Annotated in this window: 59 protein-coding genes (1 of these 59 running past the window's edge); 47 read left to right on the top strand and 12 right to left on the bottom strand. The window is 43.4% G+C overall.

What is annotated here, in order from left to right:
* Window positions 1–160: 160 nt before the first annotated feature.
* The gene (locus tag ACFQ4A_RS00740) at window positions 161–1,765 is read right to left on the bottom strand and encodes a BCCT family transporter (RefSeq protein WP_382396918.1); all 1,605 of its coding nucleotides are present in this window, start codon (window positions 1,763–1,765) and stop codon (window positions 161–163) included.
* 906 nt (window positions 1,766–2,671) lie between these two features.
* On the opposite strand from ACFQ4A_RS00740, the gene ACFQ4A_RS00745 reads away from it, so the two are divergent.
* From ACFQ4A_RS00745 to ACFQ4A_RS00760, 4 genes are all read left to right on the top strand, one after another.
* A complete protein-coding gene (locus ACFQ4A_RS00745) occupies window positions 2,672–3,547 on the top strand; it encodes a polysaccharide deacetylase family protein (RefSeq protein WP_382396919.1) in 876 nt (291 codons plus the stop codon).
* A gap of 180 nt (window positions 3,548–3,727) precedes the next feature.
* Window positions 3,728–3,832 (top strand): GapA-binding peptide SR1P, encoded by a 105-nt coding sequence (locus ACFQ4A_RS00750; RefSeq protein WP_382396920.1) that lies wholly within the window; start codon window positions 3,728–3,730, stop codon window positions 3,830–3,832.
* Window positions 3,833–3,956: 124 nt separating this feature from the next.
* Window positions 3,957–4,913, top strand: coding sequence for an NAD(P)H-dependent flavin oxidoreductase (locus ACFQ4A_RS00755; RefSeq protein ID WP_382396921.1), 957 nt, complete (start codon window positions 3,957–3,959; stop codon window positions 4,911–4,913).
* A gap of 18 nt (window positions 4,914–4,931) precedes the next feature.
* Window positions 4,932–5,201: a UPF0223 family protein gene (locus ACFQ4A_RS00760; RefSeq protein ID WP_382396922.1), complete on the top strand. Its 270-nt coding sequence runs from the start codon at window positions 4,932–4,934 to the stop codon at window positions 5,199–5,201.
* Window positions 5,202–5,363: 162 nt separating this feature from the next.
* Here ACFQ4A_RS00760 and ACFQ4A_RS00765 read toward each other — a convergent pair whose 3' ends face one another.
* Window positions 5,364–5,981 carry a YktB family protein gene (locus tag ACFQ4A_RS00765; protein WP_382396923.1) on the bottom strand — a complete coding sequence of 206 codons (618 nt, stop codon included), beginning with the start codon at window positions 5,979–5,981 and terminating at the stop codon, window positions 5,364–5,366.
* 259 nt (window positions 5,982–6,240) lie between these two features.
* Between ACFQ4A_RS00765 and ACFQ4A_RS00770 the strand changes: the two genes are divergently transcribed.
* Both ACFQ4A_RS00770 and ACFQ4A_RS00775 read left to right on the top strand, forming a co-directional pair.
* A complete protein-coding gene (locus ACFQ4A_RS00770) occupies window positions 6,241–6,432 on the top strand; it encodes a hypothetical protein (RefSeq protein ID WP_382396924.1) in 192 nt (63 codons plus the stop codon).
* A 214-nt stretch (window positions 6,433–6,646) separates the two neighbouring features.
* Window positions 6,647–7,456, top strand: a complete 810-nt coding sequence (locus ACFQ4A_RS00775; protein ID WP_382396925.1) for an inositol monophosphatase family protein — start codon at window positions 6,647–6,649, stop codon at window positions 7,454–7,456.
* Window positions 7,457–7,469: 13 nt separating this feature from the next.
* On the opposite strand, the gene ACFQ4A_RS00780 is transcribed toward ACFQ4A_RS00775, so the two are convergent.
* Complete coding sequence (locus tag ACFQ4A_RS00780) at window positions 7,470–7,640, bottom strand: DUF5325 family protein (protein WP_382396926.1); 171 nt, start codon at window positions 7,638–7,640, stop codon at window positions 7,470–7,472.
* 153 nt (window positions 7,641–7,793) lie between these two features.
* Between ACFQ4A_RS00780 and ACFQ4A_RS00785 the strand changes: the two genes are divergently transcribed.
* Window positions 7,794–8,099, top strand: coding sequence for a YlaH-like family protein (locus ACFQ4A_RS00785; RefSeq protein ID WP_382396927.1), 306 nt, complete (start codon window positions 7,794–7,796; stop codon window positions 8,097–8,099).
* Window positions 8,100–8,258: 159 nt separating this feature from the next.
* Here the strand turns inward: ACFQ4A_RS00785 and ACFQ4A_RS00790 are convergent, their stop codons facing one another.
* Complete coding sequence (locus ACFQ4A_RS00790; RefSeq protein WP_382396928.1) at window positions 8,259–8,465, bottom strand: YlaI family protein; 207 nt, start codon at window positions 8,463–8,465, stop codon at window positions 8,259–8,261.
* Window positions 8,466–8,588: 123 nt separating this feature from the next.
* On the opposite strand from ACFQ4A_RS00790, the gene ACFQ4A_RS00795 reads away from it, so the two are divergent.
* Window positions 8,589–8,888 (top strand): hypothetical protein, encoded by a 300-nt coding sequence (locus ACFQ4A_RS00795; protein WP_382396929.1) that lies wholly within the window; start codon window positions 8,589–8,591, stop codon window positions 8,886–8,888.
* A 33-nt stretch (window positions 8,889–8,921) separates the two neighbouring features.
* On the opposite strand, the gene ACFQ4A_RS00800 is transcribed toward ACFQ4A_RS00795, so the two are convergent.
* The gene (locus ACFQ4A_RS00800) at window positions 8,922–9,524 is read right to left on the bottom strand and encodes a YhcN/YlaJ family sporulation lipoprotein (RefSeq protein WP_382396930.1); all 603 of its coding nucleotides are present in this window, start codon (window positions 9,522–9,524) and stop codon (window positions 8,922–8,924) included.
* A gap of 104 nt (window positions 9,525–9,628) precedes the next feature.
* Window positions 9,629–10,126, bottom strand: coding sequence for a hypothetical protein (locus ACFQ4A_RS00805; RefSeq protein ID WP_382396931.1), 498 nt, complete (start codon window positions 10,124–10,126; stop codon window positions 9,629–9,631).
* A 161-nt stretch (window positions 10,127–10,287) separates the two neighbouring features.
* Here ACFQ4A_RS00805 and ACFQ4A_RS00810 point away from each other — a divergent pair, with 161 nt between their 5' ends.
* From ACFQ4A_RS00810 to pyc, 3 genes are all read left to right on the top strand, one after another.
* A complete protein-coding gene (locus tag ACFQ4A_RS00810) occupies window positions 10,288–10,569 on the top strand; it encodes a YlaN family protein (protein ID WP_382397503.1) in 282 nt (93 codons plus the stop codon).
* Window positions 10,570–10,762: 193 nt separating this feature from the next.
* The gene (ftsW, locus tag ACFQ4A_RS00815; RefSeq protein ID WP_382396932.1) at window positions 10,763–11,968 is read left to right on the top strand and encodes a putative lipid II flippase FtsW; all 1,206 of its coding nucleotides are present in this window, start codon (window positions 10,763–10,765) and stop codon (window positions 11,966–11,968) included.
* Complete coding sequence (gene pyc / locus ACFQ4A_RS00820) at window positions 11,935–15,378, top strand: pyruvate carboxylase (protein ID WP_382396933.1); 3,444 nt, start codon at window positions 11,935–11,937, stop codon at window positions 15,376–15,378. The genes ftsW and pyc overlap by 34 nt, the downstream gene beginning before the upstream one ends.
* A gap of 17 nt (window positions 15,379–15,395) precedes the next feature.
* On the opposite strand, the gene ACFQ4A_RS00825 is transcribed toward pyc, so the two are convergent.
* On the bottom strand, window positions 15,396–16,319 hold the full coding sequence (locus ACFQ4A_RS00825) for a COX15/CtaA family protein (RefSeq protein ID WP_382396934.1): 924 nt from the start codon (window positions 16,317–16,319) through the stop codon (window positions 15,396–15,398).
* A 485-nt stretch (window positions 16,320–16,804) separates the two neighbouring features.
* On the opposite strand from ACFQ4A_RS00825, the gene cyoE reads away from it, so the two are divergent.
* From cyoE to ACFQ4A_RS00860, 7 genes are all read left to right on the top strand, one after another.
* Window positions 16,805–17,746, top strand: coding sequence for a heme o synthase (cyoE, locus tag ACFQ4A_RS00830; protein WP_382396935.1), 942 nt, complete (start codon window positions 16,805–16,807; stop codon window positions 17,744–17,746).
* 64 nt (window positions 17,747–17,810) lie between these two features.
* A complete protein-coding gene (gene coxB / locus ACFQ4A_RS00835) occupies window positions 17,811–18,863 on the top strand; it encodes a cytochrome c oxidase subunit II (RefSeq protein ID WP_382396936.1) in 1,053 nt (350 codons plus the stop codon).
* 18 nt (window positions 18,864–18,881) lie between these two features.
* Window positions 18,882–20,735: a cytochrome c oxidase subunit I gene (gene ctaD / locus ACFQ4A_RS00840; RefSeq protein WP_382396937.1), complete on the top strand. Its 1,854-nt coding sequence runs from the start codon at window positions 18,882–18,884 to the stop codon at window positions 20,733–20,735.
* A 1-nt stretch (window position 20,736) separates the two neighbouring features.
* Window positions 20,737–21,360, top strand: coding sequence for a cytochrome (ubi)quinol oxidase subunit III (locus ACFQ4A_RS00845; RefSeq protein ID WP_382396938.1), 624 nt, complete (start codon window positions 20,737–20,739; stop codon window positions 21,358–21,360).
* Window positions 21,361–21,363: 3 nt separating this feature from the next.
* Complete coding sequence (ctaF, locus tag ACFQ4A_RS00850; protein ID WP_382396939.1) at window positions 21,364–21,687, top strand: cytochrome c oxidase subunit IVB; 324 nt, start codon at window positions 21,364–21,366, stop codon at window positions 21,685–21,687.
* Window positions 21,688–21,902: 215 nt separating this feature from the next.
* Window positions 21,903–22,820: a cytochrome c oxidase assembly factor CtaG gene (gene ctaG / locus ACFQ4A_RS00855; protein WP_382396940.1), complete on the top strand. Its 918-nt coding sequence runs from the start codon at window positions 21,903–21,905 to the stop codon at window positions 22,818–22,820.
* A 133-nt stretch (window positions 22,821–22,953) separates the two neighbouring features.
* On the top strand, window positions 22,954–23,409 hold the full coding sequence (locus tag ACFQ4A_RS00860; protein ID WP_382396941.1) for a DUF420 domain-containing protein: 456 nt from the start codon (window positions 22,954–22,956) through the stop codon (window positions 23,407–23,409).
* Between the two features lie 300 nt (window positions 23,410–23,709).
* On the opposite strand, the gene ytvI is transcribed toward ACFQ4A_RS00860, so the two are convergent.
* Together ytvI and ACFQ4A_RS00870 are read right to left on the bottom strand one after the other, a co-directional pair.
* On the bottom strand, window positions 23,710–24,768 hold the full coding sequence (gene ytvI, locus ACFQ4A_RS00865) for a sporulation integral membrane protein YtvI (protein ID WP_382396942.1): 1,059 nt from the start codon (window positions 24,766–24,768) through the stop codon (window positions 23,710–23,712).
* Window positions 24,769–24,952: 184 nt separating this feature from the next.
* Entirely contained in the window at window positions 24,953–25,318 is a 366-nt protein-coding gene (locus tag ACFQ4A_RS00870) for a YugN family protein (protein ID WP_382396943.1), read from the bottom strand.
* 152 nt (window positions 25,319–25,470) lie between these two features.
* Here ACFQ4A_RS00870 and ACFQ4A_RS00875 point away from each other — a divergent pair, with 152 nt between their 5' ends.
* The 8 genes from ACFQ4A_RS00875 to coaD all read left to right on the top strand — a co-directional run bounded on the left by ACFQ4A_RS00875 (window position 25,471) and on the right by coaD (window position 30,396).
* Complete coding sequence (locus tag ACFQ4A_RS00875; protein WP_382396944.1) at window positions 25,471–25,899, top strand: CBS domain-containing protein; 429 nt, start codon at window positions 25,471–25,473, stop codon at window positions 25,897–25,899.
* A 176-nt stretch (window positions 25,900–26,075) separates the two neighbouring features.
* Window positions 26,076–27,140, top strand: coding sequence for a CAP domain-containing protein (locus ACFQ4A_RS00880; protein ID WP_382396945.1), 1,065 nt, complete (start codon window positions 26,076–26,078; stop codon window positions 27,138–27,140).
* A gap of 120 nt (window positions 27,141–27,260) precedes the next feature.
* On the top strand, window positions 27,261–27,656 hold the full coding sequence (ylbD, locus tag ACFQ4A_RS00885; RefSeq protein ID WP_382396946.1) for a YlbD family protein: 396 nt from the start codon (window positions 27,261–27,263) through the stop codon (window positions 27,654–27,656).
* Window positions 27,657–27,666: 10 nt separating this feature from the next.
* Window positions 27,667–27,900: a YlbE-like family protein gene (locus ACFQ4A_RS00890; protein WP_382396947.1), complete on the top strand. Its 234-nt coding sequence runs from the start codon at window positions 27,667–27,669 to the stop codon at window positions 27,898–27,900.
* Between the two features lie 56 nt (window positions 27,901–27,956).
* Window positions 27,957–28,391, top strand: coding sequence for a YlbF family regulator (locus tag ACFQ4A_RS00895; RefSeq protein WP_382396948.1), 435 nt, complete (start codon window positions 27,957–27,959; stop codon window positions 28,389–28,391).
* A 57-nt stretch (window positions 28,392–28,448) separates the two neighbouring features.
* Window positions 28,449–28,724 carry a YlbG family protein gene (locus ACFQ4A_RS00900; RefSeq protein WP_382396949.1) on the top strand — a complete coding sequence of 92 codons (276 nt, stop codon included), beginning with the start codon at window positions 28,449–28,451 and terminating at the stop codon, window positions 28,722–28,724.
* 626 nt (window positions 28,725–29,350) lie between these two features.
* Window positions 29,351–29,923: a 16S rRNA (guanine(966)-N(2))-methyltransferase RsmD gene (rsmD, locus tag ACFQ4A_RS00905; protein ID WP_382396950.1), complete on the top strand. Its 573-nt coding sequence runs from the start codon at window positions 29,351–29,353 to the stop codon at window positions 29,921–29,923.
* Entirely contained in the window at window positions 29,920–30,396 is a 477-nt protein-coding gene (gene coaD / locus ACFQ4A_RS00910) for a pantetheine-phosphate adenylyltransferase (RefSeq protein WP_382396951.1), read from the top strand. The genes rsmD and coaD overlap by 4 nt, the downstream gene beginning before the upstream one ends.
* A gap of 99 nt (window positions 30,397–30,495) precedes the next feature.
* On the opposite strand, the gene ylbJ is transcribed toward coaD, so the two are convergent.
* The gene (gene ylbJ / locus ACFQ4A_RS00915; protein ID WP_382396952.1) at window positions 30,496–31,704 is read right to left on the bottom strand and encodes a sporulation integral membrane protein YlbJ; all 1,209 of its coding nucleotides are present in this window, start codon (window positions 31,702–31,704) and stop codon (window positions 30,496–30,498) included.
* Between the two features lie 237 nt (window positions 31,705–31,941).
* Here ylbJ and ACFQ4A_RS00920 point away from each other — a divergent pair, with 237 nt between their 5' ends.
* Window positions 31,942–32,964, top strand: coding sequence for a SepM family pheromone-processing serine protease (locus tag ACFQ4A_RS00920; protein ID WP_382396953.1), 1,023 nt, complete (start codon window positions 31,942–31,944; stop codon window positions 32,962–32,964).
* Between the two features lie 62 nt (window positions 32,965–33,026).
* Here ACFQ4A_RS00920 and ACFQ4A_RS00925 read toward each other — a convergent pair whose 3' ends face one another.
* A complete protein-coding gene (locus tag ACFQ4A_RS00925) occupies window positions 33,027–34,238 on the bottom strand; it encodes a nucleotidyltransferase (protein WP_382396954.1) in 1,212 nt (403 codons plus the stop codon).
* 173 nt (window positions 34,239–34,411) lie between these two features.
* On the opposite strand from ACFQ4A_RS00925, the gene ACFQ4A_RS00930 reads away from it, so the two are divergent.
* The 4 genes from ACFQ4A_RS00930 to ACFQ4A_RS00945 all read left to right on the top strand — a co-directional run bounded on the left by ACFQ4A_RS00930 (window position 34,412) and on the right by ACFQ4A_RS00945 (window position 36,647).
* Entirely contained in the window at window positions 34,412–34,936 is a 525-nt protein-coding gene (locus ACFQ4A_RS00930; protein ID WP_382396955.1) for a YceD family protein, read from the top strand.
* A 37-nt stretch (window positions 34,937–34,973) separates the two neighbouring features.
* A complete protein-coding gene (gene rpmF / locus ACFQ4A_RS00935) occupies window positions 34,974–35,150 on the top strand; it encodes a 50S ribosomal protein L32 (protein ID WP_135108195.1) in 177 nt (58 codons plus the stop codon).
* 105 nt (window positions 35,151–35,255) lie between these two features.
* Window positions 35,256–36,035 (top strand): enoyl-CoA hydratase/isomerase family protein, encoded by a 780-nt coding sequence (locus tag ACFQ4A_RS00940; RefSeq protein ID WP_382396956.1) that lies wholly within the window; start codon window positions 35,256–35,258, stop codon window positions 36,033–36,035.
* Between the two features lie 126 nt (window positions 36,036–36,161).
* On the top strand, window positions 36,162–36,647 hold the full coding sequence (locus ACFQ4A_RS00945; protein WP_382396957.1) for an RsfA family transcriptional regulator: 486 nt from the start codon (window positions 36,162–36,164) through the stop codon (window positions 36,645–36,647).
* A gap of 128 nt (window positions 36,648–36,775) precedes the next feature.
* Here ACFQ4A_RS00945 and ACFQ4A_RS00950 read toward each other — a convergent pair whose 3' ends face one another.
* Window positions 36,776–37,252, bottom strand: a complete 477-nt coding sequence (locus tag ACFQ4A_RS00950) for an N-acetyltransferase (RefSeq protein WP_382397505.1) — start codon at window positions 37,250–37,252, stop codon at window positions 36,776–36,778.
* Between the two features lie 251 nt (window positions 37,253–37,503).
* On the opposite strand from ACFQ4A_RS00950, the gene bshC reads away from it, so the two are divergent.
* The 16 genes from bshC to sigE form a co-directional block, all read left to right on the top strand.
* On the top strand, window positions 37,504–39,129 hold the full coding sequence (gene bshC, locus ACFQ4A_RS00955; RefSeq protein WP_382396958.1) for a bacillithiol biosynthesis cysteine-adding enzyme BshC: 1,626 nt from the start codon (window positions 37,504–37,506) through the stop codon (window positions 39,127–39,129).
* Window positions 39,130–39,382: 253 nt separating this feature from the next.
* Entirely contained in the window at window positions 39,383–39,814 is a 432-nt protein-coding gene (gene mraZ, locus ACFQ4A_RS00960; RefSeq protein ID WP_382396959.1) for a division/cell wall cluster transcriptional repressor MraZ, read from the top strand.
* Between the two features lie 43 nt (window positions 39,815–39,857).
* Window positions 39,858–40,838 carry a 16S rRNA (cytosine(1402)-N(4))-methyltransferase RsmH gene (rsmH, locus tag ACFQ4A_RS00965; RefSeq protein ID WP_382396960.1) on the top strand — a complete coding sequence of 327 codons (981 nt, stop codon included), beginning with the start codon at window positions 39,858–39,860 and terminating at the stop codon, window positions 40,836–40,838.
* Entirely contained in the window at window positions 40,835–41,212 is a 378-nt protein-coding gene (gene ftsL / locus ACFQ4A_RS00970; RefSeq protein WP_382396961.1) for a cell division protein FtsL, read from the top strand. The genes rsmH and ftsL overlap by 4 nt, the downstream gene beginning before the upstream one ends.
* Window positions 41,213–41,227: 15 nt before the next feature.
* Window positions 41,228–43,420 carry a penicillin-binding protein gene (locus ACFQ4A_RS00975; protein WP_382396962.1) on the top strand — a complete coding sequence of 731 codons (2,193 nt, stop codon included), beginning with the start codon at window positions 41,228–41,230 and terminating at the stop codon, window positions 43,418–43,420.
* A 138-nt stretch (window positions 43,421–43,558) separates the two neighbouring features.
* Window positions 43,559–45,493, top strand: a complete 1,935-nt coding sequence (locus ACFQ4A_RS00980) for a stage V sporulation protein D (protein WP_382396963.1) — start codon at window positions 43,559–43,561, stop codon at window positions 45,491–45,493.
* Window positions 45,494–45,623: 130 nt separating this feature from the next.
* Window positions 45,624–47,105: a UDP-N-acetylmuramoyl-L-alanyl-D-glutamate--2,6-diaminopimelate ligase gene (locus ACFQ4A_RS00985; protein WP_382396964.1), complete on the top strand. Its 1,482-nt coding sequence runs from the start codon at window positions 45,624–45,626 to the stop codon at window positions 47,103–47,105.
* On the top strand, window positions 47,105–48,472 hold the full coding sequence (locus ACFQ4A_RS00990; RefSeq protein WP_382396965.1) for a UDP-N-acetylmuramoyl-tripeptide--D-alanyl-D-alanine ligase: 1,368 nt from the start codon (window positions 47,105–47,107) through the stop codon (window positions 48,470–48,472). Before ACFQ4A_RS00985 ends, ACFQ4A_RS00990 begins: the two co-directional genes overlap by 1 nt.
* A gap of 54 nt (window positions 48,473–48,526) precedes the next feature.
* Entirely contained in the window at window positions 48,527–49,495 is a 969-nt protein-coding gene (gene mraY / locus ACFQ4A_RS00995; protein ID WP_382397507.1) for a phospho-N-acetylmuramoyl-pentapeptide-transferase, read from the top strand.
* Window positions 49,492–50,841, top strand: coding sequence for a UDP-N-acetylmuramoyl-L-alanine--D-glutamate ligase (gene murD / locus ACFQ4A_RS01000; RefSeq protein WP_382396966.1), 1,350 nt, complete (start codon window positions 49,492–49,494; stop codon window positions 50,839–50,841). The genes mraY and murD overlap by 4 nt, the downstream gene beginning before the upstream one ends.
* A gap of 85 nt (window positions 50,842–50,926) precedes the next feature.
* The gene (gene spoVE / locus ACFQ4A_RS01005) at window positions 50,927–52,039 is read left to right on the top strand and encodes a stage V sporulation protein E (RefSeq protein WP_382396967.1); all 1,113 of its coding nucleotides are present in this window, start codon (window positions 50,927–50,929) and stop codon (window positions 52,037–52,039) included.
* Between the two features lie 240 nt (window positions 52,040–52,279).
* Window positions 52,280–53,083 carry a cell division protein FtsQ/DivIB gene (locus ACFQ4A_RS01010; RefSeq protein WP_382396968.1) on the top strand — a complete coding sequence of 268 codons (804 nt, stop codon included), beginning with the start codon at window positions 52,280–52,282 and terminating at the stop codon, window positions 53,081–53,083.
* A 190-nt stretch (window positions 53,084–53,273) separates the two neighbouring features.
* On the top strand, window positions 53,274–54,554 hold the full coding sequence (gene ftsA / locus ACFQ4A_RS01015; RefSeq protein WP_382396969.1) for a cell division protein FtsA: 1,281 nt from the start codon (window positions 53,274–53,276) through the stop codon (window positions 54,552–54,554).
* A gap of 112 nt (window positions 54,555–54,666) precedes the next feature.
* Complete coding sequence (ftsZ, locus tag ACFQ4A_RS01020) at window positions 54,667–55,806, top strand: cell division protein FtsZ (RefSeq protein WP_382396970.1); 1,140 nt, start codon at window positions 54,667–54,669, stop codon at window positions 55,804–55,806.
* 281 nt (window positions 55,807–56,087) lie between these two features.
* The gene (gene spoIIGA / locus ACFQ4A_RS01025; RefSeq protein ID WP_382396971.1) at window positions 56,088–57,059 is read left to right on the top strand and encodes a sigma-E processing peptidase SpoIIGA; all 972 of its coding nucleotides are present in this window, start codon (window positions 56,088–56,090) and stop codon (window positions 57,057–57,059) included.
* Between the two features lie 75 nt (window positions 57,060–57,134).
* A protein-coding gene (gene sigE / locus ACFQ4A_RS01030) for an RNA polymerase sporulation sigma factor SigE (protein ID WP_382396972.1) crosses the window boundary here: on the top strand, window positions 57,135–57,671 show its 5' portion. 183 nt of this gene lie beyond the right edge of the window; 537 of the gene's 720 nt are visible here — the first part of the coding sequence; the start codon lies at window positions 57,135–57,137; the stop codon falls past the right edge of the window.

Genomic DNA, 57,671 nt, shown 5'->3' on the forward strand with positions numbered 1-57,671 from the left:
ATTCCCGAAAATTCGGCTTCTCTTTTTTCGTATAACAGGAGAATGATAATTTTCGAATATTCGGTTTATAATATGATGAATTTCAAGAAACAAGTGAAATGAAAATAATTTTAATCCTCAGCGCTGAGAATTGGAGATCCTTTCTGGACAGCTTTGTACATTAAGATTCTTTTTCATCTTCAGCATCAGGAAGTGTTTTCTGAAAGCCTTTGCGCATTCTTCTGAGTTCTTTACGCTGCTTTTCCCTGAACTGCGGATCGTGTTCGCGCTGTTTCATTTCCATTTGCAAAATGCCATGTTCGCTTTTCAGTGCTTTGATAAGCGAAATACACATGAATATCATTAAAATCGCGAACGGGAATGCTGCAATCAGCATGGCCATTTGCAGTGCCGACAGCCCGCCGGACCACAATAGCACCGCAGCAGTTGCGGCAAGGATAATCCCCCAGATAACTTTAACGCCTGCGCTTGGATTTAACTTGCCACCTGTTGTCAGCATGCCAAGCACAAATGTACCGGAATCGGCAGAGGTAACGAAGAAGGAGGTAATCAAGAGCACTGCGATACCGATGACAACAGCTGCCATGGGTGTTGACTCAAGAAAGGCAAATAAAGCTACTTCATTTCCCATTTCATTCATTAACTGATAGATAACCCCACCTTCAGCCGAGTCCATTTCAAATCCGGCAATACCAAAAACAGAGAACCAGAAGGCGCTAAAAATAACCGGTACGACAGTTACCCCGAGGACAAATTCACGAATCGTCCTTCCTCTGGAAACTCGGGCAATAAAGGTTCCAACAAATGGCGACCAGCCAATCCACCAAGCCCAGTAAAAGAGTGTCCATGAATTAAGAAACTCTCTGTCACCTTCAAATGCATTCATGCCGAATGTCATACTTGGAAGATTTTGTGCATAATTACCCAATGTTGTTGTAAAAGACTCGATCATCTTTACAGAAGATCCGAGAATGAACACAAAGAGCATCAATGCGATGGCAAGTACTATATTTGTCCAGCTCAGGTAACGGATACCTCGATTAATGCCTGTCGTAGCAGAAAGCATAAATAATAGTGTGATGACTAAAATGACAATCAGATTGGTTGTCAGTGTATTGGGAATTCCTTCAAAGGTAAAACTTAACCCAGCTGAAATCTGTGTTGCGCCAAGCCCAAGAGACGTTGCAATACCAAATACGGTGGCAAAGACGGCCAGTGTATCAATAGAGATTCCTAAGGCACCTTTAGATCGGTCGCCAATCAGTGGCGAAAAAGCAGAACTGATCAAAGCAGGGGCTCGGTGACGAAACTTGAAATATGCCAGCGTCAATGCGAGTACTGCATACGTGGCCCATGGATGGAATCCCCAATGGAATAAAGTGTATTGCATTGACTGTTCTGCAGCAGCTACCGTTTCTGGATCAGCAGAAGGGGGTGAATAAAAATGTGTTAAAGGTTCCGTCACGCCATAGAATACGAGACCGACTCCCATACCGGCGGTAAACAAAAACGCAAACCAGGTAAAATAACTATATTCCGGCTTATCATCAGGCTTTCCAAGCTTAATTTTTCCATATGGACCAAAGATCAAATACAATGCAAGCACAACAAATCCTGTTGTTACCAATAAATAAAACCAGCCGAATGTATCTGAAATAAAACTGTCAACTAGGCCTAATACATATTCAACATTTGTTGGGAAAAAAGCTCCCCAAATAATAAATACAAGTACTAATGCAAGCGATACCCAAAAAACAGGTGTCATTGTTTTGGATTTAATAATAAGACCTCCCTATATTCTTTGTCTAAAATTTTGTCGTAACATGAACAGACAACATGTCAATTTTTTCGACATTGACAAACCCCGAACTTGTCTGCTGCATTGATAAAGGGCTTCTCCCGAGTTAACCATGGTCTCTGATAAAACATTCGGTCCGGGCTACCATTCATTGATTTGCTTGACGCCCGGTGCAATTTTAATTCCCGGTACTTTTCACATGGGTAACAATTTTCGATGTAAGGTACGTTTAGATTGTCCCAGCTGGCAAATTGTAACCACTACCGCTAAATATTAGACGCAGCCCTTACCGTACTTTGAAAAATAAAGTAAATAGAAAAGATCAAAAAACCGTAGCACTTATGCGATAAAACCCCAGCCAAAATTGTCGACAATGAAATCTTATACGGCCGTTGTTATCTCATTCATGTTAGAGCCCGGATATATACCCCAAATGATGAAAATAAGTGCAACCGCAACGGAAATATAAAATATACGTATAACTATTTCATATTGTCTGCTCCTTCCTATGTAACTAATCCAGCTGAAGAATTAGCACAGTTTAGTATTTAAACATACGTCTCTATGTAATTCAACCATAAACCTTCCTTTTATCCTGCCCCTAAAACTTAAACGCATACTTTCACGGTATACGTAAATGGGCAGTATGTAAACTAAAAAGAGTGGTCAAGCATACGATATTTTCGGTATACTGTAATGTACATCATCAGTGTTTCGATACCAGAATGATTACTTCTATTATAAAGGATTTTTTTATATCTGAAAACATATATTTTTGAGAATTTAAAAGGTTTACAATTTTGTTTAAACGCTGGTGGTGTCTATTCATGTTAATATGCGGTTTGCCACGCTATTAAAACAGGAGGGGCAACTTTGAAAAACATCGTATGGCTTATTATGGTAATGATTGCACTACTTATGTCAGCATGCGGGGACGTTACAACAGATGTGGAAGAAGAAGCCGGACAGGATAAAGAGCAGGAGCAGACAACAGGCAAGGAAGAAAAAGAACAGCCGCATGAAGAAAATGAGGAATCGGCTTATCAGGAAACACAAGACGAACAAAATCAGGCAGATTCGGCTGAACCTGTCTATCGAATTGACGACGAAACATCTTCGGTCATACCGATTGATGAAAAGGCGACTGAAAAAGTGGTATTACTGACCGTTGATGATGTACCTGATAAGTATGCGCTTGAAATGGCTAGAACATTGGAGAAGTTGGATGCAAAGGCGATTTTTTTCGTTAATGGTCATTTCCTTGATACATCTGAAAGGCAGGACGCTTTACAACAAATCCATGAAATGGGCTTCGAAATCGGTAACCATACCAACAGCCATTCGTACTTGCCTGATTTACCGGAAGACGAGCAAAAAGAAGAAATAGTCAGTCTGAATGATACGGTCGAAGATATTATCGGTGAACGTCCGCAATTTTTCAGGGCTCCAAATGGCGCTAATACAGATTTTACAAGACAGCTTGCAGAGGATGAGGACATGGTTTTGATGAATTGGACGTACGGGTATGACTACTTTGAACCGTATATGGATGCTGAAAAACTTACGGAAGCGATGGTTACAGGGAAGGCGCCTGAAGTGGACGTTCCGCACAGCCTGCTGAAACCAGGTGCTAACCTGCTGATGCACGACCGTGAATGGACAGCAGCTGCATTAGAAGATATTTTTTCCGGCCTTCGGGATAAAGGCTATAAAATTGTTGACCCGGACGCTATTCAGACAAGGGAATAATCGATAAGCTCCAGAATAATGATCTATCAGCAAAGCCAGCAATGAAAATTAGCTGGTTTTTCCGATTCACAGAAACATAAACGTATCACTATGTTATACTAATTAATGGTTGATTTTGTTATTGTGTCATATTATAATGTGAACATAATATCACAATCCAGCAAAAAGGGGAGAGGACACATGGGGACAATTGTCTGCCAGGATTGTCAGAAAGTGATCGATTATTTTAACGATGAAAAAGTAACCACGTATTACGGCACATGCCCTTCCTGCTGCCAAAAATAAACATAAAAATTAAAGCGTTTTCCTGAGCAACTGCTTGTTTGTCATGGCGGTTGTTTTTTTGTAATCGGATTAGCCATATTGCCTAAGAAAATGATATGATAAAAGGAAAAGGGGAGGATAAATCGTGAAGTGGGAGACGGAAATAACGAATTTGTTACATATTAAATATCCGATCGTCCAGGGTGGGCTGGCTTACCTAGCCTATGCCGATTTGGCTGCTGCCGTTTCGAATGCCGGCGGTTTGGGACAAATAACGGCTATGAGTCTTGACGGACCGGAAGCATTGCGTGCGGAAATCCGAAAAGTGAAGACGCTGACGGATAACCCGTTTGGTGTCAACTTTGCCATTGGGCAGCATGGTAGACGGTTTGATCATATGGTACAGGTCGCCATAGATGAAGAAATACCAGTGATTTCGGTAACTGGCGGCAATCCAAAAGGTGTGCTTGATATGGTGCAGGATTATCCGATCAAAACGCTGGTGCTCACAGCGGCACGGCGGCAAGCGGAAAAAGCGGAAGAACTCGGTGCCGATGCTGTTATGGTTGTCGGGCACGAAGGCGGTGGACACCTTGGTCGGGGTGATACCGGTACGTTCGTGTTAACCCCTCAAGTTGCAGATTCGGTTTCCATACCGGTGATTGCGTCAGGCGGCATTGTTGATGGGCAGGGTATGATGGCGGCTCTGGCTCTTGGAGCGGAAGGGATCGAGATGGGTACCCGATTTATTGCCACAAAGGAATGTGTTGATGCGCATCCCGCTTACAAACAGGCGTTGGTGGAAGCAGATGAAAATGCCACTGTCGTGATCAAACGATCGCTGGGCACCCCGGCCAGGGCATTAAAAAACATCTGGACTGATGAAATACTGGAAATCGAACGGCAGCATGGTGATTATGAATCGCTAAAGGCACATATTAGTGGGGAAGCCAACAAAACCTATATCCATGAAGGAAACGCTGAAAAAGGGTTTGGCTGGGCCGGGCAGGGCTCTGGAAGTATTCGGGATATCCCGACGGTCGACGAGCTGATGCATAACATCATTGACGAAGCAGCTGCCGTTAGAAGAAAATGGTCATGACTGAGGTGATAGACTACGATGAATTATCATTATCCATTGGATGATGCCTGGTCAAAACAGGAAGTGATCAATGTGGTTAACTTCTTTTCATGTGTGGAACGGGCCTATGAGACAAAAGTAAACCGTGATGATGTACTGGCTGCCTACCGGAAATTTAAGCAGGTTGTCCCGGGAAAAAGCGAGGAAAAAACCTATTTCCGGGAGTTTGAGCGGGCATCAGGCTATGCCAGTTTCCCGGTCGTCAGAAAAGCACGGAACAGTGAGTCCACCAGTATTACTATGAAATAGTCAAAAGACCTTTCACTGCGAAAGGTCTTTTGCTTATAAGATCAGAAAAGTATAACATTTCAGGTGACGTCTTCAATCGTGAAATCGGCTGGTTCGCCGATTTCTTCAAGTCTGACTTCCGGCCTTTGACCTCTGGAATGATGAGGCGGAGCCGACTTTTTCTTATCCCATTGAGATTTTGTACAAGGGCATTAATGTTTCAAATGTCTTGGTTGCTTCATTTAATAATGCCTGTCCATCATGCAGGAGCGGATCGTCCGGGTTAAAGTGTCGTCCAATGAGGAATTCGGCTTTTTTTACATTTTGAAATCGTGTCAGTGCTTGTTCCAAATCGATCGTACCAAGGCTTGTTGCCTCTTTTTTTGTATGATCAAGGGAAATGACATAGTCATCCGGAATGGACTGCCGGATATCCCCCATATGGTCCAGGAACGATGTGGCGATTGCCTGTTTTTCCGGCAGTTCATAAATATAAGCGAGCCACATGAATAAGTGATCATCAAACAGGCCAATTTGAAAGTGCGGATGCTTCTTATAACCGCGTTTATTATGACAGAAGGCCATCCACGTATCATTTGGCGGATTTTTGGTCCTTCTGGCATGCTGCGCGATATGCACGTAAATGTCTTGTCCGGTCATATCAGCCATGTCACCGGAAAGCTCTTCACCGATTTGTTTGAATTTCGGCTGGATATTTGCCCGGATGGCCGCCATACGTTCTTCCAGACCATCAATGTCAAATGCCTTAAAATCTTTTTCGGTAAATCCTACAAACGCCATTTTAATCATCCTTTCAGCCTACACATCAGCAGATTATCATTATTATCAAGTAAAAATTATGCCAGGTCAAGTTATAATATCGTTTGAAGTGTTTAAATATTTAAAATAAAGGGAAAGTTATGTGAATAATAGTACCGTTGTGAATGCTGGCACTGCAGGAAAGGTTTTCTTCAGAAAGGACTGCATCCCACTTTGTATGAACGATTTGCTGTCATAAGGCATATAAATAACAAAAGCCATTTGAAAGGTTGTGGATGACATGAAATATGTCATAGAGGACCTGCGTAAACAGAAAAACCACGAAAGACTGCCTGTCATTCGGATGGAAATCGATTATGAATTGATGACGTTGTATGATGCGATGCAAGCAAATGATCATGTCCAAATCATTAAATCTAAGGAAAAATTGAAGCAGTTACGCTTGCGACTGTTGGATCTTGAAGGTGAATAACGAAAGCTGTTAAATCGGGACCGGTAACATAACTGGTAAACGTCCCTGTTCACAACGTGGGCGTAGCAGCTGGAACCCCAAATTTACATATGGCTATTTTTGGGGTTATTGACCGTTGTTGCGCAGCAAATTTCCTGTTTCGCAGCCCTTGAATATGATTCTTGCCCTCCAATTTGGTATGATGGTTTTAACTTGAAAAACTGGAGGCTTACAGATGAATAGGGAACAACGCGATGGAATATTTCAACAGGCAAAAGAATGGGTGCTTGAAGCAGGTAAAGCGATCAGGGACAAAATAAATGACCCACTGACAGTGGAGACGAAATCAGATCCGAATGATCTTGTAACAGCGATGGACAGGGACACGGAATATTTTTTCATAACCCGTATAAAAGAAAGATATCCGGAACATTTCATTATTAGTGAAGAGGGTTATGGTGATGAACTGCAGGCACTTGAGGGGACTGTCTGGATTATCGATCCGATTGACGGAACCATGAATTTCGTCCATCAGAAACGGAATTTTGCCATATCGGTAGGTATTTATCAGGATGGTGTTGGTGAAATCGGGTTTATATATGATGTCATGGCTGATCAATTATACAGTGCGAGGAAAGGGGAGGGCGCGTATAAAAATGACACAGCCTTGCTTCCGCTTGACAAGCAGAAACATTTTCAGGAAGCGATTCTGGGATTAAATCATTTTTGGCTTTGTGACAATCGTCTGGTCGATGAGAAGGTCATGCAGCATCTCGTCAAAACTGTCAGGGGAACAAGAACATACGGATCGGCAGCATTGGAGTTTGCCGCTGTTGCGGAGGGAATAATGGATGGCTACATGACAATGGATTTAGCACCTTGGGACATTGCAGCAGGAATTGTCATTGTCAATGAAGTGGGAGGCAGGACAACGAATGCCTTTGGCAAACCAATCAATCTGCTGCAAAAAAATTCAGTTCTAACCTGCAACCCGGCTATCATGGACAGCATTGTTAGCCATTACACAGTAAAAGGAAGGAAGTGACTTTTCCAAAAAGTCACTTCCTTTTGCGCTTCATGGATAAGCCGTAGCCCATAAAAGCAAAGCCGAGTATAACAAATAATAAGACAAGCCATATGTTTCGAAAAGCAATCGCAACGCCGACCAGGGCAAACATTGATATCACCAGTGCCGCCAGTAGCAGCATTGGAATGTTAATCGTTTTCATACAGTCACCTCGATTTCCGCTGACCAGTATACATGATTCGTCTTCAACATTCAAAGTTGCCGATTTTAAACTGGCATGGCTGAGAACTTTTTAGTATGATGGATAAGGTGAGTTTTTTATTTCTTTTAGTGAACCGTGTAATGGGGGATACGAATGGACACAAGTTTTAGTTTGGTATATGAATTGATTATTAATTACCGGGACAGTGTCAACGTGTTTTGGGCATTTTACATAATTAATCTGATTCTTTCCGCTGTTGCTTATAAACTTGGGTTCGCAAAGCAGCTGCCTGTGTTAAAATCAGTTTTTGTTTATATACTGCTGGCGATCGGTACGCTTATTTTAAATTTTTTCAGCCTGGTGGGCTATCCGATCACAGATAGTTTACTGGTGATTTGTGCTGTGCTCGGTATCTATCGTTTCAGATTGCATCGGCAGCGAAAACCAAACAAGCGTTAAAAAAACTCCTTAAATGGAGTTTTTTTATAAAATAAGCAAGTATGAAATTTTGGACGACGTTTTCACTATCGAAATCGGCTAAGTCACTGATTTGTCTTCAAGTCTGACCTCGGGCCTCTGGCATCTGAAAAGACGCGTCAGCGTTTTTTCTAACATATGTTAGATCAAATCTTTCTTCTTCTTTTTGTACGCATCATACAGCTTGAAGCTTCCGGTGGCATGCCTTTCCCTTGTTTTATCATCAATACGCCGGTAACATTCCGTACATAGATACATATAAATTCTGCGGTTTCGTAACCGTTTGGCCTGCAATGAATCATCTTCTAATTCGTGTACTGTGTCACATATTACACATTGTACTTTCATTTTTTCACCTCAAAAAATTAGGCTTTTCTCTTTTACTATAACACGGCAGGTACTTGTATAAAAGCAGATGTTTAACATGATAATATATTGGGAATCAATCTATTAAACAGAAAGGGTGATCACATGAGAAAGCGGTATATTGCTTCAGCTGCGGGTGCCATAGGAGTCGGGTTCACCGGGTTTATGCTCAGAAACAAAGAAAACCGTGCTAAGTTAAAATCCGGAATTAAAAATGGGGCTGGAAAAATCAAGAAAAACAATCATACAGATCATGATGTTTCAACTTTCGAAGAGGCGGGTATACCGGATCAGGCAGAACCTAAGGATGCTGCGCAACTGGAAAATGCCAAAATGGTCTCGGAAGGCTCCCAATTTGGCGTGGAATATTATAATCATGTGAAAGCGGAACAGAGAGATATGTAAAAGTGCTTGCCTGACACCCGGCAAGCACCATGACTACTCTTCATTATGATGGTTTGATTGTTCTTCTTCAACATCATCCAGTTGCTGTTCTTCATCTTCCGGAACGGATTGTTTATTTTGATCGCCTTCATCCGGCCGGTCCTCATTGATAGGGAAATCAGGCATATACCTTCCCACAATGGCCGATAACTCATCGATGAATCCTTGAACAGGATACCCCTGAGCTACCTTATCACTCATCGATCGGATCCGCTCGACAACATCACCGTCTGCGACAACGACGGCCGTTTTTCCGTAGGGATCTTTTTGTAACGCTTCAAGTGCTGAATATTTGATGGAACCGACACGTGAACGATCCAAATCCTTATCAACGTCAATCCCGACGACGGCATAAGGTCCTGCGACCACTGATGTAGCATTCTGTACATCGGGGACATCACTGGCGACGTTGGACAGATGGGTCGCAATTTCCTTATTAGACAAGTCTTCTTGTTCAACGGGATTAGAGTCTTCCACCTGAATAAAGCGGTCATCACCGTCAGTCTCTTGAGGCAATGACTGCTCTTCTTCGTTTTGCTGGCATCCAATTAGAAGCGTCAAGCTCAAGAACAACGGGATTCCTAAGCGTAATAGCATATCTACTCCTCCTTTATGACAGACACGGGATGACTTTTTTTAGTTTGGTTCATCAAGGATAAATTATACAAAAGAAAAACGCGGCAATGACCGCGTTTTTCTGATTATTCGACGATAATTTTTTGTATCCCTTTAATCGGGTTTTCCTGGTTGGATCCATCACTGTAGAATAAATGGACCGGCCCATCTTCCTTCAATGGCTTTCCATCTTTGGCAAACAACAGGTAACTTGCTTTAAGCGTTTCCAATGGAATACGTTCCTCACCGTTTGCCGTTTCGAGCGTAACATGATCGGCATTTTCCTTAATCTCGGCGTAACCCAAAAACGTGGCTATCGGCATAACATACGAATTTTCCAGGAATTTTTGGCCTTCATTTCGTGAAATGGTTTTATTGCTTTTGTTGATAGGCGGCTTGAGATTCTGCTGATAAACCTCTTGACTGAAACGATCAGCGGCCTTCTCCAGACTATCTTTTTCCGCTTCTTTTTCCGAATCAAGGTCAAATGCTTCATCGAGCAATATTTTCCGGTCATCAAAGATCCATACTGTCGGATCAAGTGTAATCGTGTATGTAACGTTACCCGTTATAGGAACAATCATGTATAATCACCTCTTTAAATGATGTATCCCATTAAGAATAGCAGACATGAAATCATTTTTCATCATAAAATAACGGATACACTTGAATTTCATTTGCATTTTCATAACACAAACGGTAATATAAAATATAAGGTAGTCTTTTTAATGGAGGGATAGTATTGATTCCAGGGGTGACAGAGACAGATCGTGAAAAAGCTTATGCCCTTCTGAAAGCTGATGCTGCTAAGATACACAAGCTTATCGAAGTCCAGATAAAAAATCTGACAATGCCGCAATGTCCTCTATATGAAGAAGTTCTGGATACACAAATGTTTGGTCTTTCACGAGAAATTGATTTTGCTGTGCGCTTAAATTTAATTGATGAGAATGAAGGGAAAGCCCTTCTTGAAAATTTAGAAAGGCAGCTCAATAAATTACATGAGGCAGCACAAAATACCGTGTGAAAATAGCGTTTGGCGACGCTGTGAAAACTTTGCCTGATCAGTCAGCGGCAAGGTTTTTTTATTTAGTCGGTCACAGCATTTAATACGGCAGATGACGAATATCTGGTGTTACACTCGTATCAGGATATGTTATACTTATTAAAAAATTCCGTTTCATCTGCTGTCATGATTACATATTCTGGGGAGAAGTCGGATGATAAAGAAAGTAAAAGATTATGATTTTACGTTAATGATAACACCATTGATTCTAACAGCCTTCGGGATTGTCATGATCTACAGTGCGAGTATGGTATTAGCGGTAGTGGAAGGGCATGAAAGCACGCATTATCTGATCAGGCAGATACAATGGTTTTGCCTGGCACTGGCAGGGTTTGTTATGGGAAGTGCCGTTCCGTACAAGCATTACCAGAAACTGACAAAAATGATAATGATCATCGTTATTATCATGCTGGCAGGCGTCCTTATTTTCGGTGAAACTGTCAGTAATGCCAAGCGCTGGTTCGATTTGGGACCGTTCAGTTTGCAGCCCGCAGAATTTGCCAAGTTGGGTCTGATTATTTATCTTGCCTCGGTCTATTCAAAAAAACAGGCCTATATTAACGAGTTTAATCGGGGTGTGTTACCACCATTAATCCTGACTGCCGTTCTTTTAGCCTTGATTGTCCAGCAACCCGATATTGGCACAGCTGTGATTATATTTTTAATTGCCTGCTCTGTCATCTTCAGCTCAGGGGTCCGTTTCAAGCATCTGTTTATTCTCGTACTTGTTGGACTGGCTTTGTTGGCCTTTGCTATCCCCAATATGGTCACTGATGAACGGATCAGCCGATTTGCCGGTGCCTATCAGCCATTTGAGGATCCTGGGGACGATGGCTATCATTTGGTTCAATCTTATCTGGCGATTGGCAGCGGCGGACTGATAGGTGAAGGACTTGGGCAGAGTGTCCAAAAACTCGGCTTTCTGCTGGAGCCGCATACCGACTTTATCATGGCGCTCATTGCAGAAGAACTGGGTTTTTTGGGCGTTATGATTGTCATTGGATTGCTGGCGCTTATCGTTTTACGAGGGTTGTTCATTGCGAGGAAGTGTTCCGACAGCTTTGGCGCACTACTGGCCATTGGCATCTCTTCAATGGTGGGATTTCAGGCATTCATCAATTTGGGAGCCATTAGTGGTATTCTGCCAATAACAGGGGCTCCGCTTCCTTTTGTCAGTTATGGCGGGTCATCGCTTCTTGTTATGATGGTAGCAATGGGAATTTTGAATAATATCGCAAAATTTGTAAAACTCAGTGAGCAGGAACCAGAACCTGCCAATGAGGAAGCTGATATGAAGGTATACCATAACAGAGGAGGAAGAAGAACATGGGAGAGAGAAAGCAGATCAATAAGGTTCTAGTTGCAAATCGTGGGGAAATTGCCATACGTGTATTCCGGGCATGTACTGAATTGAATATTCGTACAGTTGCTGTTTATTCACAGGAGGATATTGGTTCCTATCATCGCTATAAAGCTGATGAAGCGTATTTGATCGGTGAGGGGAAGAAACCGATTGATGCGTATCTGGACATAGAAGGCATTATCGAGCTTGCTAAAAACGTGGATGTTGACGCTATCCATCCAGGCTACGGCTTTTTGTCGGAAAACATTGAGTTCGCTCGGCGCTGTGAAGAAGAAGGCATTATTTTCATTGGACCGACCAGTGACCATTTGAATATGTTTGGTGATAAAGTTAAAGCCCGGACACAGGCAATCGCTGCAGACTTGCCTGTCATCCCTGGAAGTGATGGTCCTGTTTCATCACTGGATGAGGTGAAAGCATTCGGGCAGCATCATGGCTATCCAATTATCATTAAAGCATCATTGGGCGGTGGCGGCCGTGGAATGCGGATTGTCCGCAATGAAGAATCGCTTTCTGAAGCTTATGATCGTGCAAAATCGGAAGCACAGGCGGCGTTTGGAAGTGACGATGTCTATGTGGAAAAATTAATCGAAAATCCAAAACATATTGAAGTTCAAGTGATTGGTGATGAGCATGGTAACACGGTGCATTTATTTGAACGTGATTGTTCAGTCCAGCGACGTCATCAAAAAGTTGTTGAGGTAGCACCGAGTGTTTCCCTAACAGAGAAGTTGCGGTCTGATATTTGTCAGGATGCCGTCAACCTTATGAAAAATGTCGGTTATATCAATGCGGGAACAGTCGAATTTCTCGTAACGGATAATGAATACTATTTCATTGAAGTGAACCCGAGGGTACAGGTCGAGCACACGATTACAGAGATGATCACGGGTATCGATATCGTTCAGACACAGATTAAAATAGCGTCAGGCCAAAATATCCATGATGACAGCATTGGTATTCCGCAGCAGGAAGATATTGCCACGTTGGGTTATGCAATCCAATCCAGGGTGACAACAGAAGATCCATTGAATAATTTTATGCCAGATACAGGAAAAATCATGGCCTATCGTACCGGAGGCGGTTTCGGCGTCAGGCTGGATGCAGGCAATGGTTTTCAGGGTGCTGTCATTTCCCCGCACTATGATTCATTGTTGGTGAAAGTATCAACATGGGCTCTGTCGTTTGAGCAGGCTGCACAAAAAATGGTCAGAAATTTAAAGGAATTCAGGATTCGCGGGATCAAAACGAATATCCCGTTTTTGGAAAATGTCATTTCACATGACCAGTTCCTGAACGGTGAATACAGTACAACGTTCATTGATCAAACACCAGAATTATTCGTTTTTCCAAGAAGAAAAGACCGTGGAACAAAAATGTTGTCTTATATCGGCCAGACAACCGTGAATGGTTTCGAAGGGCTGCCTAAAAAAGAAAAGCCATCATTAACACCACCGACGATACCCGAGATTGATCACGATGCCAAGATACCGGCGGGAACGAAGCAGATTCTGGATGAACATGGACCAGATTATTTGGCAACATGGTTAAGGGAACAACAGAAAGTTATGCTCACTGACACAACATTCCGTGATGCCCACCAGTCGCTTCTGGCAACAAGAATCAGAACCAAAGATCTGGCTCAGATTGCCGAGCCGACTGCGAGAATGCTGCCTGAGTTGTTCTCTGTGGAGATGTGGGGAGGCGCTACGTTTGACGTCGCCTATCGTTTCCTGAAAGAAGATCCATGGCAGCGGTTGTTGACATTACGTGAAAAAATGCCGAATGTGTTATTGCAAATGTTATTACGTGCAAGCAATGCCGTGGGCTATAAAAACTATCCTGACAACCTCATTCACGAGTTTGTCGAAAAAAGTGCCAACGCCGGCATAGACGTGTTCCGTATTTTCGACAGTCTAAATTGGGTTGAAGGCATGACCCCGGCCATCCAGTCTGTCAGGGAAAATAACAAGATAGCTGAAGCGGCGATGTGTTACACAGGTGATATTTTGGACACTGGACGTGGCAAATATGATCTTGACTATTATAAAAAGCTGGCTAAGGCTCTCGAACAAGCCGGCGCCCATATACTTGGCATTAAGGATATGGCAGGGTTGTTAAAACCTGAAGCCGCCTATCAGCTCATCCACACGCTGAAAGAAACTACTGATCTGCCAATTCATTTGCATACGCATGATACAAGCGGAAACGGTATCAATATGTATTCACGATCCATTGAAGCCGGTGTGGATGCGGTCGATGTTGCTAATTCGCCAATGGCCGGCATGACATCACAGCCGAGTGCCCAATCACTATACTATGCGCTGGAAGGAACAAACAGGCAGCCGGAAATCAATATTAATGCTTATGAAACATTATCCCACTACTGGGAAGGTATCCGAGATCATTATCAGGATTTTGAAAGTGGCTTAAAGGCCCCGCACACAGAGATTTATCTTCACGAAATGCCTGGCGGGCAATACAGTAATCTCAGACAGCAGGCAAAAGCAGTCGGGCTTGAAGACCGCTGGAATGAAGTGAAGTCCATGTATCGACGGGTCAATGACATGTTCGGTGATATTGTAAAAGTGACACCTTCTTCCAAAGTGGTGGGGGATATGGCCTTATTCATGGTCCAAAACAATTTGACCGAAGATGATATTTATGAACAGGGTGAATCAATTGATTTTCCGGAATCGGTCATCGAATTTTTCCAGGGGTATATCGGTCAGCCTTATCAAGGTTTCCCAAAAGAATTACAACGCATCATTCTGAAAGGAAAAGAACCTGTAAACGATCGGCCGGGAGAATTGCTTGAACCCGTCGACTTTAAGCAGGAACGTGATACCTTGTTCAAAACGCTTGATCGACAGGTGACCAGCTTTGACTTGATTTCTTATTCGTTATATCCGAAAGTCTTTATGGATCATCACAAGTTCCATGATCAATATGGCGATGTTTCAGTCCTTGATACACTGACATTTTTCTATGGCATGAAGCTGGATGAAGAAATAGAGGTGGAAATTGAGCAAGGGAAAACATTGTTTGTGAAGCTTATGTCGATTTCTGAACCCCGTTCAGATGGCACGCGTGTTGTCTATTTTGAATTAAATGGTCAGCCAAGACAAGTTGTGGTCAAAGATGAAAATGTTCAATCCGCGGTTGATGCAAAACCGAAAGTTGACCAAACCAATGAGAAGCAAATAGGTGCCACCATGCCTGGAACCGTCGTTAAAGTGATTTGTGACAAAGGGGATAACGTTCAAAAAGGGGATCACTTGCTGATCAACGAAGCCATGAAAATGGAGACAACTGTTCAGGCGCCGTTTTCTGGCGTTATCAAAGATGTTTATGTCCGTGATGGGGATGCCATCGCCGTCAACGATTTATTAATTGAATTTGAATAAAGAAAAAGGGTAGCGGATTATCCGCTACCCTTTTCATACTTGGCACTTCTGGATGACAGTAATATAAAGTAACTGAGCATGGCAAAATAAATTGAGATAATGAGCGCATGCATCAGGGCAATACCAAGATTCAGCATGGTGACGATAACCATTGCTCCGAAAAATACCTGCAATATAATCAGGGTAGCTGTTGTAACCCATCCCCAGGACATGATGCGATTCGTCCGGTATTGTTTGACCATGCGAACAGCGAATATAAGTGTCCAGATAAACAGAATGGCTGCAGCGACTCTGTGGCCCATTTGCACCCATTGATCAAAACTGAAATTGCCGAATGCCAATGGGTTCTGATTGCTGCAAAACGGCCAGTTGCCGCAAACCATACTCGCCTCGGCATGCCGCACCAATGCGCCTGTATAGACAACGATGACCGTGTATACGGTCAGCCAATAGATTTCAATCCTGTGTTTCTTCCGGATGATCAATTTATCGGCATCAAACTTCGTATCAATCTCAAAGATGAGTAACATCAGCAAAAATACCGCGGTGAATGAGATGAGTGAAATCCCAAAATGGGTGGCCATGATAAAATCGGATTGATTCCAGATAACCGCCGCAGCCCCGATTAGCGCTTGTAAAAGCAGGAAAAATGACGACATGAACGCAAGAAATTTCACTTCCCGGATATGACCAATAAATAACCAGGACAAGATTGATAAAGCCAAAACAACAAACCCCATAATACCGGAAACGAGACGATGGCTCAGTTCAATGACGAGTTCGGGTGTAATCTCTTCAGGGAAAAGCTGACCCTCGCAAAGCGGCCAGCTATCGCCGCAACCCATACCTGAACCGGTCTTGGTGACAAGTGCTCCCCCGATTAAAACAAACACCATCCCCAATGAAGCAACGACAGAGAGCCATTTTAATGTTCTAACCATAAGACTGCCTCACTTTATGTCAAAATATGCAATTCTGTCTCTATCATAATATGTCAATTCAAAAGCAGCAACTGAAATTTATGTGACGTTTTACATCTTAGCATGATTTATTCTTGTTTTCACTGTAGAAATATAAAAAACACTTGCATTGTTGTCTGTTGTTTGCTAGAAATAATGTAAGGGATATTTTGCTTGGATTCATACCTTTGGAACCGTCGTCACGGGCAAACTACATAGCGTTACGATTAATTGTAAAAGGCTGCTAAGGCCTTTCATTTTATTTTAGGCAGCTTTTTCACAAATTTGTCACATTTGGACGGCTGCGAAAAGGTATTATGCTATGTTGTTAAATAGATTGTATCACGATTCCGTGATACAATCAGGTTAGATAGCAGGATACTTTTGGGAATACTGAGGTATGATAAGAAATGTGCCCGTCATTTATTAAGTGCCTTTTGTTGGGATGAAAAGGAGGGATAATGTTAATGGATAAAGTGGAGACAACTTCTTCACCGTTTATTGGTAAATCCGCTGCATCAGAGAAAAAAGCTGCGACATTTTTTGCAGACTTCAAATCCCTGACAAAAGTAGGTATTGTGAATTCCAATTTAATAACAACGTTTGCCGGTTTCTGGCTGGCGATTTATTTCACAAACACCACTTTTATGGCTAACTGGGTCATTTTTTTCTTGACGATGGCAGGAAGTGCCTTGGTTATTGCTGGCGGGTGTATGCTGAACAATTGGTATGATGCTGATATAGACCCCGTTATGTCGCGGACAAAAACACGTCCGACGGTGACGGGAAACATACCGCTCACCCGTGTACTTGGTATGGGGACTTTGTCGACAGTCTTGGGTTTGAGTCTGCTCCTGTTTACAACTGTGACTGCAGCACTGATAGCTTTTTCAGGCTGGTTCATTTACGTGTTTTTGTACACAATGTGGTCCAAGCGCAGGTACACGCTTAATACGGCAATCGGCAGTTTCTCTGGGGCGGTGCCGCCGCTGATTGGATGGGCTGCTGTCGATCCCGGTCTGCACATTATAGCTTTTGTATTGTTCCTTATCATGTTTATCTGGCAGACACCACATTTTCTGGCACTGGCCATGAAAAAAACGAAGGAATATAAAGCTGCAGCAGTACCGATGTTGCCCGTGGTTCACGGTTTTGCCATAACGAAACGCCAAATCGTCGTGTATATTACCTGTCTGTTGCCGCTGCCGTTTCTAATGGGGACATTGGGGCCCGTATTCATAACCATTGCGACACTCTTGAATGTCGGATGGCTGGCGTTGGGCATTAGTGGATTTTTTACAAAGAACGATTTGAAATGGGCAAATAAAATATTTATTTATTCATTGAACTACTTAACAATTTTGTTTTTATTAATGGTTGTTGTAACACTTGAATTCCCCTTCAGTTAAGCGCGTTTATATGTGTGTAAACAATATATAAAGCAGTTAAAAGAAGAAAGAGAGGTATGAATACATGAAAGGTTGGATGGGAAAGCTCCGGGCATTTTGTCTGTTAGGGTTGACAGCACTGGTACTTTCAGCATGCGGTAAAGAAAACCTGACTGCCCTTGATCCAAAAGGCTATGGGGCGGATCAATCATTTAACTTAATTATCCTGAGTACCGTTGTTATGTTGTTTGTGCTAGCTGTCGTCATGATTGTGTATACAATTGTCCTGATACGTTACCGTAAAAAGAAAGGCCGGGAAGACTATATTCCTAAACAGGTGGAGGGTAACAAAACACTGGAAACGATTTGGACCATTATACCGATTATTCTACTGCTGATCATTGCTGTACCGACGATAACGGCTACATTTGATTTAGCCGACGAGTCAGCGGCGAGTGACAGCTTGAATGTTGAAGTGACCGGTAACCAATACTGGTGGCACTTTAATTATGAAGGTCAAGAGGTTCAAACAAGTCAGGATCTTTATATTCCGGTTGGTGAAAAAGTATACTTGAATATGATGTCTTCTGACGTCATCCATTCATTCTGGGTACCCACCATTGCAGGTAAAATGGACGTAAACCCGGAAAACGAAAACGTTATGTACATTGAAGCACAGGATGAAGGCGTTTATTGGGGTAAGTGTGCGGAATTTTGCGGGCCATCCCATTCACTGATGGACTTTAAAGTAGTGGCTGTGAGTCAGGAAGAATTCGACCAATGGGTAGACGATATGCAAAATGTTGACGCGGAAGAAGAGCCTGCGGATGCAGTTGCTCAGGAAGGTCAATCATTGTTCGAGGAAAACAACTGTATGTCCTGTCATGCGATTGGTTCGTCACCAGCACAAATTGGTCCAAACCTGACGAATTTTGGCGACCGGAGCCAGCTTGCTGGTGTTGAAGATTTAACAAAAGAAAATCTAGTTGATTGGATTATGGACCCGGAGGCCATTAAGCCAGGTAATAAAATGACCGGTCAATATCCTGATGTTTCCGAAGATGAGGCAAGTAAAATTGCAGAGTACTTAATGCAATTACAGCCATCGGACGTTACGCCAGAAAGTGCGGATAATTAATAAAGGAGGTAAAAAGCTGTGAGTATAGCTTCTGCTCAAAAAAGAGGTTTCGGTGCTGTGTTGTGGGATTACTTAACGACTGTTGACCACAAAAAAATTGCACACTTGTATTTATTCGGTGGAGGATTTTTCTTCCTATTAGGCGGGCTCGAGGCTGTGGCTATCCGTATACAACTGATTAAACCTGAAAATGATTTTGTCAGTGCAGGTTTTTATAATGAGTTGCTTACGATGCATGGAACAACAATGATTTTTCTTGCAGCCATGCCGCTGTTATTAGGTTTGATGAATGCGATAATGCCCTTACAGATAGGGGCGAGGGATGTAGCTTTTCCCTTTCTGAATTCATTGGGATTCTGGCTGTTTCTGTTCGGCGGGCTTCTCCTGAACTGCAGCTGGTTCCTTGGCGGTGCACCTGACGCGGGCTGGACGGCATATGCACCGCTATCGGTCACCTCACCAGGACATGGTGTTGACTTTTATGTGATGGGACTGCAAATAGCAGGTGCAGGTACACTAATTGGTGGTATTAATTTCTTGGTAACGATTGTTACAATGCGTGCGCCTGGAATGACTTATATGCGTATGCCGTTGTTTTCGTGGACGACGTTTGTAACAAGCGTACTGATTTTATTTGCCTTTCCGGCATTGACAGTTGGTCTATTCCTTCTGATGTTTGACCGTATGTTCGGTTCAGCCTTTTTCGATGTTGGCTTGGGTGGTAACTCGATCATTTGGCAGCATTTGTTCTGGATCTTTGGTCACCCGGAAGTTTATATATTAATTTTGCCGGTTTTCGGCATATTCAGTGAGATTTTTGCAACGTTCTCTAAAAAGCGTCTGTTTGGCTATACGGCCATGGTCTTCGCTACCATTTTGATTGCCTTTTTTGGCTTCATGGTTTGGGCGCACCATATGTTTACGGTTGGACTGGGTCCTGTGGCGAACTCGATCTTTGCGCTAGCCACAATGGCGATAGCTGTCCCGACAGGTATTAAAATATTCAACTGGCTGGCGACCATGTGGGGCGGAAACATATCGATAAAAACCCCGATGCTCTGGGCCTTAGGCTTTATTCCCACATTTACAATCGGCGGAATGACCGGTGTGATGGTGGCGACAGTTGTTGCTGACTACCAGTATCATGATACGTATTTTGTCGTGGCACACTTTCATTATGTCATTGTGGGTGGTACTGTATTTGGCATATTCGCTGGACTTGTTTACTGGTGGCCGAAAATCTTTGGCCGTCTCCTGCACGAAGGCATGAACAAGCTGACGTTTTGGACGTTTTTCATCGGCTTCCATTTGACGTTCTTTATCCAGCATTTCCTTGGTCTAATGGGTATGCCGCGCCGTTATTGGGTATTCCTTGAGGGTCAGGAACTTGATTTAGGAAACCTAATCAGTACGATTGGCGCGTTCTTTATGACGTTTGGTGTGATTGTCTTCCTGATCAACGCTGTTTACGCGGCTGTCAAAGGGGAAAAAGTATCAGCCGACCCATGGGATGGACGCACCCTTGAATGGATAACGGCTTCACCGCCTGTTCATTATAACTTTAAACAGACACCACTTGTACGTGGCCTGGATGCGCTGTGGATTGAAAAAACGGAAGGAAAAGGTACGCCAACGCCAGCAGAACCATTGGGTGATATTCATATGCCGAATTCGTCATTCCTGCCGTTTATGATGTCCCTGGGCTTATTTATAGCCGGTTTTGGGTTCATTTACCAGGTGGACTACAACTGGGCATATATTCTGTTGTTTGGTGGAATGGCTGTTATGTTAGGCAGTATGTTAATCAGATCAGTCAAAGATGATCATGGTTATCATATTCCAAAAGTTGAACTTGAAAGGGAGGCTGACTAATATGAGTCATGATCATTCCTTGAATCCGGAAACAATGCCGAATGAACCGGAAAAGGCGACACTGGAAGGTAAAAATAAATTTTATGGGTTATGGTTCTTTCTTGGCGGTGAAACGGTTCTGTTTGCCAGTTTGTTTGGTACGTTTATTGCACTGAGAGATTCGACAGCCGATGGTCCAACAGCCAACGAGCTGTTTGGACTGGAGCTTGTCTTTATTATGACGATTCTGCTTCTGACCAGTTCGTTGACAAGTGTTTATGCGATGTATCATATGAAAAATAATGAATTTAAGAAAATGCAGCTGTGGCTAGGTATAACAGCGATTTTGGGTTTTTCCTTTTTGGCCTTGGAGATATATGAGTTTACCCATTATATCGTTGACTATGACTTTACATTCCGGTCATCAGCATTTGGATCTGCTTTCTATACATTGGTCGGCTTCCACGGAGGGCACGTTACCTTTGGGCTGGCCTGGCTGATTGCTATCATGATCCGTAATGCGAAACGTGGATTGAACTTGTACAATGCACCGAAGTTCTATACATTCAGTTTATACTGGCACTTTATTGACGTTGTATGGGTTTTTATTTTCACAGTTGTGTACCTAATGGGAAAGGTGGGGTAATGAATGGCAGAGAACACCAATTCCAATCAAGCTGATTCATTTCAGAAACAAAAGAACAAAGAAGAAATGCAAAAACAAGTGATTTCATTTGTGCTGATGATCGTGCTTACCATTATTGCCTTTGTTGTGGTCGCAACAGGTGTTATGGATAGCATGTTTGCCAAATTCCTGATCCTGTCTTTGGCTTTAGTTCAAGTAGGATTTCAGCTGTATTATTTTATGCATATGAAGGATAAAGACCACGATATGCCGGCCGCGATGATGTACGGTGGTATTTGGGCTGCGATTCTCACTTTGGCGGCACTCGGTGTCATTACCTGGTGGTAACTTGACAGGATAAATGGTATTCTGTTCTTTAGCCAGCGGTATCTGAAGTTTTTTCAGGATCGGGCGGTTAATTGCCCCTCTAACATAAAGACCGGGAGATCCCCGGTCTTATTTCATTCTTTAAGGAATTGTCACATGTTGGTTGTGTGTCCTGCCGAGAAATGCGTTATAATATAATGTATAAATGTTATACTTCCATAAATGGAGGCGTTTGTATGTGGCTGGAACTGCAAATTTTTGGTTTTCGAGCGTTATGGAGCCCCTATTACCTTTTGTTCGTCCTAGCGCTTGCTTTAATATATTATATGATGACCGGTCCCTACCGTCATAAGTTTGGCGGAAAAGGAGAGGCTAAACCATCTGGAAAGCAGCAGTTCTTTTTTTATGGCGGCCTAGTGTTATTGTATGCCGTGAAAGGTGCGCCAGTTGATTTGTTGTCGCACATTATGCTGACGGCACATATGATTCAAATGGCTATTTACTATATTATATTTCCGATTTTTATCATCAAAGGGATTCCGGTATGGTTATGGCAAAAAATTATTTATCGTCCGGTGGTGAAACCGGTTTTGAAATTTTTTTCCATACCACTTATCTCACTTTTATTATTTAATACATTATTTTCATTTTATCACTTGCCGGCTATTTTTGACTTTGCCAAGGAATCACAAGTGGCGCATACCTCCATATCACTCATTATTTTAGTGGCAGCTTTCATTGTCTGGTGGCCAATATTGTCCCCATTACAGGAATTTGACCGTATGACACCATTGGCGAAGATATTTTACATTTTTGCTAATGGTGTATTGATAACGCCGGCATGTGCCCTGATCATTTTTGCCGATACACCGGTTTATGCTGCCTACTCACAAGATGGGGCATGGCTGCAGGCGCTCGCGCTGTGTGTGCCACCGGATGTATTACAGGGGTTGAGTTCTGTCATATCAGGTCCTGAAATGTTTTCACCAATGTCAACATTAGAAGACCAGCAACTGGGCGGTATTATCATGAAAATTATGCAGGAGATCACATATGGTACCATTTTGGCGCGCGTATTCTTTAAGTGGTTTAATACGGAGTCCCTGAAAGTTGATCCGTTGCCTGCAAATGCAAATCCGAGTGAACAAGGGTAAAAAATGATGAATTACACGACACCTTCGACACCTCAACGGGTTCCAGGTGGTATCCCGGCACATCACGATAGGTGAACCTCCGGAGAGCTTTTATGCAGATAAGTTTTCCAAAAAGAGAAAGGAACTGTTAATCATGCCATTTCTACCTACAATCAGCACAGTGTTTATCGTTACAAGTGCTGTATTAGTTGCAATTGGGTGGCGCTTAATTGTGAAAGGAAAAGCAAAGGCACATAAAAAAACAATGATTTCAGCTGCTGTCAGTGCATTGCTATTTTTTATCATTTATGTATCCAGGACCATTTTCCTCGGAAATACAAGTTTCGGGGGACCAGAGGATATAGAGGTTTATTATACGACCTTTTTAATTTTTCATATCGTCCTTGCGACAACAGGGGCTGTATTCGGAATCGTGACACTTACATTGGCACTAAAGAGAAAAATTCATATCCACAGGAAAATTGGTCCGATTACCAGTGTTATTTGGTTTTTCAGTGCGATTACAGGAGTTATGGTCTATCTGTTGTTATATATCATTTATGACGGCGGGGAGACGACCAGTATGATTAAAGCCATCCTGGGAGGTTAAGAAAAACTCGGCTGCCGCCTCGTCTTTTCAGATGCCAGATGCCAGAGGTCAGCGGTCAGATTGGAAGAAATCGGTGAATTAGCCGGTTTCGGTATTGTCCGAAAATTTATACTTTCTTGTTGGGTCAACACCAAAATCACTGGTTGAAATATATGGATAAATATGTTATAGACAACTAGCTAGCGTAGTGTTTTTCCGTAGCGGTTACCTCTATCAATTTAAATCCAGTTTGTCAAACATAGATTTTGGTGAAGAGCCTTCTTGTATTATAAAAAAGTGTGCGGAGGGGATCCGCACACTTTAAATTTTGATATTCCATTTGATGATGCCTGCTTCTCTGGCAGAATTGAAGGCAATCAGGATAATGGGGCCAAGAATAAAACCAAGCAATCCAAGTAATTTCACGCCTAAAAACATAGCAATTAATGTTGCAAGCGGTGAAAGGCCGATATGCTGCCCCATCACTTTCGGCTCGATCGTTCGCCGGATAGCCAGAAGGATAATGGCCAGAACACTCAGTTGGATTCCGAGCAGGGTATCACCTGCTATGAAGGCAAAAACTGCCCACGGCCCAAGCACGGCAATGGAACCGATGATCGGGATAAAGTCGACAAGCCAAATGATGACGGACATAAGGAATGCAACATCCGGTGTGATTAACAGTAATCCAATCAACGTGACGACAAAAATGATGATACTGACAAAAAACTGTGCTTTAAAAAAGCCGAGCGTCACATCGGAAAGTCGTTTATTCATAAATGAAACTTTTTCGCCCGTTTCTTTCGTCATGATGTTATAAAATTTAGCCTTAAGTGCCGGAAGTTCAAGCATGAACAAAAATAAGGCGATGAGATAGACGATAAAACTGATCAGGTATTGGGGTACCCCGGCTACAAATTGTGCCATTCGGTCAATGGTAATGGTTTCTTTCAGGGTTTCACTCATTGATGTAAGCTGTGATTCGATTGTACTGGTAACCTGTTCATAAAATTCGTCAGGCAGGTTTTCCGTGTATTGTTCAAATCCGGACTCCCATGTTCCATAAATATAATTTAATTCCGTCACATAGGTGGGAATGTCTTCAACAAAATTAACGACTTGTGTAACGGCCTTAGTCACAACAAAGGTTCCACTAATGCCCAGGAATACTAAAAATAATAGGAAAACCACGGTAACACCCGTTTTCCTGCCGAGTTTACCTTTTCTCTGGGTAAACCGGATAAGCGGATTCAGAATTAAAGCTGTCAGTAGTGCTATAACCAAAGGTATGGATATGGGCAGTATAAAAAAACAGACGAGCAGTAAGAAAATGATGAGAAAAATGAATGTCCATTGGCGTTTTGTAATCGAACCAAACAAAATAGGTGGAAATCTCCTTTCATTGATACGTCGGAAAATTGCCGTACCGGTTTTGAAATGCTCCGGTTTTGGATCTGGTGCTAGCAATGTAAACGTTCACAGCTGCTGTAAACCGATTCTCCTGATGAAAAAACCAACCGCTTACCCGGATGTTTTAAAGCAGTTGGTTAGTAAGATACAGTGTTTATTTTTTATATTGGTCGATATCTTCTTTAACTTTTGATACCAGATTAGAGGCACGGTCGACCAGGTTTTCCGGAAAATTCTCATCTTCGCCGTATTCAACACCGTGCGGATAGTAATGTTTGCCGAGAAGTGGTGTTTTTAGCTGGATAACGGCGTTACCGCGGTCCACATCACCTTCAATCGCGTACCCTTGTATGCGGATATAATATGTAATATTTTTTTCTTTTGAGCCAATTTTATAATCATATGTCACACGCTCATAATCCCATTGACCACCGCGGATGAAAGCGTGATTTCCCATCAGGCGGTCCAGTGGCTTGACATCAACTGTTGCCTCTTCAATTCCTGTACCTTCCAGTTTCATTTTATCCACCTCACAAAATTATCCTAACACCTTTATCATATTAAAAAAATCGTCAGGTTGCAATTGAAAAGGGTTTTTAAAATCAGGATGCAAGATATTTTCGTTTCCGGGAAAGCTTAAGAATGTATATATCTTGATAAGGAGGTCATGATGTGAAAAATGTAAAGGATGTTATGAGCACAGATATGGTCGTCTGCCGGAAAGAGGACACGTTGTATGAGGCAGCGTCAAAAATGAAGGATAAAAACGTTGGTGTTATTCCGGTTTGCTCCGACAATAAAGATCTGCTGGGTGTTATTACAGATCGAGATTTGGTGTTGCGAGGCTATGCTGAGAAAAAGCCGGACACATCGACCGTAAATGAAGTGATGAGCGACAGGTTGCACCAGGTTTCGTCGGATACATCTGTACAGGAAGCTGCTTCCCTAATGGCACAGGAGCAGATACGCCGGCTGCCAATTGTGGAAGACGGGAAACTTGCCGGGATTGTTTCGCTTGGCGATCTTTCTCTGGAAGATAAATCGAATGAAGCAGCAGGGAGAGCACTTGAAGACATTTCCGAAAGACCTGAGCTTCATTAATATAGTACAATGAAAGCAACCGTCATATTAGGACGGTTGCTTTTCTATGTGCCTGAAAAGCAACGGCTGCTTAACCGGTTGCCTGAAGTCTGGATAGGGTAGCATGAATTTGTCATTTCAGACATACAGATATTTTAACTAGTCTTAAATGTTTTAATAGAAGGGGAAGTAAATCAATGCGATTACGCCGAGTAATAGTGCTTTTAGTGATATTCGCAGCCGGTGTCTATTATTTAATGGAGAACAGTCATGTTGTGGAAGACCATTCAACTGATCATTCCCATAACGTTTCGGAGCAAAAAGATACGAAACTGGAGTCAAAGGAAGTACCGGAAGAGCGTTCGGAAGTTCCTCTGGATGGTGATTCGTATCAGTGGATGCATAAAACAGTGAACCAACTGCAGGACCATTTTGGAGAACCAGTGAGAAAAGACTTGAGTGCCTATGGATATGAGTGGTGGGTCTATACAGAGGACCGGGAGCAGTATCTCCAATTTGGCATCGAAAATAATCGGGTCACACAGATCTATGCGCTTGGGGAAGATTTGGCTATTGAACCGGTACAAATTGGACAGGCCTATGAAGCTGTTGCTGATGTGTTATCTTTTTCGAACGAGGTGAGCTATAGTAAAGGGCCGTCCTCTTATACGTTTCACTTGAGGGATGAGGAATTACAGGAAAGGCCACTGGTCAAGGTGACGGATGATGTCTTTTTACAGCTTTATTTTGATACATTTACAAATAAACTGTCGGCCATCCGGTTATTATCAGCCGATATTCTGCTGCAGCATCAGCCTTATGAAGTACAATATCGCGGGGAATTACCGGAAAAACCGGTGTTTACAGATGATCAATGGACAGAAATTGAAGCGGGCGCAGAACAGCAGATTTTTCACTTAACCAATGTCATCCGCAAACAACATGGGAAATCAGCTTTGGAATGGGATGAAGCAGTCAGTGAGGTAGCTTATCTGCACAGTGAGGATATGGCGGAAAATAAGTATTTTTCGCATTATGGGCAGAATGGAGACGGGTTAAAAGAGCGACTGGCGGCAAAGGAAGTTTTTTACCAGGCTGCCGGGGAAAACATTGCGGCACAATATCCGGATGCACAAAGTGCGCTTCACGGCTGGATGAACAGTGAAGGGCATCGTGAAGCATTGCTGAATGATGATTTTACACATCTGGGCGTTGGTGTCTATCAGTTTTACTACACACAAAATTTTCTTAAAAAACAATAGCGAGGCAAAACGCATCCTTAATAGAGGGTGCGTTTTTCTGATGGGACGAACCAGGCTGCACAGTGCCAGCTGATGTCTCATACATTAGTAAGTAACAGATACCATATAGAGGTGAGTGTCATGAGTGATAATCTTCACCCGAGTGTCAGGGAGTTCAAGGCGTTCTTACAGCAACATCCCAAGCTGGTGGAAGAGGTGAGGAAAAGCGGCAAAGGTTTTCAGACCTATTATGAAAAATGGGCCTTACTTGGAGCGGATGATCCATTCTGGGATCAATATAAGGAGAAGGATACCGGAAAACAAAAGCATAAGACCAGTCAAAGTAAAGCGGAATGGGTGGATCGGCTTGTGGAAATGTCAGAGAATATCGATCTGGATAAGATGCAAAAGCAAGTGCATAACCTCAATAATACGATTTCCACCGTTCAGGGGCTGCTCAGTCAATTTCAATCCTCCGGAAATGCTTCTCAGCAGCCGTTCGGGAACAAAAATCTGTTAAACGGTTTTAAGGATTAGAGGTGGCATGATGCAGCCATTCACATACCAATATCTGCAGGAGAACCCTGAACTGGCCAAATTCGTCCGTTTAAACCCTGTATGGTACCGCTATCTGACAAGAGAGCCGCACCGAATACAGGAGCTGGAAAAGGCATCGAAACAATTTTATGGTAAAACATTTTCTCAGCAAGTTGACAAAATTGGAAGTCATGTTCAGATGGTCAACATGCTCATTAATTTTGCCGGGGTTATGAAAGACTAGGTCAGCCTGTTTTCATCTTCCACATGACATGATAAGATAAAAGTGGAGGTGAAATCATGGTAGGTACAATCGAATACGCGGATATTCTTGATCACTCTGAGCTGGTCAGTGGAATGGTCCTGAAGTCAGATGTTATGGAAGCCTATCAGGATGCCCGGAAGGCACTTAATGAAGACAGGGAGGCACAGCAGCTGATTAAAGCTTTTAATGATATAAAGGAACAGTATGAGGAAGTACAGCGTTTTGGCAGGTATCACCCAGATTTTAACGATATCATGAAAAAGGTACGGTCTGCCAAACGTGAAATGGATATGCATGAAAAAGTGGCGGCATTTAAGGTTGCTGAGCGTAACTTACAGACAATGCTTGATGATATTAGCGAATATATTGCCTACAGTGTCAGTGACGGCATTAAAGCCCCAAAGGATGGCGCAGCACTGACCGACACGGGCTGCGGGCACGGAGGAAGCTGTGGCTGCAACGCATCTTGATGTCTGATCCTTCGTCTGATACACTGAAGGCAAATGACATGATAGTGAGGATAGCCGATGAGAGCGAAACGTCAGGGGCTGATTGTCTGGTTCCAGCATATGAAAAATATCAAACATATTAAACGTTATGGGCATTTACTTTATTCGTCCAAAAAACTGAAATATGCCGTGATTTATGTGGATCAGGAAGCTATTCAGCAAATAGAGACCAAATTGCTGAGGCTTCCGTTTGTGACCAAAGTCGAACGCTCTTACAAGCCTTTTTTACGGACAGACTTTGAGAATGCCAAACCGGATAAAGCAAAAGAATATGATTATAAAATGGGTATTTAACCTTTGCGGCGCATACATAACAAGCCGCAAAGGTTTTTTTATTAAATTTTGGACGACGTTTTCAATCTCGAAAGCGACTAACTCGCCGATTTCCTTAAGTTTGACTTCCGGCCTCTGACCTCCAGAAAAACGAGGCGGGCGCCAAGTTTTTCTTATCGTGTTGCTTTGTAAAGAAAGGCTGCATTCTAAATGATTGTTGCGCTTGAATGAGCGTGACATGTCAATCTTCAAAAAGGGCAAAAGAAAAAACCTGCAGAAATCATTCTGCAGGTCCCTTTGTTTTCACTTTAGAAAACAAAAAGGCAAAGGGAGAGGAGAAACCGGAGGAAGAACTTATGGGGAAGTGTAAGTCTTCTCCGTGTTTTTGAAACAGCCAAGCAAATTTGTGCTGTTTCATTATGTTATTATGGACAGGAAAATTTAATATATACATATTTCTATTGATTTTTCCTGATAAAAAATGAACCGTTGCTGAGATACTTTAATGATTGTCTGCTATGCAGTACCACCAGCGATTCTCAGGGAGTTATTGCCCAGCTATTTTTTGACGAAATGTGGCATATTTTGTGTCCAAGTGCTTGCGTATTCAGGTTAATACGCTTATTATAAATGATTGAGGTGGTTGCATGCGGGTAATTGCTGGTATACATAAAGGACGGCATTTGGAAGCGGTGCCAGGCAGCATAACAAGACCTACTTCAGACAAAGTGCGGGAGGCTGTTTTTCAGGTTATGGGGCCTTTTTTTGAACGTGGCACCTGTCTTGATTTGTTCGCTGGCAGTGGCGCGCTGGGGGTTGAGGCGCTAAGCAGGGGAATGGACAAATGTATATTTGTTGATAAATCCCCGAAAGCCATACATACAATTCATGAAAATGTCCGGAAACTAAAACTGGGCGATCAAGCGGAAGTTTTCCGTACAGATGCTTTTCGAGCATTAAAGGCAGCTGCCAAACGAGGGCTACTATTTGATTTGATATTGATTGATCCCCCATATCAAAAGGTGAATTACGGGAAGCTGCTGGATCTTATTGTCAGCCTACAGCTACTGAAGGAAGATGGCATACTCTACTGTGAGCACGATGCTTCCCGCCCGTTATCGATGCAAACTGAGCGTTTTGTACCGATAAAACAGGAAAATTATAATGCCACCACTGGCATCACCATTTTTCAAAACCAACAAAGGGGGTCATACCATTGAGCCGATTAGCTATTTGTCCGGGGAGCTTTGACCCGGTTACGTACGGGCATCTTGATATTATTGAGCGGGGGGCCAAAATTTTCGATCATGTGATTGTCGCGGTTTTTAACAATCAATCAAAAGCACCATTATTTACAGTAGATGAACGGGTCGCTTTATTGGAAGAAGCGACGGCACATTTGCCGAATGTTTCAGTTGATACAAGTAATGGCTTACTGATTGATTACGCACGTGAACATAATGCCGATGCTATTTTACGAGGGTTGCGGGCTGTCAGTGATTTTGAATATGAAATGCAAATAACGTCCATGAACCGGAAATTGGATGACCATATTGAAACATTTTTTATGATGACGAACAATCAGTATTCATTTTTAAGCTCGAGCATTGTCAAAGAAGTTGCCAAATATAAAGCGAATGTCAGTGATCTGGTACCAGAACCTGTCGAAAAAGCTTTAAAGAAAAAATATTAGTTTTTACAAAAGGCTGTTTCAGGCTCCAGGGAACAGCAACAATCCCTGTGAAAAGAGCCTTACAAAAAGATGTTGTCGTGTTGGACAACATCTTTTTGTTTACGGACTTCGTAGCCGTCTCACCATGATCAGGACTGCAATGAATAAAGCGGTAAAGGACACAATCGGTCCAATATCAGCAAGACGATTGAAGGCATCGAGCCATGTCCCTTCGTGCATATTATTGAATACAGGAACACCCTTAAAATCAAATGATGTCCGGTTTAAATAGAGAGGTGTATAAAATAATACAGTTAAAACAGCTGCAAACAGTCCATGAAGGATTCTGGCAAAAAAGTACGGTGCGAACCGGATGTCTGTCGGTGCGATGATACTTGCCACCTGAGCTTGTACCGAAAGCCCGTTAAATCCCAATATGAAACTGACGACTATAATTTTTTCCATTAAATTGGCCGATTCATCCTGCGAGATCATGTTGGCTCCAAGCGTAATCTCGAATAAACCGGAAAATAGCGGCAACGCCAGGTCAACCGGCATTGACAGCATTTGCAATATATATTTAAATAGCATGGCGATGGCCGGGGAGATGCCTGCAATATAAAGTAGTTTCGTAAAAACGGAAAACAAAATAATAAAACCGCCAACCATAACCAGCGTCTGAATCGAATTAAGTACGGCGTCCCCGACAACTTTGCCAAACGGACGGGGATCATCGAGTCTGGTCCGGTGCATTTCTCTAAAAGCTCGTCCAATCGTTACGTTTTGCTTCTTTGTTTTAGCTGTATGCGTCTCATCCCGTCGTCCGTAAAAACGCATACACACACCAACCAGCGCGTTCCCGATATAATGGGATGCTGCCAGTACGGCTCCAAGCTTCACATCATAAAAGAATCCGACGGAAACGGCACCAAATATGAATAGCGGGCTGGAGGCGTTGGTGAAAGATACGAGCCGCTCCGCTTCAATTTGTGTCAGCTGTTTTTCCTCGCGAAGCCTGGCTGATATTTTGGCACCTGTCGGATAACCACTGGCCATCCCCATAGCCCAGGCGAAGCTGCCGACACCAGGCACATTAAATAACGGCCGCATAATCGGTTCACATAGGACACCGATAAATTTAACGAACCCGAAACCGATCAATAATTCGGCAGTGATAAAAAAAGGAAGAAGAGACGGGAATACGACTTCCCACCACATATTCAAGCCGCGAATACTGGCTTCAAGTGATTGATCCGGAAACTTAACCAGAGAAAAGGCTATAAATGCCGTAATCCCGGAAAGTGCGATCGTTTTGATTTTTTGTTTCACTATTACGCCTCCTGTTGAATTGATAACCTCTGTACTTCTTTATTGGTAAGTAGTAAAATAATGCTAGCTTTATTTATACACATACTGATGGAGATGGTGCAGAATTTTGTCTGATTGTTATAGCCGTGTATCATTTGTTCATGACTTGGTCTATACCAATATACGCACATAGATGATGGTTTTATGACATACACTTTTGACTGTCGAAAGTGTATCGGAATTGAAAGGAGATTGACCGTGAAGTTTACAAAAAAGCATCTAATTTTTTTAATCGCCATCATTGGTATCGCATTTTTTTTATCAGCTTATAAACTTCCCTATTATATCTATAAACCAGGGGGTGCCGACGCCCTGAATCCGATTGTGGAAGTGGCAGACGGTTATGAAAGTGAAGGGGATATGCACCTTGTGACCGTTCGCGGGGGGCAGGCAACACCTGTTCAGTATTTATGGGCAACCATCCTGCCCAACCAGGAGATTATGCCGTTGGATAAAGTTAGACCAGAAGGCGTTTCAGAAGATGAATATTTTCATGCTCAACTACAAATGATGGAAAGTTCGCAGGAGGCGTCGACCGTTGTGGCTTATGAAGCGGCAGATAAAGATATCACGATTGATTATGATGGGGTTTATGTTGTATCCGTTATTGAAGGAATGCCTGCCGAAAATATTTTACAGACGGGAGATCGCATAACTGGGATTGATGGGAATGTGATTGAGGAATCCAACGATTTAATTGATTATGTGGAAAATAAACAGCCAGGCGACACGATTACAGTCGACGTTGTGCGTGATGATGAACAGCTTGACAAAGACGTTAGGCTGGAGTCATTTCCGGACATCGAGCAAAAAGTCGGCATCGGGATCCAGCTTGTGACCGATCGGCGTGTGGAAGTGAATCCGGATGTGAATTTCTCCAGCGGCAGTATTGGCGGTCCGAGTGCAGGGCTCATGTTTTCACTGGAAATATATGATCAGCTGACCGAAGCGGATTTGACAAAAGGTTATGAAGTGGCCGGTACCGGTGAGGTTGACTACCAGGGGAATGTCCTTCGAATTGGCGGTATCGATAAAAAAGTGATTGCTGCAGACCAGGAAGGGTGTCAAATCTTTTTCGCTGCTAATGAGAGCGGTAACGACGATTCAAATTATGAAGAAGCCGTCAAAACGGCTGAAGAAATTGGCACCGATATGGAAATCGTGCCTGTTGATACATTTGATGATGCCTTACAGTACCTAACTGATCTGAATCCTGCCTGACAGGGTATAAGGTGGAAGACGCGGCTATGGTGCCGGTTTCCCTTAATCCTGATTTTTGTCGCTCAGACCATAATGGGCGGTTCAAGTTCTTGGTGATGAAATGCCCGTTTCTTTTCAGCCGGTAAAATGCTGTAATAGGCATGACTTGCTTTTTCTTCAATTGCTGACATGGGATCGGTTTGCCGTGCCAATGTTGACAAAAGTGGTACCCCCATGTCTTTTTTCCAGTTGTTCAAATATGCCCGTCCGCTTTCGGTCATGCCGAGCAACCTGACATATGGGACAGACGGGATATGCTGAATGCGCGCTACGTCCGTTTTTTTAGTATTGGTTAAAATATGGGTGAACGTGCGCTGCAGGCGCGTCCAAGTGTAGCGTTTCGTCTTGATGCTGTTCAGCCAATCCCGGAAGGAAGCAGCATTGTGTGCTGTTTTTTTGATGCGATATTCAAGGCCCTCATCCATCCCGTGAATGGCTGCCAGCTCTGCTTCCGTCATGGTCATGACTCGATAATGCACGAGATGGAAATAGTGCTCCCACCGGTGCCAGATTGTGGCTTTTTGTTTATATTTCTGCAGCTGGTCGGCCGTTTCACCGGGTAGGGAACGGTTTGCTGTTTCCGATATGTATTCGTTCTTAATCAGCTCATTTCGGATACTTGTGGCACTGGCGATAGTCCCTGTAATGCTTTTATCATGATAGTCACTGTCCAGCCGGCCCACCGTTAATGGATCGATTGGAAGCTGGTCATCCAGAATCGTTTTGACATAACTGAATCCGAGAATATTATTGGGTTTGGCCAAATCCATTCCCCCCGTTGTTAAACCGATTGCCCCGCTGGCAAGGCGGCTGGCTTCCGGAAATGCCAACCCCCGAGCCATATTCTCCTGAAGTGCCGTTTGGTAAGTGGACTGGTTTTTATTCCATACATCATAACCTGTGGTGAAATGGGATATGTCACCGGATTCACTGCCAAAACAGATGCTTGAAACACCGAGCTCACTTAATGTATGGACGGATCCACGGGCAAATAAATCACTGCTCTGGACGGCGTATAAATATGGAAGTTCCACCACAATATCCACGCCGGCCTGCAAAGCTGCTTTGGCCCGGTGAAACTTATCAATAATCGCCGGCTCCCCCCGCTGCAGGAAGGAGCCGCTCATGACAGCAATCATACAATCCGCTCCCGATGCCTCCTTTGATGCCTGGATATGATACGCATGCCCATTGTGGAACGGATTATATTCAACAATTAAGCCGCAAGCCTGCATTGTTTCAACTCCTCGTATCTGGTTGGTATTCATTTTACCAAAAAAAGTGATCTGGTGCATGGTTGTCCCCGAATTAACAGGGTATACTTGTAATAGACTGTTGTGTAAAGATCATATGTTGACAAAATACCGTTTTCCTTTTAAAATAACTCTTGTTGCCTTGAGGTGGTAATATGAAATTTTCATTAGGTCAAATTAAAAAAAATGCAACCAATGGTCCCTTCACTTTTGATGAACAGGTGGATGTTTCCGAACTGGAAACCATGAATAATGATATCCGAAAGATTGGATCTGTTCATGTCCGCGGTACAGCGGAGGATCAGGGTGACGACATCATTTTTACATTTTCGGTTGATGGCAGGATGATCTTGCCGTGCGCCCGTACATTGGCCGATGTTCCCTATCCTTTCGAAATCAATGCGGTGGAAATTTTTTCGGAATCTCCCTATGAAACAGAGGATTCTGATGATGACATTCATCCAATTGATGGGGAAGTACTTGACTTAACGCCGTTAATAAAGGAAAATATTCTACTGGAAGTCCCATATCGTGTGTTTTCGGATGATGAAGATGTTAAAAGCCAGGCTCCAGTAAAAGGGGATGGCTGGGAACTCGTTTCAGATGAAAAACGTGAACAAACCACAGACCCGCGTCTGAAAAAATTGGCGTCTCTACTGGAAGATAAAGAGGAGGAATAGGCTCTATTCCTTTCATTGATCGAAGGAGGTGTAAGTTATGGCAGTACCAAAAAGAAGAACATCCAAAAAGGTGAAAAATCAGCGTCGTACGCATAAAAAACTGCACGTGCCTGGTATGGTGGAATGCTCAAACTGCGGTGAACTGACAAAACCGCACCATGTATGCAAATCCTGCGGGCATTATGACGGCCGGGAAGTCGTAGCAAATGATTAATTGAACTGATAAGGTTACCGAACAGATCACTGCGGGAGTGATCTGTTTTTGTATACATAATAAGCATTTGTTAATGGCAATGAAGATAGAAAGGAAAACAGACATATGACTGAACTGGTCCAATACAGAGCAGATGAACACGGTTATGGGGAAATTATGCTGAACCGACCGGAAAAATTGAATGCCATATCAACTGAGATGGTAACAGCTTTCAGCCAAGCACTTCAGATGGCCAAACAGCAGCCGATTAAATTTTTGGTCATTACGGCTGCCGGTGATCGGATGTTTTGTGCCGGTGGAGACTTGCAAGATTTACATGGTGACTTGGCAACCGATGAAGCGTTTAGTGTCTTATACCCCATGAAAGAAGTGCTTTACGAGATGGCATCTTTTCCGGTTCCGACTGTTTGTTTATTAAATGGCAATGCGGTTGGCGGTGGCTGTGAAATTGCGACAGCGTGTGATTTTCGTATTGCCCGGGAAAATACCCGGTTCGGATTTGTCCAGACAAAACTTGGCATCACCCCTGGATGGGGCGGTGGGGCACTGTTATATGAAAAAGTGCATCCCGTCTTTGCGTTTCAGTGGCTCATGGAAGGTGAAACATACAGTACTGATTATTTACATAACAAGGGCTGGCTGCAAAGCGTTGTACCGGACGATGAATGGCATGACAGGGAAAGTATGTTAACCCCATACCTGACAAAATCACTGGAACAGATGAAACTATTAAAACAACAATATATGAGAAAAATATCAATTTTGCCACTTTCCGCTCAAATGGATGATGAAGTCAGACACTGTGCCCGGTTATGGGAAACAGAAGCACACAAGGAAGCTGTCCGTCAGTTTATGTCACGGGAAGACCGTGATCGGGAAACGTGACGCCTTTCCGTCCAGTAATCATAGAGACATGTTTTGCATGTTTCTTCTGAAAAAATTTAATTGTGGACGATTCTATCACACCTACCTTTTGCATACATTGATAGCAAGTGCATAAGGAGGGATGTTATGAATGCAACGCGCCAGGATGCATGGACGGAAGATGAAGATAACCTTTTAGCAGAAACCGTTCTGCGTCATATACGAGAGGGAAAGACTCAGCTCGAAGCGTTCAAGGAGGTAGCTGAACAATTGTCGCGTACTTCAGCGGCGTGTGGTTTCCGCTGGAATGCTTCTATACGGAAGGATTACCAAGCAGCTATTGAGGGAGCCAAAGAGGACCGGAAACACAATAACCGGCAAAAGACACTGGTTCATGAGGAACCAAAAACAGATTACGCGGGAGATACGATTACTGCTACCATTTCCTTGCTCGAAAAAATACGGCATCATTCCCTTGAAGATAAACCATTTATCCATTATGAACAGGAAACCATACAAAAACAGCTTATGAAAGAAAATGAGGCGCTGAAAGAACAGCTGAAACGTTACGAACAGGCGTGGGAAGAAATGGGGAAGTTATGGAACTGGGTTAAGAATGACCAAAAGAAATGAAAAAACAAGACATGAATGATCAACTCAAGCCATTCATGTCTTGTTTTTATTTGTGAAATGAGAAATAACCGGTCTGTTCGCCGGTTACATCCATCCCAGCTTTAAATCCCGGACATCTGATTTCTGAATCAGACATCTTTTTCCTGAACACCCTCAGGCATCCAAATGAGCGGGTTTTCACCGAGATCCCTTTCCATTTCATATTTAGCTTTTTGGAATCCCACTTTTTCCCAGAAACCATGGGAGTTAATCCGCGGGTTTGTCTTAATCGGCATCCGGAAACTTTTGGCAAACTCAACCAGTGCTTTGCCATAATGTCTTCCCCGGTAATCCGGTAGCACCTCAAGCTTCCACAATTCAAGATAATTCTGCGCTGGCTGGAAATAAGCGTCATGTTTTTCGCTTACTTTATATAGACTCATCCGGGCAATCAGGTTATGACCGATATGGATCCCATAAAACGGTGATTCACTGTTATTTTCAATAATATTATTTTGAAAATCCTCCATCATGGACAGTTCTTGATTGCCATATTCTTTAAATCGTTTAAATTGCTCCAATGTTTTATAATTGATTAAAAGTCTTTCAACCTTTACGTCATTCATCATATCATCCATCCCCTTTGAAAACAGAAGTATTTAGAATTCCTATATAATTAATTATAATATAAAAAGACGATAAATGGAATGAGAGAAAATGGGAATCGTGGATTTTCCGTAAACTTTTTAGTCTGGTATCATACCATCACTGGATAGAAGGGGTTTTAATGGAAAACAGATTGAATGCATTCACGCTCTGATTTATGTACAATACATAGTGGACAGAATCGACTATGGGTAAAAGGAGCATGCGATCTATGCGGATCACGCCTATGACATTAACGAACCAGAGTGCACTAATAGATGATTATCGCCGACAAAGCGGACGTATTATGGAACATTTTGCTTATGATCCATATGTGGGAACAACTTATCATTCAAGAGTACAAGCATTACAGCAAAAATCAATTGACCGTGACCATCTAGCTGACGCATTAGTCACGATGAACAAACGATGGGATGCTCCTGAAGCTGTGTATCGTAATATCGAACGGTTAAAGGAAGATCATAGTGTCGTGGTTATCGGCGGTCAGCAGGCGGGTCTTCTGACAGGCCCGATGTACACGATCAATAAGATCATATCCATCATTCAATTTGCCAGAAAGCAGGAGTCCGAACTCGGGATACCGGTTGTGCCAGTATTTTGGATAGCTGGTGAAGACCATGATTTCGCTGAGATTAATCATATTTATCTGCCGGAAGAAAACAGCATGACCAAACATAAACTGCCGCAGCAGGTAACGGATAAACGCGCGGTATCCGAAATACCAATCGATAAACCGGCTGCCATGCAATGGATGAATCAGCTGTTTGAACAGCTGACTGAAACAGAACATACAAAAAACATATATCGGACGATCCAGGATTGTTTGCAGCAGTCGGCTACATATGTGGATTTTTTTGCAAGAGTGATTTATCAGTTGTTTGACGATGAGGACATTGTGTTGGTCAATTCTGCCGATCCAGGTCTGCGCGCGGTTGAACGTGACCATTTTATTAAGCTGATCGAAAAACAAAGTGAGATTTCCTCGGGTGTCCACACGGCATTACAAGTGCTTAATCAAAAGGGGTATGCTGTGTCGCTGGAAACCAGCCCGGATGAAGCCCATCTTTTCTATCATGATGGCCATGACCGTATATTGCTGAGCAGGGATCATGAAGGAAATTGGATAGGCAAACAGCATGAAGTTCTTTTAACAAACGAGGAAATGCTGTCTATTGCGGACAACCACCCAGAAAAGCTGAGTAACAATGTTGTGACACGGCCACTGATGCAGGAATGTTTATTCCCGACGCTGGCATTTATCGGAGGACCTGGTGAGGTCGGTTATTGGTCGGCTTTGAAACCTGCTTTCGAGGCCATGGATATGGACATGCCGCCGGTTTTACCCCGTTTATCATTAACATTTATTGACCGTCACGTGGAAAAAACAATGCAGAAGTACAGCATTAACGCTGAGGATGCGGTCAATCATGGTACAGAATCCCGCAAAATCCAGTGGCTTGCCTCCCGGAATGATCCGCCTGTCCAACAGGTTGCTTCCGCAGTCAGACAGGCTGTTAACCAGGTACACAAACCGTTGCGTGATATCGCCAGGGATACACGTTCTGATATAGGTGAATTAGCTGATAAAAATTTATATTATATGAATGAACAGATTGCCTACCTGGAAAATCGGATCATTAAAACCATGGAAGAAAACAATGCTAGACAGCTTGATGACTTTGATTTGATTCATAATGCCGTCCATCCCCAAAAGGGCCTACAGGAACGAGTCTGGAGTCCATTATGGTGGCTAAACGAGCATGGCACCTGTTTTATCAAATCAATCGTAAACCACTCGTGCCGATTTGACGTTGATCACCACCTTGTTTATTTATAAGATGTTCCTCCCCCACCTGCCACCACTTTTTTTAAAATAAGTGGTGGCAGGTGGTTTTTTTATGCAAAAATACCATAAGCTCTCGTTATCCCGCTCTTAGTGCGTGCCATTCGGATCGTCCCTTACCTGATAAAGTCATTCATTTTTAGAACATTTGGCCGATTTTACGCCATCGCCGAAAAAATTTTAAAAATGCAGTGGTGAATTGTGGGGGAATGTGGTAACATGTGTATAAGAAAGTGGGGCGGACTCTATGTTCATGGGTGAATTCCAGCACAATATCGATACAAAAGGACGCATCATTGTGCCGGCCAAATTCCGTGAAGGGCTTGGAGACAGTTTTGTCATCACTCGCGGATTGGATAAATGTTTGTTTGCCTATCCCATGGATGAATGGAAACTGCTTGAAGAGAAACTGAAGAAACTCCCACTAACGAAAAAAGACGCCCGTGCTTTCACCAGGTTTTTCTTCTCCGGGGCCGTTGAATGTGATGTGGACAAACAGGGAAGAATAAACATCCCACAACCACTGCGGAACTATGCAGTGCTGGACAAGGAATGTGTTGTGATTGGCGTGTCCAATCGGGTTGAATTCTGGGCTCAAGAAAATTGGGAAGACTATTTCAGTGACTCAGAGGAATCTTTCGGTGAGATTGCTGAAAACCTGATGGACTTTGATATTTAAATCTTTTTGAACAACCACTTTACGTAGAAACCAGGTGTCATACATGTTTAATCACTACAGCGTTTTGGAAGCAGAAGTGCTGAAAGGAATGGCTATTAAACCTAATGGTACATATGTTGATTGTACTGTTGGTGGTGGTGGTCATGCAGAACATATTGCTTCCCGATTGAGCGAAGAAGGTTTATTGATTGCTTTCGACCAGGATCCGGAAGCACTGGAGGCAGCTCAAATCCGTCTGCAGCCATACAGGGATCGTATCCTGTTGATTCATGCCAACTTCAGAGAATTGGAAGAACAATTGGCGGGAAACCAAATTGCTAATGTTGATGGTATTCTGTTTGACCTTGGGGTTTCCTCTCCACAATTCGATCGCGGGGAAAGAGGTTTCAGCTATCAACATGATGCCAGGCTGGATATGCGGATGGACCGGAAGCGGAAACTGGACGCCCGGGATATTGTGAATGACTGGTCCTATGACCGATTGGTGCATATATTTTTCAGCTATGGTGAGGAGAAATTTTCCAAACAAATCGCACGAAAAATTGAAACCGCCAGAAAGGAAAAACCGATTGAAACAACGTACGAACTGGTGGACATTATCAAGGAGGCGATCCCTGCCCCAGCCCGCAGAAAAGGTGGCCATCCGGCAAAGCGGATTTTCCAAGCATTGCGCATTGCTGTCAACGATGAATTGGCCGCTTTCAACGATGCCCTACATCAAGCGGCAAGGTCTGTTGGTATTCATGGCAGAATTGCCGTCATTACGTTTCATTCACTGGAGGACAGGCTTTGCAAGCAGGCATTCAAAAAATGGAGCACAGCAAAGCCGGTTCCGCGAAACTTACCAGTTATACCGGATGACCACCAAGCCCCATTTAAACGAGTCAATAAAAAACCGATCCTCCCAAGTGAAGATGAGCTAGACGAAAATCGGCGGTCGCATTCAGCCAAGTTACGGATTGCTGAAAAAATCGAGCAGTGGAATGAAGATTTTACATATAAAGAAGGGTGGAAAAAATCATGACTGAAAATCTTGCCCGCAGCTGGGAACAGTCTTACACGTCAACCAGACCAGAACAGGACAAACAAACGGTTGTCAAAGTCCGTAAAAAGAGCTGGATAACAAAAGGTGAAAAGGTTTTGTATTCGGCAGTTGCTGTGCTGCTGGTCGCTGCTTGTATTTATGTTGTGTCCTTTGCGTCCTCGACAGATACATTGAACAGAGAAGTGGAATCGCTTGAGAAAACTGTACAACATCAGGAGGTTGTCAATAAAGGACTTGTTTATGAAAAAAAACAATTGAGCAGACCTGAGCGGATCACACGAATCGCCAAGGAAAATGGATTGAAAATACAGGACGCCAAGGTAAAACAGGCAACAGCTTATCATAACAATTAAGCAAGGCGGATGGTTATGAAGAAAAATAAAAAAACACACGTCATGTCCGGTATTTTAATTGTATTATTCGTCGGGATATTTTTACTCATATCCGGCAGATTCCTCTACATCCAGGCGACTGGCGAAATTGCCGGCGTTTCACTTAAAAAGCTGGCCGAAGAAAAGCGAACTGCATCTTACACCCTTGATGCAGAACGTGGGAAAATTTATGACCGGAATGGGATGACGTTGGCATACGACCGGCCGACATACCGTATCCAGGCTGTCATCGATGAATCACATACCCAGGACGAAGAGGACCCGAGGCATGTTACCAATCCCGATCAAACGGCAGAAAAGCTGGCGCCTTTATTGGATGTGGATAAATCCTACCTGCAGGAACAGTTGGAAGAAGGGATTGAAGAAGACAGGTTTCAAGTGGAATTCGGGACAGCCGGCAAAGAGCTCTCACAGGAGACAAAGGAAGACATTGAGGAACTGAAGCTTCCCGGTATCGAATTTGTTGAGGCCCCCATCCGCTATTATCCGAACGGTATGTTTGCATCCCAGATCATAGGGTTTGCGCAAAAAGATGACAAGACAATCAATGGCGTTACTGGTATTGAGCATCAACTGAATGACCTGCTCAGTGGTCAAGATGGTCATATTTCGTATGAACGTGACAATTATAACGCGAAATTGTTAAATCCGAATGAAGTGGTCAAGCAGGCAGACAATGGCGATGACGTCTATCTGACAATTGACCAGAAAATACAGACGTTACTGGAAGATGTCATGACGCAAATGGATGAAGACTATCGCCCTGAACGTATGACAGCCATCGTGATGGATCCCAAAACCGGAGAAGTGCTGGCCATGAGCAATCGCCCAAGCTATAATCCGAATAATCCAGCTGATGTTGAGAACTGGTATAATGATGCGATTGCCACGCCGGTTGAACCAGGGTCGACCATGAAGATGTTTACATGGGCAGCTGCCATTGAAGAAGGTGTCTATCAAGGTGATAAATGGTTTGAATCAGGTACATACAAAATCAGTGATCGTGTAGAACCGGTTAGAGACCATAACGGCGGAGAAGGCTGGGGATCGATCACCTATGATGAAGGGTTTACCCGCTCCTCCAACGTTGCCGCAGCCAAACTGCTATGGGAAACGATCGGCACTGAGGAATTTCTGGATTACTGGAAAGCATTTGATTTTGATGAAAAAACAGGCATCGATTTGCCCGGTGAAGAAGCCGGACACCTCGTCTATAATTATCCGCGTGACAAAATTTCAACAGCATTTGGACAAGCGAGTACCATGACACCGATTCAGCAAATGAAGGCGGCCAGCGCGATCGCCAACGACGGTAAAATGGTGAAACCCTATGTCATTTCGAAAACAGTGGATGCAACTTCCAGGCAAACGCTTGAAGAGAAACGTCCGGAAGTCATATCAGAGCCGATTTCAAAAGAAACCTCCGAGCAAATGCTGGACCTTATGAAATCCGTCGTCACTGCCGAAAATGGAACCGGGGAGGAATACAAACTCGATGATTACTCAGTTGCAGGCAAAACCGGCACATCCCAAATTTATGAAAATGGTAAGCTATTAACCGGACACGGGAACAATACGTTTTCGTTTCTCGGTATGGCACCTAAAGAAGACCCCGATCTGATGATGTATGTGTCCGTCAAACAGCCTGACATTGATTATGACGAAACTGGCTCGGCTCCTATCTCATTTATTTTCAAAAATGTTATGCAGAATAGTCTGCATTATTTGGACATCGAACCTGACAAGGAAGCATCAGAACCAATAGATCCGATTAAGCTGCCGGAAATCGTTGGGCGGGAAATTGCTGATGTCCAGGACGAATTGGCTGACAGCGGTCTGAATGTTTCGGTCATCGGCTCCGGAAAACGCATTAAAAAAGCTAGCGCCCTCAAAAATGATGAACTGTTGCCGGGTGATAGGGTTATTCTCATAACGGATAATCCCGAAATGCCGGATATTACAGGCTGGTCATTAAGGGATGTATTGGAACTGGCCGATTTGACAGCGTTGGATGTTGAACCGATGGGCAGTGGTTATGTTGTGACGCAAAGTATTGATGAAGGAAAAACCCTGAATAAAGGTGATTATTTAGGCGTAGAGTTGGAGCCGCCTGAACCAGGCACAGAAGAAACCGATGATACAAATGATACAAACGATACCAATGAATAACAAACATATAGGCCGCGCCCGTTTTTAAACAGAGGGCGCGGCCTTATTGTGCTGACCGAGCAATCCATGTTCTATTCCCCCTTTCCGCTTCATATAGTGGATACAAGCCTACCTATGAAGATGAAAAGGGGTTGGAACATGAAACGTGTATCGTCTGTAACGGTAAGAAAACGAATCGTGATTGTTTTTCTTGCGGGATTGTTATTTTTTACAATAATTGATGCCCGGCTTGGCTATGTGCAATTTATTATTGGTGATGAGCTGATGAAACTTGCCGACGAATCATGGAGCCGGGATATTACGTTTGAACCAGAACGTGGCAACATATTGGACAGGCAGGGGGAAATACTGGCGGAAAATGTGACAGCTCCCTCGGTTATTGTTGTACCAAAACAAATTAAGAATCCTCAGAAAGCAGCCGCCGAAATGGCTGACATACTGGCCATGTCTGAACAGGATGCCTATGACTATGTGACCAAAGATGCCGTTTATACACGTGTGCACCCGGAAGGCAGAAAAATAAACGATAAACAGGAAGATGCCCTAAGGTCATTGAATCTGGACGGTGTATACCTAGCGAAAGATTCAAAACGGCATTATCCATTCGATGATGATTTATCGCATGTGTTAGGTTTCGCCGGAATTGATAACCAGGGATTGATGGGGCTGGAATTGTTTTATAATGAACAACTGAATGGAGAGAAAGGCAGTCTATCGTTTTATTCTGATGCGAAAGGAAAAGAACTCGAGCAAATGGCGGATGAATATAAAGCACCCGAAGATGGGATGAACCTGAAGACAACGATTGATACCCGTGTTCAAACCATCATGGAGCGAGAATTGGATCTTGCCGTCTCACAATATAACCCGGATGGTGCACTGGCGATTGCCGTTGATCCAGATACCGGCGGGGTACTGGGAATGGCGAATCGGCCAAATTTTGATCCGGAGAATTATCAGAATGTCGATCCGGAAATATATGATCGTAACAAGCCGATATGGAGTACTTACGAACCAGGGTCCACCTTTAAAATTATTACCCTGGCAGCTGCTCTTGAAGAGGATTTGATCGACCTTGAAAAGGATGAATTTCATGATGACGGCGACATTTCTGTAGGCGGAACAGAGTTGCACTGCTGGAAGAGCGGCGGGCATGGCAACCAGACTTATCTCGAAGTTGTCCAAAATTCATGCAACCCCGGTTTTGTACAAATGGGAACTGATCTCGGTAAAGAAAAACTGTTCAGTTATATTGAAAACTTTGGGTTTGGCAAGAAAACAGGCATCGATTTACGTGGTGAAGGAAACGGCATTTTATTTGATCCGGAAAATATCGGACCGGTTGAAGTGGCTACGACGTCATTCGGACAAGGTGTTTCCGTGACACCGATCCAGCAGGTGATGGCCGTATCAGCAGCGGTGAATGGCGGTGAGCTATATGAGCCATTTATTGCTGATGAGTGGATTGATCCGCAAACAAATAAAGTTGTGAAAAAGAAAGAACCGGTATTAAAGGAAAACATTATTTCCGAGTCAACGTCGGAGGAAATCCGTCATACACTTGAAAGTGTTGTTGCTGAGGGAACCGGACGGCCGGCATATGTCGACGGCTATCGGGTAGGCGGCAAAACGGGTACAGCTCAAAAAGTCGGTCCTGATGGCAATTACTTGGCAAATAATTATATTGTATCATTTATGGGATTTGCGCCAGCAGATGATCCGGAAATTGTGGTTTATGTTGCGGTCGATAATCCGAAAGACACAGCTCAGTTCGGTGGTGTTGTATCAGCTCCTATCGTCGGAACCATTATCGGGGACAGTCTACGTGCCATGGGGGTCGAACCAAGAGAAGATGGGCCTGAGAAAGAATACACATGGCCGGAACAGCCTAAAGTTGAAGTGCCTGATCTGATCGGATTGCAAAAAAATGAATTATCGGAATACCAGACAAACTTATCAATCGAAACAAGTGGCTCCGGAGATTATATAATTGATCAGGCGCCAAGTCCCGGAACAAAAGTCGAACAAGGGGAAAAAATAAGAATTTATCTATCTGAGAAAAATTCATCGTGAACATGCTGTTTTTTTGCTATAATATACAAAGATTAATGTTTTCATGGAAAGACGATTTTGTATACTGTACCCGGCCGGGATGCTGGTTACAGTATACAAATTCAGTTCAATGCAGAATAGGGTGATTGGAATGAAATTAACAGAATTACTATCTGTATTACCGTTTTATCATGTATCTGAAGCTATAGAAGGAATTGATATTAAAAAAATTGAAGCTGATTCAAGACAGGTCACGGATGGCAGCCTGTTCATTTGTATCGAAGGTTTCACAGTTGATGGCCATGATTTTGTTGAGCAGGCTGTCAGCAATGGTGCAACTGCCATATTAGCACAAAAAGAGGTGCAAGCGTCAGTGCCGGTCATCCGGTTGACAGACACATCGAGAGAAATGGCAAAACTAGCGTCCAAGTTTTACGGCTATCCAACCCGTCAATTCCCACTTATCGGTGTTACCGGGACAAATGGCAAAACCACGGTCACTTATTTGCTGGCGTCAATATTCAATCAGTTTGAAAAGAAGACTGGTATCATCGGAACTATTCAAATGAAAATCGGCGAGGATGCTTATCCGGTACATAATACCACCCCTGATGCTTTGTTTTTACAGAAGACCTTTCAAGAGATGAACAGGGAACATGTTGATACGGCCATTATGGAAGTATCGTCACATGCGTTGGACATGGGCCGTGTTCATGGCTGTGATTTCGATATAGCTGTGTTTACGAATCTGTCTCAGGACCATTTGGACTATCATCAGGATATGAACGATTACTTACACGCCAAAAGTCTTTTGTTTGCCCAGTTAGGGAATACTTATCATGAGAAACAAAAAAAATTTGCAGTCATAAACGAAGATGATCCGAACAGTCGTTTTCTGAAAAAAAGTACCGCCCAACATGTAATGACATACGGTTGTGATCATGAGGCACAGATAAGGGCAGAAGACATCCACATGGAAGTAACGAAAACGGCGTTCACGATGCATACGCCAGTTGGTTCTGTTCAGATAAACAGCAGCCTGATCGGCAAATTTAATGTATATAATATGCTGGCGGCAAGTGCAGCTGCCATATGTGCTGGTATCCCCCTTACTGTTATCAAGGACGCACTTGATAACATGTCTGGTGTGAACGGCCGGTTTCAGCCAGTTGATGGCAGTCGAGGGTTTGCAGCAGTTGTTGACTATGCACACACCCCCGATTCATTGGAAAATGTGCTGCAAACCATTAAAGGATTTGCAGAGAATCATGTCTATGTTGTCGTTGGCTGTGGCGGCGATCGTGATAAAACAAAGCGTCCGTTAATGGCGTCGATTGCATTGAAATATGCCGATCAGGCCATTTTAACGTCTGATAACCCCCGCACGGAGAATCCGATGGCGATTTTGGATGACATGACGGCTGGACTTCAAGATCGTAACTATTTGGTCATTGAAAACCGCCGCGAGGCCATATTCCATGCCATTAATCTGGCCGAAAAAGGTGATATCATCCTAATTGCCGGAAAAGGGCATGAAACGTATCAGGAAATCGGTCATACCCGGCATCATTTTGATGATCGTGAAGTGGCTCAAGAGGCCATTCAAGAACGGGATGTTAAGGAGAATCGCTGATGTTATTTACCACTGACTGGCTTGGTAATGTTTTGGCTGACAATAAAGAACCGACAAGGCAATCCATTGAGATCGCTGAGGTTGCCACCGATAGTCGAAAAAAAACTGAAAATGCATTGTTCGTGCCTCTAACAGGCGATCGTTTTGATGGTCATGATTATTTGGAGGAAGCCATTAATCAGGGGGCTGTTGCAGTCCTTTGGAATCAAACTAGGAAGCTGCCCGATTTTTTACCACCTGATTTTCTGGTTTTCTTTGTGGAAGATACGTTATCCGCATTGCAGCAGCTGGCACTGGCTTACCGTGATAAAGTGAACCCTGCTGTCATCGGTATAACGGGATCGAATGGCAAAACAACCACCAAAGACCTGATTGCTTCAGTCGTTGGGACATCGTTTAAAACCCATCATACAAAAGGTAATTTGAACAATCAGATCGGTGTTCCTTTAACCATTTTAGCGATGCCGCCGGATACCGAAGCGCTGGTCGTGGAAATGGGGATGAACCATGCCGGGGAGATCGAAACACTTAGCAATATAGCCAAACCTGACTATGCCGTGATTACGAACATTGGTGAATCCCATATCGAATATTTGGGCTCAAGAGAGGGCATCGCCGCAGCTAAACTGGAAATCGTCAAGGGAATGGCAAGCGAGGGACACTTATTGATAGACGGTGACGAACTGTTATTAAAACGGGTCCGCCAGCGGCACCGTGTGATGACATGTGGTTTTGATTCCGGCAATGATGTTTTTATCAAACAGGTGAACCTTACTCGGGATGCCACCCGGTTTCAGCTTTCAGACGGCGGGGAATATACCATCCCCTTGCTCGGAAGTCATCATGCCCTTAATGCTACGTTTGCCGTGACCATAGCCAGGCTGCTTGATATAGCCGGGGATAAGGTGAGGCAGGGATTGGCAGCATTAGCACAGACATCCATGCGGTTTGAAATCTTAAACGGCAGGAATGGTTCATCGATCATTAACGATGCCTATAATGCGTCACCGACGTCCATGAAGGCAAGTATTAACGTTGTGAACCGTCTTGAAGGATTCAGACAAAAAGTACTCGTTCTCGGTGATATATTTGAGCTTGGTGAACAATCCAAACCGCTTCACCGCTCGGTGGCAGACAGCATTGATCATTCGGTGGATGCTGTATTAACTTGTGGGGATGAATCTGCTGAAATTGCTTCGGCTGTCAAACACCAATACCCATCAGTCGACTCCCGGCATTTCACATCAAAGCAAGCGTTATTGAATGCCCTGGAGGCATATGTCGAAGCGGATACGCTTCTATTGTTCAAGGCTTCACGGGGCATGCAATTTGAATCGTTGGTTGAACAATTTTTAGATCCATCGTAACGGTCATGGACGGTTGCTGCAAGAGGAGGAGAAACAGTGAATATATATGTATTAATGATGACAATTGCCATATCATTTTTGATTACCGTCCTTCTATCACCCATTTTCATTCCTTTTCTACGACGATTGAAGTTTGGGCAAAGCATCCGGGAAGAAGGACCGCAATCACATATCAAAAAAACCGGCACCCCGACAATGGGTGGTATTATGATTGTCATCAGCGTGGCCATCACCTCCATCATCATGGTGAGTAAGTCCAATGACGGTTCGATAGGTTATGAAACGTGGCTGTTAATTTTTGTGCTGGTTGGTTACGGATTCCTGGGCTTTTTGGATGATTTCATTAAGGTTGCCATGAAACGGAATCTTGGTCTGACATCCAAACAAAAGATGATAGGCCAATTGGTGATTGCACTTGTCTTTTATTTTATTTTACATGTTAATGATTATGCTACCTACATCCAGATTCCTGGTACCTCTATCCAATGGGAGCTAGGCTGGGGATATGCACTGCTGACGATCGTTATGCTTGTTGGCGCATCCAACGCCGTCAATCTTACAGATGGGCTGGATGGTCTGCTGGCAGGTACCGCTGCCATAGCGTTCGGTGCATTTGCCATTCTGGCGTGGTATGGATTTCCGCAAAATGAGATCACAATCTTTGCGCTGGCAGCAGTTGGTGCCTTACTGGGCTTTTTAGTTTTTAACGCGCATCCTGCAAAAGTGTTCATGGGGGATACAGGCTCGTTAGCATTAGGTGGAGGCATTGCCGCTATTGCCATCTTGACAAAGCTGGAAATTATTTTAGTTATTATCGGCGGTGTCTTCGTTATTGAGACGATTTCGGTGATCATTCAGGTCATTTCGTTTAAGACAACAGGTAAAAGAATATTTAAAATGAGCCCGCTGCATCATCATTACGAATTGCTTGGATGGTCGGAATGGCGTGTCGTCACCACTTTCTGGATGATTGGTCTAATTTTTGCATCGCTTGGAATTTATATTGAGGTGTGGATAGTTTGAAAGAACTGATGAATTTCCCGTATGGCCATATACTCGTCCTGGGTCTGGCGAAAAGTGGGACCGCTGCTGCTAGGCTTTTACTGCAAAGCGGACGAAATGTTCGTGTCAATGATAAAAATACAACCCCTGATGATAAAGTTGTCCGAGAATTAGAGGCTATGGGTGCGGAGGTGATAACCGGCTCTCATCCATTATCCGTACTTAAAGACGTTGATGTCATCGTCAAAAACCCGGGGATACCTTATGACATGCCGTTATTGCAGAAAGCCCAAAGCTTGGATATTCCGATAATAACTGAAATCGAGCTAGCCGGTTACTTGTCGGATACCTCTATAATTGGCATTACCGGTTCCAACGGCAAAACAACGACGACTACATTGACAACGGAAATGCTGCAGAAAAGTGACCAGGCAGTTAAAATCGCCGGCAACATCGGTTTTGTTGCAACAGAGGTTGCTCAATCACTGACTCAGGATGAGAAAATGGTTCTGGAACTATCGTCGTTTCAATTACTGGGGGTTAAAACGTTTAAACCTAAAATAGCGGTTCTCTTAAATATTTTTCAGGCCCATCTTGATTATCATAAAACATTTGAAAACTATAAGAATGCCAAATGTAATATTTTTGCCAATCAAACGGCTGATGATTATCTAATTTATAATGCTGACAATTTGATTGTGGCGGAGGCGGTTATTTCTGCCAGCTCGACCAAAGTTCCCTTTTCTTTGAAAAAGCGGCTTGAAAATGGAGCGTGGGCAGATGATACGAGCATCTACTTCAAGAACGAAAAAATGATCGATAAGCAGGATATTGTGCTGGCTGGCGATCATAACCTTGAAAACATCCTTGCTGCCATCAGTGCAGCAAAGCTGTCCGGTGCCGGCAATCAAGCGATTTATAACGTCCTTTCGACATTTGCCGGGGTGAAGCACCGACTCCAATTCGTGGAAAACATTAACGACCGGTTATTTTACAATGATTCCAAGGCGACGAATATGCTGGCGACACAAAAAGCATTAACGTCGTTTCAGCAGCCTGTTATCCTGATTGCCGGCGGGCTTGACCGCGGCAATGACTTTGCTGCTTTAAAGCCATATCTGGAAAATGTAAAAGGTATGGTTCTAATCGGTGAAACACAAGATAAACTGAGACGGGTAGCGCTCGAAGCGGGGATTCCCGGCATAAATACAGCAGACAGTATGGCGGATGCGGTCAAGCAAGCATATAATCTGTCACAAAGCAATGATGTCATTTTGCTTTCGCCGGCCTGTGCGAGCTGGGATCAGTATCAAACTTTTGAAGAAAGAGGAGACATGTTTATACAAGCCGTGCATACATTGTTGTAGGGGCTTGTATAAGCAGATGCCGGAAGTCAGAGGTCAGAAATGCTGGAAGCCCCTATTCCAATCGATGTGGAAACGGGGTGTTTTTTTGTTTCGCCGACTCTTTACATCCAAATTTGCGCCTGATTATACGCTGCTGGGTGTCATATTATTATTGCTTTTAATTGGAGCTCTTATGGTATACAGCTCATCTTACGTATGGGCTGACTATAAGTACGCAGATCAATTTTTTTACCTTAAGCGCCAGCTACTGTTTTGCGGCGCCGGTGTTGTCGGCATGTTTTTGGTGATGGCGATTCCGTACAGTGCGTGGAAAAAATACAGTAAACCTATTTTGTTCATTTGTTTTGTGTTGTTGCTGGCCGTCCTTATTCCCGGAATCGGGATGGAGCGGGGTGGGGCACAAAGCTGGATTGGAATTGGAGCATTCAGCATTCAGCCGGCCGAATTCATGAAGTTGGGATTAATTATTTTTCTGGCAGTCTTTCTGTCGTCGCGGCAAAAGTATATCACTTCTTTTAAAAAAGGCTTTTTCCCATCGCTTATCCTGGTGTTTACAGCTTTTGGACTCATTATGCTGCAACCGGATCTCGGTACAGGTGTTGTGCTGGTTGGAACGTGTATGATCATGATTTATACTGCCGGAGCCAGGGTCATCCATTTTGTGGGCCTTGCTGCCATAGGTGTTGTCGGCTTACTTTTACTGATTCTGTCAGCACCATACCGGATAAGTCGTATTACTGCCTTTATCAATCCGTGGCAGGATCCATTAGGGGATGGTTTCCAGATTATCCAGTCATTATACGCCGTCGGGCCGGGCGGATTAATGGGACTCGGTTTAGGCGAAAGTATTCAAAAGTATTTTTATTTGCCGGAACCGCAGAATGACTTTATTTTCTCGATAATCGGCGAGGAACTGGGCTTTTTGGGCGGCACCTTTGTGATTGGTCTGTTTGCATTGTTGTTTTGGCGCGGTATTAAAGTGGCATTGGAGGCACCGGATGCCCATGGCAGGTTTCTTGCACTGGGGATTGTATCCATGTTGACCATTCAGGTTATGATAAATATCAGTGTTGTCATCGGGCTGATTCCTGTTACGGGCATTACCCTTCCATTCCTAAGCTATGGTGGTTCATCACTGACTTTGACACTTTGTTCGGCAGGGATTTTGTTAAATATCAGCAGGTATTCGAGATTATAGGAATCTTACAGAAAAATTAAAGCCAATCTGGTACAAGATGACTACGTATTTTATGAAAATATATGGTATAATTTAATTAACAATAGCGAAAACGGCATGAGACGATGCCGTTTTATTCTTGAAATTGTCAGATAGCGGATTTTTTGTAAATAATTGGAATAAAAACGTATTTTGCCAAACCAACAAATGATTAAGCCGTATTTTCCAGATTAATTATGAAAAGACAAGGGAAGAAATAGAATGGGCAAAAAAAAGGTCGTTTCAATTGAAGATCGCATACCAACGCTGAAACAGGAACGAAAAAAGAAAGCAAATCGACGTCTTATCTTCTATCTTTCTATTTTTTTCTTTTTAATTTCCATCATCGTCTATTTGCAATCACCATTAAGTCATGTCAAAACGATTGATATTTCCGGTAATTCACTTGTCAAGAACGAAGAAGTGCTTGAAACGTCCGATATTCGTAACGGCATGAATATATGGACCATCAATAAATCAGATGTCACCCAGGCGCTGCAGGAAAACCCGGTTATTCAGCGGGCAGAAGTTGATCGGAAGCTGCCCTGGACAATTGACATTAACATTACGGAGGCAGACCTTGTCGGTTATGTCAAACAGGAAGCGAAGCACTACCCGGTTTTGGGAACTGGAAATGTATTGCAGGAGCGTGAACAGCAGTATGCCAGCGGGCAGGCGCCATTGCTTCTCAAGTTTTCAGATGAAGCCTATTTACAACAAATGGCACAGGAGTTGGCTGATTTGCCCGCGAGTATTGTGCAGCTGATATCTGAAATCCATTGGCAGCCAAGTGACGACAATCAGCATAAAATTTTGCTTTACATGAATGATGGCTATATCGTAGACAGCACCATTCGGCGTTTTGCCGAAAATATGCGTGTTTACCCTTCAATTGTTTCGCAGCTTGACCCTGAAAGCGAGGGGGTTATTCACATTGGTGCCGGTGTTTATTTTGAAGCGTTCAATTCAGGCGCGGCAGAGTCTCCGGATGATGAACAGAAGACCGGGGATGCCGATGCCCAATAAGCAGTTACTGAATAAAATGAAGAAAATTAAAGGATTTACTGTTTTTTTATCGAATTAATTAATATATATTTTCTTTTTACGATTCTTCCTTTAAAATAATAGATTACAGGCTTATATAATCGAATAGAGAAATCATCTGATTAAACGGAAGGCAACAGATCAGATGCTTCTGACCAGGAGGTGCCTTGCTTTGAACAACAGCGAAATACTAGTAAGTCTTGATATAGGTACATCAAAAATAAAAGTTATTATAGGCGAAGTATTAAATGATTCCCTGAACATTATTGGCGTGGGCACAGCTGCATCAAACGGCATGAAAAAAGGTGCGATTGTTGACATAGACCAAACGGTCCAGTCCATCCGTAATGCTGTGGAACAGGCAGAACGAATGGTCGGGATGCAAATCGACAGTGTCGTCGTTGGCGTCAGCGGCAATCACATCCAGCTACAGCCATGCCATGGGGTTGTGGCTGTCCAGAGTGAGAACCGTGAGATTGGAGATGAAGATATCAAGCGGGTGATTGATGGGGCTCAAGTTATTTCCATTCCGCCTGAACGGGAAATTATTGATGTTACACCGAAACAATTCATTGTTGACGGACTAGACGAAATTACCGATCCGCGCGGTATGATTGGCGTTAGACTAGAAATGGAAGGGACCATCATTACATGCTCCAAAACCGTTTTACATAACCTGCTGAAATGTGTGGAACGTGCAGGGCTGAGTATTTCGGATATTTGTTTACAGTCGCTTTCAGCGGGAACAGTGGCTTTATCAAAAGATGAAAAAAATCTTGGCGTCACATTGATCGATATTGGCGGTGGGTCCACGACCGTTTCTGTTTATGAAAACGATCATTTGGCTGGCACCAGCGTTGTCCAGCTGGGTGGCGATAACATTACAAAAGATTTGTCAATCGGTTTACGAACATCAACGGAAGAGGCTGAAGATGTCAAACTGAACCATGGACATGCCTTTTTTGATGATGCCCGGGAAGATGAAACCTTCGATGTGTCGATCATCGGCAGTAATCATAAAGAAACATATAACCAGCTGCAGATTGCCGATATGATCGAAGCCAGATTGGAGGAAATCTATGCTTACGCTGAACGGGAAATCCGGCGCATGGGTTACCAGCAATTACCTGGTGGATATGTTCTGACAGGTGGTACAATGAAAATGCCGGGCGTTATGGAACTAGCACAAGATTTGTTTCAGTCAAATATCCGGATTGCGATACCAGACTACATAGGTGTAAGAGAACCGCAATTTACTGCGGGAGTAGGTATCTTGCAATTTGCTCATCGTAATGCGAAAATACAAGGAAAAGATTTGTTACCTTCTGTTGTCGTTAATCAGAATGAATCGAAACCAAAACGTACGAAAAACTCCGGAAGTTCTGACACCTCCGCGAAACCGAAGAAAAAGGAATCGGGAATCGCTAACTTGTTCAAATATTTCTTTGATTAAGTAGAGAGAGTTTACGAATGTTTGTGGGTTAATGGGGTTTCGGGATATTGCCCAACCACCACTCGATCGTATTTAATGCGTTGTAATTCAGCATATTAGGAGGAACGGATGTATGTTAGAGTTTGAAACGAATATGGACCAACTGGCAACGATAAAAGTTATTGGTGTTGGCGGAGGCGGCACCAATGCTGTTAACCGCATGATTGAACACGGTGTTGAAGGCGTGGAATTCATTGCTGTCAACACAGATGCCCAGGCTTTGAATCTGGCAAAGGCTGAAACGAAACTGCAAATCGGTGGAAAGCTGACACGCGGTTTAGGTGCCGGCGCCAATCCGGAAGTAGGCCGAAAAGCTGCCGAAGAAAATAAGGAACAATTGGAAGAAGCGTTACAGGGTGCTGACATGATTTTCGTCACGGCTGGTATGGGCGGCGGAACCGGAACAGGTGCGGCACCCGTGATTGCACAAATCGCCAAGGAGCTTGGTGCTTTAACAGTAGGTGTCGTAACACGTCCATTCACGTTTGAAGGGAAAAGACGATCAACCCAGGCGGTTTCCGGTATTGATTCATTGAAAACCAATGTGGATACACTGATTGTCATTCCGAATGATCGTCTCCTAGAAATCGTTGATAAAAATACACCTATGCTGGAAGCGTTCCGTGAAGCCGACAATGTATTGCGTCAAGGTGTACAAGGCATTTCCGACTTGATTGCCAAGCCCGGTCTGATCAACGTGGACTTTGCCGATGTGAAAACCATCATGTTCGACAAAGGTTCCGCCTTAATGGGAATCGGAATTGCCACAGGTGAAAACCGCGCAGCGGAAGCCGCTAAAAAAGCCATATCGTCACCCCTGCTGGAAACGTCAATCGATGGTGCGCATGGTATCTTGATGAACATTACAGGTGGTACCAATCTGAGCCTTTATGAAGTCCAGGAAGCTGCCGATCTCGTCACATCAGCCGCCGATAACGAGGTGAATGTGATCTTTGGATCGGTCATTAACGAAAATCTTAAGGATGAAATTATTGTTACAGTGATTGCAACCGGATTCGTTGAGAGTCAGCAAGAAGAGGGACAACCCCGCCAACGTCCGGTTATTAACCATAATCAGCAGGCAGCAACAAGATCTTCCGATGAGTCACCGTCACCGCGTGAGCAGGAACAGAATCAGCAAAGCCGCCCGAGCACGCAAGAAGAGGAACTGGATATCCCTACCTTTTTACGGAATCGCAACCGCAACCGGTAAAGTAAAACGCCATTCAGCGGATGCTTTTCCCGTTGAAGAACAGAATAATCTTATGATAGGCAATCGGATGACGTCCGGTTGTCTTTTTAATTTTAATTGACATCAAAAGTCATTCAGCAACCTCACCATGCATTTAACCCCAACGAATTGGAATCCAAGGCAAGATTTCGCTGTTACGACACGATATGTGATAAGTAGTTAAAATTAGCCCCACTAACCCTACATAAATTGACAGACTTTGCTGCCCAATGCCACTATACTTTCTGGTAGAAAGCTTTTAAATGTTTAGACCGACTATTAAAGATTACGAAACAGGAAAGGAAGAACCATGTGTGACCATTTATCTTGATGCTGTCTGGCTTTTGAATTTGTTCCTGGATATGATGTTGCTTATGCTGACACAGGCACTGGCAAAAGACAGCACGAGAAAACTCAGAGTCATGTTTGGAGCGTTCATTGCTTCATTATTGGTGCCGCTGTCCATTTATTATCCTGAATCATTTTTTACGAGTCTGATAGGTAAACTGCTGTATTCGGTCATTATTATTGTATGCAGTTTTCGAATTTATGCATTCTATCAGCTGGCTAAACTGCTGCTTTTATTTTATTTCACAACATTTGCGATAGGGGGTGGATTGATCGCCATACACTTTCTATTCCAAAATCCGGTTGGTTTGTCAACAAACGGGGTGCTCACATTCAGCAGCGGTTATGGAGATCCAATCAGCTGGCTGTTTGTTGCGATCGGGTTTCCGCTTGTGTGGTATTTTACAAAAAACCGTATGGACAAGCATGCTGCGGAAAAAATCCGGTATGATCAATTATGCCCGATCACCATTCAGATTGAGCAGATCAGTTATGCAACAACCGCTTATATTGACAGCGGCAATCAGCTGTCAGATCCATTGACGAAAAAACCGGTGATCGTGTGTGATGAATATTTTTTAACACAATGGTTTTCAGAAGATGAATGGGAAATGCTGAAAGCTGCCCACGACGATTTGGATTTTAGCCGTGTGCCAAATGGCTGGGAAAAACGGCTTCAGATCGTCCCGTTTCAGGGTGTTGAAGGCAACCGCACATTTATGCTGGCTATTAAGCCGGATCATATCACAATTGTCTATAGTGATGAAGCGATTAGGACACGTAAGGTTCTGATCGGCATTCAATTTGCCGGGCTGACCAAAGATCAATCCTATCATTGCTTACTCCATCCGGAAATTATAAAAAATGCCGCACCTGTATCCGCATAATGGCAAATGATGCAACGAATTAGACAATGGTGGCTTATACTGCCATCGAAAAAAGCTAAAAAGGAGCGACTTAATTTGAAACTTATCAGACTTCGGATGCGTTTATGGTGGTATAAAATACTATTTAAACTGGGCCTCAAAACAGACGAAATTTATTACATAGGTGGCAGTGAAGCTCTTCCGCCGCCATTATCAAAAGAAGAAGAAAAACGCTTGTTGGAATTGCTTCCTGAAGGTGATAAATCCGCCAGAGCCATGCTCATTGAACGAAACCTACGTCTGGTTGTCTACATTGCCCGAAAGTTTGAAAACACCGGGATCAATATTGAAGATCTGATCAGTATTGGTACTATCGGGCTGATCAAAGCTGTCAATACATTCAATCCCGAAAAGAAAATAAAGCTGGCAACTTATGCTTCCAGATGTATCGAAAATGAAATATTAATGTATTTAAGACGGAATAATAAACTTAAGTCTGAGGTTTCCTTTGATGAGCCTTTAAATATTGACTGGGACGGCAACGAATTGTTGTTGTCAGATGTTCTCGGTACAGATGAGGATATCATTACCCGGGACATTGAAACCAATGTGGATAAACGTTTGCTAAAAAAT

The sequence above is a fragment of the Lentibacillus salinarum genome, assembly GCF_042679865.1.
Classification (GTDB): Bacteria; Bacillota; Bacilli; order Bacillales; family Amphibacillaceae; genus Lentibacillus; species Lentibacillus salinarum.

What these genes read in the sequence shown, in the direction of transcription:
- ACFQ4A_RS00930 (WP_382396955.1), top strand. Translation starts at nt 34,412, where the DNA reads ATGAAATTTTCATTAGGTCAAATTAAAAAAAATGCAACCAATGGTCCC.
- ylbD (WP_382396946.1), top strand. Translation starts at nt 27,261, where the DNA reads ATGAGTGATAATCTTCACCCGAGTGTCAGGGAGTTCAAGGCGTTCTTA.
- ACFQ4A_RS00900 (WP_382396949.1), top strand. Translation starts at nt 28,449, where the DNA reads ATGAGAGCGAAACGTCAGGGGCTGATTGTCTGGTTCCAGCATATGAAA.
- ACFQ4A_RS00800 (WP_382396930.1), bottom strand. Translation starts at nt 9,524, where the DNA reads ATGCTATTACGCTTAGGAATCCCGTTGTTCTTGAGCTTGACGCTTCTA.
- ACFQ4A_RS00750 (WP_382396920.1), top strand. Translation starts at nt 3,728, where the DNA reads ATGGGGACAATTGTCTGCCAGGATTGTCAGAAAGTGATCGATTATTTT.
- ACFQ4A_RS00765 (WP_382396923.1), bottom strand. Translation starts at nt 5,981, where the DNA reads ATGGCGTTTGTAGGATTTACCGAAAAAGATTTTAAGGCATTTGACATT.
- ACFQ4A_RS00860 (WP_382396941.1), top strand. Translation starts at nt 22,954, where the DNA reads ATGCCATTTCTACCTACAATCAGCACAGTGTTTATCGTTACAAGTGCT.
- ACFQ4A_RS01010 (WP_382396968.1), top strand. Translation starts at nt 52,280, where the DNA reads ATGGGCAAAAAAAAGGTCGTTTCAATTGAAGATCGCATACCAACGCTG.
- rsmD (WP_382396950.1), top strand. Translation starts at nt 29,351, where the DNA reads ATGCGGGTAATTGCTGGTATACATAAAGGACGGCATTTGGAAGCGGTG.
- ACFQ4A_RS00775 (WP_382396925.1), top strand. Translation starts at nt 6,647, where the DNA reads ATGAATAGGGAACAACGCGATGGAATATTTCAACAGGCAAAAGAATGG.
- ACFQ4A_RS00975 (WP_382396962.1), top strand. Translation starts at nt 41,228, where the DNA reads ATGAAGAAAAATAAAAAAACACACGTCATGTCCGGTATTTTAATTGTA.
- ACFQ4A_RS00785 (WP_382396927.1), top strand. Translation starts at nt 7,794, where the DNA reads ATGGACACAAGTTTTAGTTTGGTATATGAATTGATTATTAATTACCGG.
- ACFQ4A_RS00890 (WP_382396947.1), top strand. Translation starts at nt 27,667, where the DNA reads ATGCAGCCATTCACATACCAATATCTGCAGGAGAACCCTGAACTGGCC.
- ACFQ4A_RS00895 (WP_382396948.1), top strand. Translation starts at nt 27,957, where the DNA reads ATGGTAGGTACAATCGAATACGCGGATATTCTTGATCACTCTGAGCTG.
- rpmF (WP_135108195.1), top strand. Translation starts at nt 34,974, where the DNA reads ATGGCAGTACCAAAAAGAAGAACATCCAAAAAGGTGAAAAATCAGCGT.
- ACFQ4A_RS00790 (WP_382396928.1), bottom strand. Translation starts at nt 8,465, where the DNA reads ATGAAAGTACAATGTGTAATATGTGACACAGTACACGAATTAGAAGAT.
- coxB (WP_382396936.1), top strand. Translation starts at nt 17,811, where the DNA reads ATGAAAGGTTGGATGGGAAAGCTCCGGGCATTTTGTCTGTTAGGGTTG.
- pyc (WP_382396933.1), top strand. Translation starts at nt 11,935, where the DNA reads ATGGGAGAGAGAAAGCAGATCAATAAGGTTCTAGTTGCAAATCGTGGG.
- ACFQ4A_RS00990 (WP_382396965.1), top strand. Translation starts at nt 47,105, where the DNA reads ATGTTATTTACCACTGACTGGCTTGGTAATGTTTTGGCTGACAATAAA.
- ftsZ (WP_382396970.1), top strand. Translation starts at nt 54,667, where the DNA reads ATGTTAGAGTTTGAAACGAATATGGACCAACTGGCAACGATAAAAGTT.
- ACFQ4A_RS00870 (WP_382396943.1), bottom strand. Translation starts at nt 25,318, where the DNA reads ATGAAACTGGAAGGTACAGGAATTGAAGAGGCAACAGTTGATGTCAAG.
- ctaG (WP_382396940.1), top strand. Translation starts at nt 21,903, where the DNA reads ATGTGGCTGGAACTGCAAATTTTTGGTTTTCGAGCGTTATGGAGCCCC.
- ctaF (WP_382396939.1), top strand. Translation starts at nt 21,364, where the DNA reads ATGGCAGAGAACACCAATTCCAATCAAGCTGATTCATTTCAGAAACAA.
- ftsL (WP_382396961.1), top strand. Translation starts at nt 40,835, where the DNA reads ATGACTGAAAATCTTGCCCGCAGCTGGGAACAGTCTTACACGTCAACC.
- rsmH (WP_382396960.1), top strand. Translation starts at nt 39,858, where the DNA reads ATGTTTAATCACTACAGCGTTTTGGAAGCAGAAGTGCTGAAAGGAATG.
- ACFQ4A_RS00760 (WP_382396922.1), top strand. Translation starts at nt 4,932, where the DNA reads ATGAATTATCATTATCCATTGGATGATGCCTGGTCAAAACAGGAAGTG.
- ACFQ4A_RS00795 (WP_382396929.1), top strand. Translation starts at nt 8,589, where the DNA reads ATGAGAAAGCGGTATATTGCTTCAGCTGCGGGTGCCATAGGAGTCGGG.
- ACFQ4A_RS00805 (WP_382396931.1), bottom strand. Translation starts at nt 10,126, where the DNA reads ATGATTGTTCCTATAACGGGTAACGTTACATACACGATTACACTTGAT.
- ftsW (WP_382396932.1), top strand. Translation starts at nt 10,763, where the DNA reads ATGATAAAGAAAGTAAAAGATTATGATTTTACGTTAATGATAACACCA.
- ACFQ4A_RS00980 (WP_382396963.1), top strand. Translation starts at nt 43,559, where the DNA reads ATGAAACGTGTATCGTCTGTAACGGTAAGAAAACGAATCGTGATTGTT.
- mraZ (WP_382396959.1), top strand. Translation starts at nt 39,383, where the DNA reads ATGTTCATGGGTGAATTCCAGCACAATATCGATACAAAAGGACGCATC.
- ACFQ4A_RS00985 (WP_382396964.1), top strand. Translation starts at nt 45,624, where the DNA reads ATGAAATTAACAGAATTACTATCTGTATTACCGTTTTATCATGTATCT.
- cyoE (WP_382396935.1), top strand. Translation starts at nt 16,805, where the DNA reads ATGGATAAAGTGGAGACAACTTCTTCACCGTTTATTGGTAAATCCGCT.
- ACFQ4A_RS00780 (WP_382396926.1), bottom strand. Translation starts at nt 7,640, where the DNA reads ATGAAAACGATTAACATTCCAATGCTGCTACTGGCGGCACTGGTGATA.
- ACFQ4A_RS00940 (WP_382396956.1), top strand. Translation starts at nt 35,256, where the DNA reads ATGACTGAACTGGTCCAATACAGAGCAGATGAACACGGTTATGGGGAA.
- ACFQ4A_RS00925 (WP_382396954.1), bottom strand. Translation starts at nt 34,238, where the DNA reads ATGCAGGCTTGCGGCTTAATTGTTGAATATAATCCGTTCCACAATGGG.
- ACFQ4A_RS00770 (WP_382396924.1), top strand. Translation starts at nt 6,241, where the DNA reads ATGAAATATGTCATAGAGGACCTGCGTAAACAGAAAAACCACGAAAGA.
- ACFQ4A_RS00880 (WP_382396945.1), top strand. Translation starts at nt 26,076, where the DNA reads ATGCGATTACGCCGAGTAATAGTGCTTTTAGTGATATTCGCAGCCGGT.
- spoIIGA (WP_382396971.1), top strand. Translation starts at nt 56,088, where the DNA reads ATGTTTAGACCGACTATTAAAGATTACGAAACAGGAAAGGAAGAACCA.
- ACFQ4A_RS00825 (WP_382396934.1), bottom strand. Translation starts at nt 16,319, where the DNA reads ATGGTTAGAACATTAAAATGGCTCTCTGTCGTTGCTTCATTGGGGATG.
- mraY (WP_382397507.1), top strand. Translation starts at nt 48,527, where the DNA reads ATGATGACAATTGCCATATCATTTTTGATTACCGTCCTTCTATCACCC.
- ACFQ4A_RS00950 (WP_382397505.1), bottom strand. Translation starts at nt 37,252, where the DNA reads ATGAATGACGTAAAGGTTGAAAGACTTTTAATCAATTATAAAACATTG.
- ACFQ4A_RS00740 (WP_382396918.1), bottom strand. Translation starts at nt 1,765, where the DNA reads ATGACACCTGTTTTTTGGGTATCGCTTGCATTAGTACTTGTATTTATT.
- bshC (WP_382396958.1), top strand. Translation starts at nt 37,504, where the DNA reads ATGCGGATCACGCCTATGACATTAACGAACCAGAGTGCACTAATAGAT.
- ACFQ4A_RS00945 (WP_382396957.1), top strand. Translation starts at nt 36,162, where the DNA reads ATGAATGCAACGCGCCAGGATGCATGGACGGAAGATGAAGATAACCTT.
- ACFQ4A_RS00845 (WP_382396938.1), top strand. Translation starts at nt 20,737, where the DNA reads ATGAGTCATGATCATTCCTTGAATCCGGAAACAATGCCGAATGAACCG.